Origin of the sequence: Burkholderia pyrrocinia, from assembly GCF_003330765.1 — a bacterium.
Taxonomy (GTDB): domain Bacteria; phylum Pseudomonadota; class Gammaproteobacteria; order Burkholderiales; family Burkholderiaceae; genus Burkholderia; species Burkholderia pyrrocinia_B.
In genome coordinates this window covers 57,672-112,922 of the sequence record NZ_CP024903.1, presented here as the reverse complement: position 1 = coordinate 112,922, position 55,251 = coordinate 57,672, and the positions used below count along the sequence as shown (strand labels likewise).

55 protein-coding genes and 1 pseudogene (2 of these 56 running past the window's edge) are annotated in these 55,251 nt (G+C 67.7%); 29 read left to right on the top strand and 27 right to left on the bottom strand.

All coding sequences use genetic code 11. From position 1 onward, the window contains the following. Positions 1-1,141: the 5' portion of a 3-oxoadipyl-CoA thiolase gene (gene pcaF / locus CUJ89_RS18105; protein ID WP_114178790.1), read on the bottom strand. 62 nt of this gene lie to the left of the window's left edge; only the first 1,141 of its 1,203 coding nucleotides appear in the window; it begins with the start codon at positions 1,139-1,141; its stop codon lies beyond the left edge, outside the window. A gap of 227 nt (positions 1,142-1,368) precedes the next feature. On the opposite strand from pcaF, the gene CUJ89_RS18100 reads away from it, so the two are divergent. Next, complete coding sequence (locus CUJ89_RS18100) at positions 1,369-2,157, top strand: IclR family transcriptional regulator (protein ID WP_201752364.1); 789 nt, start codon at positions 1,369-1,371, stop codon at positions 2,155-2,157. Between the two features lie 174 nt (positions 2,158-2,331). Here the strand turns inward: CUJ89_RS18100 and CUJ89_RS18095 are convergent, their stop codons facing one another. Then, positions 2,332-3,846, bottom strand: coding sequence for a M81 family metallopeptidase (locus tag CUJ89_RS18095; RefSeq protein ID WP_114178786.1), 1,515 nt, complete (start codon positions 3,844-3,846; stop codon positions 2,332-2,334). A 104-nt stretch (positions 3,847-3,950) separates the two neighbouring features. Continuing rightward, complete coding sequence (locus CUJ89_RS18090; RefSeq protein WP_114178784.1) at positions 3,951-5,270, bottom strand: MFS transporter; 1,320 nt, start codon at positions 5,268-5,270, stop codon at positions 3,951-3,953. A gap of 140 nt (positions 5,271-5,410) precedes the next feature. Between CUJ89_RS18090 and CUJ89_RS18085 the strand changes: the two genes are divergently transcribed. Together CUJ89_RS18085 and CUJ89_RS18080 are read left to right on the top strand one after the other, a co-directional pair. Continuing rightward, a complete protein-coding gene (locus CUJ89_RS18085) occupies positions 5,411-6,397 on the top strand; it encodes a LysR family transcriptional regulator (RefSeq protein ID WP_114178782.1) in 987 nt (328 codons plus the stop codon). 274 nt (positions 6,398-6,671) lie between these two features. Continuing rightward, positions 6,672-6,845 (top strand): annotated as a pseudogene (locus CUJ89_RS18080) (LysR family transcriptional regulator); the annotation flags it as partial. A 36-nt stretch (positions 6,846-6,881) separates the two neighbouring features. On the opposite strand, the gene CUJ89_RS18075 reads toward CUJ89_RS18080, so the two are convergent. The 4 genes from CUJ89_RS18075 to CUJ89_RS18060 all read right to left on the bottom strand — a co-directional run bounded on the left by CUJ89_RS18075 (position 6,882) and on the right by CUJ89_RS18060 (position 11,299). Further along, a complete protein-coding gene (locus CUJ89_RS18075; RefSeq protein WP_114178780.1) occupies positions 6,882-8,213 on the bottom strand; it encodes an MFS transporter in 1,332 nt (443 codons plus the stop codon). A gap of 53 nt (positions 8,214-8,266) precedes the next feature. After that, a complete protein-coding gene (locus CUJ89_RS18070; protein ID WP_114178778.1) occupies positions 8,267-9,457 on the bottom strand; it encodes a M20 aminoacylase family protein in 1,191 nt (396 codons plus the stop codon). A gap of 199 nt (positions 9,458-9,656) precedes the next feature. Then, positions 9,657-10,532, bottom strand: coding sequence for an SDR family NAD(P)-dependent oxidoreductase (locus CUJ89_RS18065; protein WP_114178776.1), 876 nt, complete (start codon positions 10,530-10,532; stop codon positions 9,657-9,659). A gap of 188 nt (positions 10,533-10,720) precedes the next feature. After that, positions 10,721-11,299: a TetR/AcrR family transcriptional regulator gene (locus CUJ89_RS18060; RefSeq protein ID WP_114178774.1), complete on the bottom strand. Its 579-nt coding sequence runs from the start codon at positions 11,297-11,299 to the stop codon at positions 10,721-10,723. 202 nt (positions 11,300-11,501) lie between these two features. Here CUJ89_RS18060 and zwf point away from each other — a divergent pair, with 202 nt between their 5' ends. Then, entirely contained in the window at positions 11,502-12,977 is a 1,476-nt protein-coding gene (gene zwf / locus CUJ89_RS18055; RefSeq protein WP_114178772.1) for a glucose-6-phosphate dehydrogenase, read from the top strand. Between the two features lie 84 nt (positions 12,978-13,061). Here zwf and CUJ89_RS18050 read toward each other — a convergent pair whose 3' ends face one another. Beyond that, on the bottom strand, positions 13,062-14,003 hold the full coding sequence (locus CUJ89_RS18050; RefSeq protein WP_114178770.1) for a LysR family transcriptional regulator: 942 nt from the start codon (positions 14,001-14,003) through the stop codon (positions 13,062-13,064). A 222-nt stretch (positions 14,004-14,225) separates the two neighbouring features. On the opposite strand from CUJ89_RS18050, the gene dkgB reads away from it, so the two are divergent. Continuing rightward, positions 14,226-15,032 (top strand): 2,5-didehydrogluconate reductase DkgB, encoded by an 807-nt coding sequence (gene dkgB / locus CUJ89_RS18045; RefSeq protein WP_114178768.1) that lies wholly within the window; start codon positions 14,226-14,228, stop codon positions 15,030-15,032. 171 nt (positions 15,033-15,203) lie between these two features. Next, positions 15,204-15,722 carry a DUF3455 domain-containing protein gene (locus CUJ89_RS18040; RefSeq protein WP_114178767.1) on the top strand — a complete coding sequence of 173 codons (519 nt, stop codon included), beginning with the start codon at positions 15,204-15,206 and terminating at the stop codon, positions 15,720-15,722. A gap of 137 nt (positions 15,723-15,859) precedes the next feature. Here CUJ89_RS18040 and CUJ89_RS18035 read toward each other — a convergent pair whose 3' ends face one another. Continuing rightward, a complete protein-coding gene (locus CUJ89_RS18035) occupies positions 15,860-16,525 on the bottom strand; it encodes an O-methyltransferase (RefSeq protein WP_114178765.1) in 666 nt (221 codons plus the stop codon). A 48-nt stretch (positions 16,526-16,573) separates the two neighbouring features. On the opposite strand from CUJ89_RS18035, the gene CUJ89_RS18030 reads away from it, so the two are divergent. The 3 genes from CUJ89_RS18030 to CUJ89_RS18020 all read left to right on the top strand — a co-directional run bounded on the left by CUJ89_RS18030 (position 16,574) and on the right by CUJ89_RS18020 (position 19,967). After that, complete coding sequence (locus CUJ89_RS18030) at positions 16,574-17,251, top strand: TetR family transcriptional regulator (protein WP_114178763.1); 678 nt, start codon at positions 16,574-16,576, stop codon at positions 17,249-17,251. A 530-nt stretch (positions 17,252-17,781) separates the two neighbouring features. Then, positions 17,782-19,170, top strand: coding sequence for an NCS2 family permease (locus CUJ89_RS18025; protein WP_114178761.1), 1,389 nt, complete (start codon positions 17,782-17,784; stop codon positions 19,168-19,170). Between the two features lie 203 nt (positions 19,171-19,373). Beyond that, positions 19,374-19,967: a hypothetical protein gene (locus CUJ89_RS18020; RefSeq protein ID WP_114178759.1), complete on the top strand. Its 594-nt coding sequence runs from the start codon at positions 19,374-19,376 to the stop codon at positions 19,965-19,967. A gap of 9 nt (positions 19,968-19,976) precedes the next feature. On the opposite strand, the gene CUJ89_RS18015 is transcribed toward CUJ89_RS18020, so the two are convergent. After that, positions 19,977-20,378 carry a CopD family protein gene (locus CUJ89_RS18015; protein WP_114181431.1) on the bottom strand — a complete coding sequence of 134 codons (402 nt, stop codon included), beginning with the start codon at positions 20,376-20,378 and terminating at the stop codon, positions 19,977-19,979. Next, positions 20,375-20,683 (bottom strand): DUF3817 domain-containing protein, encoded by a 309-nt coding sequence (locus tag CUJ89_RS18010; protein ID WP_114178757.1) that lies wholly within the window; start codon positions 20,681-20,683, stop codon positions 20,375-20,377. The genes CUJ89_RS18015 and CUJ89_RS18010 overlap by 4 nt, the downstream gene beginning before the upstream one ends. 107 nt (positions 20,684-20,790) lie before the next feature. On the opposite strand from CUJ89_RS18010, the gene CUJ89_RS18005 reads away from it, so the two are divergent. The 4 genes from CUJ89_RS18005 (at position 20,791) to CUJ89_RS17990 (ending at position 25,077) form a co-directional block, all read left to right on the top strand. Continuing rightward, positions 20,791-21,738: a GlxA family transcriptional regulator gene (locus CUJ89_RS18005; RefSeq protein ID WP_114178755.1), complete on the top strand. Its 948-nt coding sequence runs from the start codon at positions 20,791-20,793 to the stop codon at positions 21,736-21,738. A gap of 61 nt (positions 21,739-21,799) precedes the next feature. Further along, entirely contained in the window at positions 21,800-22,720 is a 921-nt protein-coding gene (locus CUJ89_RS18000) for a LysR substrate-binding domain-containing protein (protein ID WP_201752363.1), read from the top strand. 228 nt (positions 22,721-22,948) lie between these two features. Continuing rightward, positions 22,949-23,731: an ABC transporter substrate-binding protein gene (locus tag CUJ89_RS17995; RefSeq protein ID WP_114178753.1), complete on the top strand. Its 783-nt coding sequence runs from the start codon at positions 22,949-22,951 to the stop codon at positions 23,729-23,731. 230 nt (positions 23,732-23,961) lie between these two features. After that, positions 23,962-25,077: a succinylglutamate desuccinylase/aspartoacylase family protein gene (locus CUJ89_RS17990; RefSeq protein WP_114178751.1), complete on the top strand. Its 1,116-nt coding sequence runs from the start codon at positions 23,962-23,964 to the stop codon at positions 25,075-25,077. 136 nt (positions 25,078-25,213) lie between these two features. Here CUJ89_RS17990 and CUJ89_RS17985 read toward each other — a convergent pair whose 3' ends face one another. Then, the gene (locus CUJ89_RS17985) at positions 25,214-26,020 is read right to left on the bottom strand and encodes a MetQ/NlpA family ABC transporter substrate-binding protein (RefSeq protein WP_114178749.1); all 807 of its coding nucleotides are present in this window, start codon (positions 26,018-26,020) and stop codon (positions 25,214-25,216) included. Between the two features lie 310 nt (positions 26,021-26,330). Between CUJ89_RS17985 and CUJ89_RS17980 the strand changes: the two genes are divergently transcribed. From CUJ89_RS17980 to CUJ89_RS17940, 9 genes are all read left to right on the top strand, one after another. Continuing rightward, positions 26,331-27,485 carry a porin gene (locus CUJ89_RS17980; protein WP_114178747.1) on the top strand — a complete coding sequence of 385 codons (1,155 nt, stop codon included), beginning with the start codon at positions 26,331-26,333 and terminating at the stop codon, positions 27,483-27,485. A gap of 207 nt (positions 27,486-27,692) precedes the next feature. Further along, positions 27,693-27,953 carry a DUF2866 domain-containing protein gene (locus CUJ89_RS17975; protein ID WP_011353838.1) on the top strand — a complete coding sequence of 87 codons (261 nt, stop codon included), beginning with the start codon at positions 27,693-27,695 and terminating at the stop codon, positions 27,951-27,953. Positions 27,954-28,077: 124 nt separating this feature from the next. After that, on the top strand, positions 28,078-28,461 hold the full coding sequence (locus tag CUJ89_RS17970) for a DUF6232 family protein (protein ID WP_114178745.1): 384 nt from the start codon (positions 28,078-28,080) through the stop codon (positions 28,459-28,461). A gap of 207 nt (positions 28,462-28,668) precedes the next feature. Continuing rightward, entirely contained in the window at positions 28,669-28,896 is a 228-nt protein-coding gene (locus CUJ89_RS17965; protein WP_114178743.1) for a hypothetical protein, read from the top strand. 239 nt (positions 28,897-29,135) lie between these two features. Next, a complete protein-coding gene (locus CUJ89_RS17960; protein WP_114178741.1) occupies positions 29,136-31,403 on the top strand; it encodes a TonB-dependent hemoglobin/transferrin/lactoferrin family receptor in 2,268 nt (755 codons plus the stop codon). A gap of 49 nt (positions 31,404-31,452) precedes the next feature. After that, positions 31,453-32,544 carry a hemin-degrading factor gene (locus CUJ89_RS17955; RefSeq protein ID WP_114178739.1) on the top strand — a complete coding sequence of 364 codons (1,092 nt, stop codon included), beginning with the start codon at positions 31,453-31,455 and terminating at the stop codon, positions 32,542-32,544. A gap of 32 nt (positions 32,545-32,576) precedes the next feature. Then, on the top strand, positions 32,577-33,458 hold the full coding sequence (locus tag CUJ89_RS17950) for a heme/hemin ABC transporter substrate-binding protein (protein ID WP_114181429.1): 882 nt from the start codon (positions 32,577-32,579) through the stop codon (positions 33,456-33,458). A gap of 15 nt (positions 33,459-33,473) precedes the next feature. Continuing rightward, positions 33,474-34,562 (top strand): FecCD family ABC transporter permease, encoded by a 1,089-nt coding sequence (locus tag CUJ89_RS17945; protein ID WP_114178737.1) that lies wholly within the window; start codon positions 33,474-33,476, stop codon positions 34,560-34,562. A gap of 18 nt (positions 34,563-34,580) precedes the next feature. Beyond that, positions 34,581-35,426 (top strand): heme ABC transporter ATP-binding protein, encoded by an 846-nt coding sequence (locus tag CUJ89_RS17940; RefSeq protein ID WP_114178735.1) that lies wholly within the window; start codon positions 34,581-34,583, stop codon positions 35,424-35,426. A gap of 83 nt (positions 35,427-35,509) precedes the next feature. On the opposite strand, the gene CUJ89_RS17935 is transcribed toward CUJ89_RS17940, so the two are convergent. Then, positions 35,510-36,121, bottom strand: a complete 612-nt coding sequence (locus CUJ89_RS17935) for a trimeric intracellular cation channel family protein (RefSeq protein WP_114178733.1) — start codon at positions 36,119-36,121, stop codon at positions 35,510-35,512. An 8-nt stretch (positions 36,122-36,129) separates the two neighbouring features. Next, a complete protein-coding gene (locus tag CUJ89_RS17930) occupies positions 36,130-38,256 on the bottom strand; it encodes a penicillin-binding protein 1A (protein WP_114181428.1) in 2,127 nt (708 codons plus the stop codon). Between the two features lie 236 nt (positions 38,257-38,492). Between CUJ89_RS17930 and CUJ89_RS17925 the strand changes: the two genes are divergently transcribed. Then, on the top strand, positions 38,493-39,287 hold the full coding sequence (locus CUJ89_RS17925; RefSeq protein WP_114181427.1) for an aminoglycoside phosphotransferase family protein: 795 nt from the start codon (positions 38,493-38,495) through the stop codon (positions 39,285-39,287). A gap of 75 nt (positions 39,288-39,362) precedes the next feature. Here the strand turns inward: CUJ89_RS17925 and CUJ89_RS17920 are convergent, their stop codons facing one another. From CUJ89_RS17920 to CUJ89_RS17900, 5 genes are all read right to left on the bottom strand, one after another. After that, positions 39,363-40,199 carry a bifunctional allantoicase/(S)-ureidoglycine aminohydrolase gene (locus tag CUJ89_RS17920; protein WP_114178731.1) on the bottom strand — a complete coding sequence of 279 codons (837 nt, stop codon included), beginning with the start codon at positions 40,197-40,199 and terminating at the stop codon, positions 39,363-39,365. 856 nt (positions 40,200-41,055) lie between these two features. Then, on the bottom strand, positions 41,056-41,493 hold the full coding sequence (locus CUJ89_RS17910) for a hypothetical protein (protein WP_114178727.1): 438 nt from the start codon (positions 41,491-41,493) through the stop codon (positions 41,056-41,058). 379 nt (positions 41,494-41,872) lie between these two features. Further along, on the bottom strand, positions 41,873-42,532 hold the full coding sequence (locus tag CUJ89_RS17905; protein ID WP_114178725.1) for a methyltransferase family protein: 660 nt from the start codon (positions 42,530-42,532) through the stop codon (positions 41,873-41,875). Positions 42,533-42,678: 146 nt separating this feature from the next. Continuing rightward, positions 42,679-42,843, bottom strand: coding sequence for a hypothetical protein (locus CUJ89_RS38295; RefSeq protein ID WP_201752362.1), 165 nt, complete (start codon positions 42,841-42,843; stop codon positions 42,679-42,681). Positions 42,844-43,085: 242 nt separating this feature from the next. Further along, complete coding sequence (locus tag CUJ89_RS17900) at positions 43,086-43,505, bottom strand: HIT family protein (protein WP_114178723.1); 420 nt, start codon at positions 43,503-43,505, stop codon at positions 43,086-43,088. A 285-nt stretch (positions 43,506-43,790) separates the two neighbouring features. On the opposite strand from CUJ89_RS17900, the gene CUJ89_RS17895 reads away from it, so the two are divergent. Together CUJ89_RS17895 and CUJ89_RS17890 are read left to right on the top strand one after the other, a co-directional pair. Beyond that, a complete protein-coding gene (locus CUJ89_RS17895; protein WP_236655026.1) occupies positions 43,791-44,984 on the top strand; it encodes a hypothetical protein in 1,194 nt (397 codons plus the stop codon). Between the two features lie 192 nt (positions 44,985-45,176). Continuing rightward, positions 45,177-46,589 (top strand): serine hydrolase domain-containing protein, encoded by a 1,413-nt coding sequence (locus CUJ89_RS17890; RefSeq protein WP_114178722.1) that lies wholly within the window; start codon positions 45,177-45,179, stop codon positions 46,587-46,589. Positions 46,590-46,664: 75 nt separating this feature from the next. On the opposite strand, the gene CUJ89_RS17885 is transcribed toward CUJ89_RS17890, so the two are convergent. From CUJ89_RS17885 to CUJ89_RS17870, 4 genes are all read right to left on the bottom strand, one after another. Beyond that, positions 46,665-47,288, bottom strand: a complete 624-nt coding sequence (locus CUJ89_RS17885) for a glutathione S-transferase family protein (protein ID WP_114178721.1) — start codon at positions 47,286-47,288, stop codon at positions 46,665-46,667. 236 nt (positions 47,289-47,524) lie between these two features. Beyond that, entirely contained in the window at positions 47,525-47,995 is a 471-nt protein-coding gene (locus CUJ89_RS17880) for a DUF2269 family protein (RefSeq protein ID WP_114178720.1), read from the bottom strand. Next, a complete protein-coding gene (locus CUJ89_RS17875; protein WP_114181425.1) occupies positions 47,992-49,311 on the bottom strand; it encodes an SDR family oxidoreductase in 1,320 nt (439 codons plus the stop codon). The genes CUJ89_RS17880 and CUJ89_RS17875 overlap by 4 nt, the downstream gene beginning before the upstream one ends. 88 nt (positions 49,312-49,399) lie before the next feature. Further along, on the bottom strand, positions 49,400-49,933 hold the full coding sequence (locus CUJ89_RS17870; protein ID WP_006480371.1) for a GbsR/MarR family transcriptional regulator: 534 nt from the start codon (positions 49,931-49,933) through the stop codon (positions 49,400-49,402). A gap of 160 nt (positions 49,934-50,093) precedes the next feature. Between CUJ89_RS17870 and fabV the strand changes: the two genes are divergently transcribed. Continuing rightward, positions 50,094-51,299, top strand: coding sequence for an enoyl-ACP reductase FabV (gene fabV, locus CUJ89_RS17865; RefSeq protein WP_114178719.1), 1,206 nt, complete (start codon positions 50,094-50,096; stop codon positions 51,297-51,299). A gap of 58 nt (positions 51,300-51,357) precedes the next feature. Here fabV and CUJ89_RS17860 read toward each other — a convergent pair whose 3' ends face one another. Next, on the bottom strand, positions 51,358-52,062 hold the full coding sequence (locus tag CUJ89_RS17860; protein ID WP_114178718.1) for an SDR family oxidoreductase: 705 nt from the start codon (positions 52,060-52,062) through the stop codon (positions 51,358-51,360). A 295-nt stretch (positions 52,063-52,357) separates the two neighbouring features. Here CUJ89_RS17860 and CUJ89_RS17855 point away from each other — a divergent pair, with 295 nt between their 5' ends. Beyond that, positions 52,358-52,942 (top strand): TetR/AcrR family transcriptional regulator, encoded by a 585-nt coding sequence (locus CUJ89_RS17855; RefSeq protein ID WP_114178717.1) that lies wholly within the window; start codon positions 52,358-52,360, stop codon positions 52,940-52,942. 33 nt (positions 52,943-52,975) lie between these two features. On the opposite strand, the gene CUJ89_RS17850 is transcribed toward CUJ89_RS17855, so the two are convergent. The 3 genes from CUJ89_RS17850 to CUJ89_RS17840 all read right to left on the bottom strand — a co-directional run bounded on the left by CUJ89_RS17850 (position 52,976) and on the right by CUJ89_RS17840 (position 54,454). After that, positions 52,976-53,554, bottom strand: a complete 579-nt coding sequence (locus tag CUJ89_RS17850) for a hypothetical protein (protein ID WP_114178716.1) — start codon at positions 53,552-53,554, stop codon at positions 52,976-52,978. Between the two features lie 182 nt (positions 53,555-53,736). After that, complete coding sequence (locus CUJ89_RS17845; RefSeq protein ID WP_201752361.1) at positions 53,737-53,889, bottom strand: hypothetical protein; 153 nt, start codon at positions 53,887-53,889, stop codon at positions 53,737-53,739. Positions 53,890-53,923: 34 nt separating this feature from the next. Continuing rightward, the gene (locus CUJ89_RS17840) at positions 53,924-54,454 is read right to left on the bottom strand and encodes a GNAT family N-acetyltransferase (protein ID WP_114178715.1); all 531 of its coding nucleotides are present in this window, start codon (positions 54,452-54,454) and stop codon (positions 53,924-53,926) included. Positions 54,455-54,646: 192 nt separating this feature from the next. Between CUJ89_RS17840 and CUJ89_RS17835 the strand changes: the two genes are divergently transcribed. Beyond that, positions 54,647-55,012, top strand: a complete 366-nt coding sequence (locus CUJ89_RS17835) for an ArsR/SmtB family transcription factor (RefSeq protein ID WP_114178714.1) — start codon at positions 54,647-54,649, stop codon at positions 55,010-55,012. Next, positions 54,984-55,251: the 5' portion of an SRPBCC family protein gene (locus CUJ89_RS17830; RefSeq protein WP_114178713.1), read on the top strand. Its footprint extends 218 nt past the window's final position; 268 of the gene's 486 nt are visible here — the first part of the coding sequence; the start codon lies at positions 54,984-54,986; the stop codon falls past the right edge of the window. The genes CUJ89_RS17835 and CUJ89_RS17830 overlap by 29 nt, the downstream gene beginning before the upstream one ends.

The following is a 55,251-nucleotide window of genomic DNA, read 5'->3' as shown; positions in this document are numbered from 1 at the left end:
CAAAGCGGCCGTTCGTGCGATGCAGCTGGTACATCGCGGTTGTCACGAGGCGCGCACCCGATGCGCCGAGCGGATGGCCCAGTGCGATCGCGCCGCCGTTCGGGTTCACGCGCGGATCGTCATCGGCGACGCCGAGCATGCGCAGCACCGCGAGGCCCTGCGACGCGAACGCCTCGTTCAGCTCGATCACGTCGAACTGGTCGATCGTCATCCCGAGCCGCGCGAGCAGCTTCTGCGTGGCCGGCGCGGGGCCGATGCCCATCACGCGCGGCGCGACGCCGGCCGTCGCGATGCCCAGCACGCGCGCGCGCGGCGTCAGGCCGAAGCGCTTCGCGGTTGCCTCGTTCGCGAGCAGCAGCGCGGCTGCACCGTCGTTGACGCCCGATGCGTTGCCGGCCGTCACCGAGCCGTCCGGGCGCACGACTCCCTTCAGCTTCGCGAGCGCTTCGAGCGACGTCTCGCGCGGATGTTCGTCGCGCGACACGACCACCGGATCGCCCTTCTTCTGCGGAATCGTGACCGCGACGATTTCCTCGGCGAGCGTACCGTCCTGCTGCGCACGCGCGGCTTTCTGCTGGCTGCGCAACGCGAACAGGTCCTGGTCGGCGCGGCTGATGTTGTAGTCGACCGCGACATTCTCGGCCGTCTCCGGCATCGAATCGACGCCGTGCAGCTGCTTCATCAGCGGATTGACGAAGCGCCAGCCGATCGTCGTATCGAAGATGTCGGCCTGGCGCGCGAACGCGCTCGCGGCCTTGCCCATCACGAACGGCGCACGCGTCATGCTCTCGACGCCGCCCGCGACCATCAGCGCGGCCTCCCCCGACTTGATCGCGCGCGCGGCCACGCCGACCGCGTCCATCCCGGAACCGCACAGCCGGTTGATCGTCGAACCCGGCACGCCCTGCGGCAGGCCCGCGAGCAGCGCCGACATGCGCGCGACGTTGCGGTTGTCCTCGCCGGCCTGGTTCGCGCAGCCGTAGATCACGTCGTCGATCACCGTCCAGTCGACTTCACGGTTGCGCTCGACGAGCGCCTTGAGCGGCACCGCGCCCAGGTCGTCGGCGCGCACGCCGGACAGCGCACCGCCGTAACGCCCGATCGGGGTACGGATCGCATCACACAGAAAAGCTTCGGTCATCAGTGTCTCCGGTCTCATGCAAAGCTGGGAAATGAACAGGGCGCGCCCCTTGCATTACCCGCCGGGATGCGCTTAAATGTTCTATATACGAACATAAGATCGTGTATCGAACGTTCAACGCATCATAGGGAGTGCAGGGACGACCTGTCAAGCGCCCGGTCCGCCGTGCGGTTGGCGTGTCAGGGCCCATGCGCTATCTTCTCGGCTGCACGACAATCCGACCGTTCATGACAACCGAAGACACTCAAACTAAACCTGGCGACTCCTATGTGCAGTCGTTCGCACGCGGCCTCGCGGTGATCCGTGCATTCGACGCGGCGCGCCCGGAGCAGACGCTCACCGAGGTCGCGTCGGCCACCGGCCTCACGCGCGCGGGCGCGCGCCGGATCCTGCTCACGCTGCAGACGCTCGGCTACGTCGAGGCCGACGGCCGGCTGTTCAGGCTCACGCCGAAGATCCTCGAGCTCGGCTTCGCATACCTGACGTCGATGCCGTTCTGGAATCTCGCCGATCCGGTGATGGAGCAACTGTCCGCGCAGATCCACGAAAGCTGCTCGGCCGCGGTGCTCGACCGCACCGAGATCGTCTACGTGCTGCGCGTGCCGACCCGCAAGATCATGACGATCAACCTGTCGATCGGCAGCCGGCTGCCCGCGTACTGCACGTCGATGGGCCGCGTGCTGCTGTCCGCGCTCGACGACGCGGCGCTCGACGAAACGCTCGCGCAGAGCGGCATCCGGGCGCATACGCCGCGCACGATCACCGACCTCGGCGAGCTGAAGGCGGCGATCGCGCAGGCGCGCCAGCAGGGCTGGGCCGTGGTCGACCAGGAACTCGAAGTGGGGCTGATGTCGCTGTCCGCGCCGATCCGCAACCGGCGCGGGCAGATCATCGCGGCAATGAACATCAGCGGCAACGCGCAGCGGCATACCGCGAAGCAGATGGTGAAGGAGTTTCTCGGGCCGCTGCAGCAGGCCGCGCAGACGGTGTCGGAGTTGGTTGCGCGGCGCGGGTAAGCAACGACCCGCGCGCAGGTGCGCCCGCGCCTCGCGGCGTGGAACGAGGTGTAGGCGATCCCGCGGCGCCATGCGGCCGGCGCCGCGATGGCGTTGACCAGGACGGCGGCCGGCTCGCGGGCGTATCGGGGAATCGCGTGGCGGCACGTCGGCGACGTGCCGCTCTTCAACGCTTCAACAGTCGCCGGGGAATGCCTTTCCCATCGGCTTCATCCGGATTCCCGGGGCCAGCCGAGTCCAGGGCAAATCGGCCGGATCCGCCGTCATCGGGCCAGGCGCCTTGGCGACGAGCACCGCGTGGGCGATGCCCTGGAAATCAGCGCGGAAGTGCACCGAGCTTTTGTTGACGAGGATCCTCATCGCTTCCGGCTCGACGCCGCCCACGCGATAGAGATTGCGGTCGAGCATCTGCGCCTTGCCGCTGCTCACCACGATCAGCACGCCATCGAGTCGCAGGCAGGCCACCGGGCCGATATCGGCGAGCATGCCGTTCATCATCGGGCCGTCATATCGGCATACGCCATCGGACAGCTTCACGACCTCGAAACGCGCATGGTGCGGCTCGTCGCCGGGAACGCCGGCGACGCCGCCGAGCGCCAGTTCGATGAACGCGCCGACGCCGGCGCGATGGGCCGCAGCCGCAGCCGCCGGATCCCAGATCAAGCCGATCGCCGCATCTTTTGCGCCATTGCGCAACAGCGCCCGCAGCATGCCCGTCGTGTTCGAGTCGCCGCCCGCGCCGGGGTTGTCCTGGGTATCGGCGATGACGACCGGCTTGCCGGCCCCCTCGGAAAGCCGCATTGCCTCGCGCACGGCGGCGTCGGGCGACAGGAACGGCACCTGCCACGCGGCCTCGTCGGCCAGCATCTTGTCGTAGAGCGCCTGCACGGCTGCCTCGACCGCGGCGGCGTCATCGCCGTAGCCCCAGATGACCGGGCCGCATTCGGGGAAATCGGCCGCCGGAAAACCAGGCGCGAACGACAGCGAGGCCACGGCCCCGGTCTCCTGCGCCGCGAGCTGTGCGTACATGCCGCGCGAGGGTTCGAGCAGCGTGCACATGCCATTGATCGGGATCAGGAACGGCAGCCGGCGCGCGGCGCGATGCAGCGGGCGGCCGCCCGCCGCCTGCGGGTCGAGCAGGCGCTGGAGCAGCACGGCTGCGCGTTCCCCGGTCTCGGCCATGTCGATATGCGGATAGGTGCGGTAGGCGACCAGCGCGTCGGCCTCGCGCAGCATCCGTTCGGTGACGTTGGCATGCAGGTCGAGCGACGCGACCACGGGCACGGCCGGGCCGACCGCCGCGCGCACGCGCTCCAGCAACGTGCCTTCGCCGTCGTCGGTATGCTCGGCGACCATCGCGCCGTGCAGGTCGAGGTACACCGCGTCGAAGCCGCCCCTGCGAACTGCCTCGACGATTTCGCCGGCAATGCGCTCGAACGCATCCTCGGTAACGTGGGCCGACGGACTCGCGCCCGCCCAGATGATCGGCAGCAAGGTCCAGCCACGCCTTTCGGCGGCGGCGATGAACCCGCCCGCAGGAATATTGACGTCGCGTAGCGCGAGCACGTCATCGCCCCGCACCATGGCCGGGAAACCCTCGCCACGCTCGAAGTTGGCGTAAGCGGCTTTCGATGGTGCAAACGTATTGGTTTCATGCTGAAAGCCGGCGATCAAAATGCGTGTGTCCAAAAACCTGTCTCCGGAAATAGGCGGTCAATGCACCGGCGGTACTACCGTCAGCGCCGGCAGTACAACGCCGCGATGGGTGTCGAGATGCTTGCGGGCCCGCGATATCAGGCTGTCGCCAACGCGTCGCGGGGCGCGGGAAGCCGGTTCGCCACGAGTACCGCGGCGCCCGCGACCAGCAGCGCGACCATGACCAGCAGTCCGGCTGCCATGCTGCCGGTCGCCGAGCGGATCGCCCCGATGATGGTCGGACTCAGAAAGCCGCCGATCAGGCCGATCGTATTGATCAGGGCGATGCCGCCTGCAGCGGCGTCGCCCTTCAGGTATTGCGACGGAATTGCCCAGAACACCGTGTAGGCGGCCCAGATCATCGCCGTGGCGATCGTCATGCTGATCAGTGAGACGACGAGATTGCCGTTTGCGGCCGTCGCCGCAGCCAGCGCAATCGCGCCGATCAGGGCGGGCACCGCGCTGTGGAGACGGCGCTCGCCGCGGCGGTCCGAACTGCGACCGATGACGACCATCGCGATCGCGGCGCAAACGTACGGGATCATCGAGTAAAGCCCGATCTGCATGGTGTCCGTCACACCATCGGCCTTGAGGATCGACGGCAGCCAGAAACTCACGGCGTAGATGCCGCAGATAATCGTGAAGTACGCAAACGCCAGCAGGTACACGCGCGGGTCGCGCGCCACTTGCGCAAATGAGTGATGACCCGCGCCGGGCGTGTGCAGGTCGGCGGCGAGCATCCGCTTCTCGTCGTCGGTCAGCCATTTCGCGTCGGCCGGCCGGTCGGACAGCACCTTGAGTGCGAGCACGCCGAACAGCACGCACGGCAAGCCTTCGACGACGAACATCCACTGCCAGCCGGCCAGGCCGTGGGCGCCGGACAGCCCGGTCATCAGCCACGCCGACAGCGGCGACCCGAAGATGCCGCCGATCGGGCCGGCGAGCATGACGACCGCCATCACGCTGGCCATGCGACGCTGGCCGTACCAGTAGGTCAGGTAGAAGATCATGCCGGGTGCGAAGCCGGCCTCGAACACGCCGAGCAGGAAACGCATCGCGTAGAACGTGGTCTCGTCATGGACGAACATCATGCCCGCCGAGGTCAGGCCCCATAGCACCATGATCCGACTGATGGTCTTGCGTGCACCAATCCTCGGCAGCAGCAGGTTGCTCGGAATCTCGAACAGCACGTAGCCGAGAAAGAAAATGCCCGCGCCGAGCCCGTACACCGCATCGGAGAAACCCAGGTCACTCTGCATGGAGAGCTTCGCGAACCCGATATTCACGCGATCGAGATAGGCGAACGTATAGCAGAGCAGCAGGAAAGGCAGCAGGCGCCAGTTCAGTTTGCGGTACAGGGCCTGACGGGCCGGGCTGTCGGGCGCGACCGGGTCTTGGGGGGATGGAATGGCGGACATGCGCTCTCCTTTAGGGCGTATTGCTTCAAATCCCGCGTCGATGTTCAAATCGTCGAGGAGACGAAAAAACGGAGCAAGAGCAACTTAAGCGAGTTATCGTTGCTCACTTGGCAACACTCACATGCAGACGGACAGACACCATGCGCGAACTGAACCAGCGCCGCTTGCGTTATTTCCATGAAGTACTGACGCATGGCTCCATCCGCGGCGCGGCCGACAGCATCAACACGTCGCCGTCCGTCATCACGCGGCAGATCCGGCTGCTCGAGGAAGAAATTGGCGCCCCGCTGTTCGAGCGCCAGCCACGCGGCGTACAGCCGACCGAGGCTGCGGCGCACCTGCTCGAATACTGGCGCGGCTGCCGCTCCCAGCAGGAATTGTTCGAAGACCGCTTGCAGGCGCTGCACGGGCTGCAACACGGCCAGATTCGCATCGCCACCAGCGAAGGCTATGTCGACTGCCTGATGGACGAGGTGCTCGCCGATTTCTGCGCACGCTATCCGAAGCTCGACGTCACCGTGGATATCCTGCCAGTCAACAACGTGCTCCTGGAAGTGGCCGAGAGCCGCGCGCATATCGGCCTGGCTTACAACCCGCCGGTGCATCCGGATATCGAGTACGTCGCCACCTCGTCGCAGCCGGTGGTGGCGCTTGTCCATGCCGGGCATCCGCTCGCCGTGCGGGGCCGATCAGTCGAGGTACACGAACTCACCGGGTATCCGCTCGCGCTGATGCCGCCCGCGTTCGGCCTCGGACAAGCCGTGCAGATGCTCGCCTACGCGGAGAACATCCAGATCCACCCGACGCTTACCACCAACTCGCTCGCCGTGCTGCGCCACTTCGTCAAGCGCAACAACGGTGTCACGCTGCTCGCCGCATTCGCTGCGTATCATGAACTGGAGACAGGTGAACTCGTCGCACTGCCCATCGCGCATCCGTTGTTCGAGGCTGCCAACGCGCGGCTGCTGGTCAAGGCGGGACGCACACTCGGGGTAGCAGCCGATACGTTGTTGCGCGGCATCCTTCGGGATATGAAGATGTTCTCGAATGCGGGCGGGCGCAAGGGCAAGACAACGGCGCGCGGCAGGACCGGCAAGCGCGCCGCCGGGAAACACGACGGGCCATGACAGCCTCCGCTGACGAGGCAACTTTGCATCGGTGGCCGTGGCTTGTCGGCTGGCCCGGCCCGGCAATCCGCAATGAACCCAAAAAAAGCGGGCAGCGACCGCTGCCCGCAAGCTCTGACTCACTTGCAACTCCCTTCTCACGGAGCTCGAAGCAATGCTCCGAGCAGCACAATTTATTTGCGCGGCGAAATCCGATCAATCTGACGAAAACGAAATTTCGCGCCGATTTCGTACGGGTCAGGCTCGTCGCGCACGCACCGCCCATCCAGCCGTCGCCGTCACGCGACACGGGCCGTTCGCCGGCGCGCTCGCGAAAGTGCCCGTGCGCGAGCAGACCGACTCGCAGGACGTATGCCTGCTGCTGCGCGCGGCCGTGCCGCTGACGCCGGCTGCGCAGGAGCTGGCGACAATGCTCGCGTCGTACCTGAGGATGGTGCGCGGGCGGTAATCGCCGATTGCCGCTTGCCGCCCGCTGCGCCGCGCGTCAGTCCAGCGATTCCCGCGCCGTCTCGCGCAGCATCGCGACCGCGATCAGCGACAGCACCACGCACGTGGCCACGTAGCCAGCCGGCGCGAGCTTGCTGCCGGTCGTCTTCACGAGCCAGGTCGCGATGAGTTGCGCCGTGCCGCCGAAGATCGTCACCGCAAGCGCATAGGCAATCGAGATGCCCGTCGCGCGCATGTGGCGCGGCAGCGACTCGCACATCAGCGCCATTTCCGACGCCGAGCCGAGCGAATAGAACAGCAACATCAGCGCGGTCAGCGGCAGGATCACCGACAGCGTCGGATGATGGTTCATCAGCCAGAACGCCGGGAACAGCAGCGCGACCAGCACGCCGCGGCCGACAAAGATCGGCAGGCGCCGGCTGCCGAGCTTGTCCGACAGCCAGCCGAACAGCGGGCACGTGACCAGCATCACGCAGCCCGACGCAACCCCGACGAACATCGACAGCTTCATCGGCAGGCCAAGCGAGTGGATCGCGTAGGTCGGCATGTAGAAGGTCAGGATGTAGGTCGACACCGTGCCGCCCATCACCGTGAGCATCAACAGCAGCACCGTGCGCGTGTGCTTCGAGAACAGCTCGTGCAGCACGCCGCGTTCGATCGCGTGATGGCTGTCGCCGGGCGCATCGTCCGCGAGCCGGCGGCGCAAATACATGCCAACCGGCGCGATCAGCACGCCGACGAGGAACGGTAACCGCCAGCCCCAGCTTTCCAGCGCATCCTTCGTCATCGTGTTCGACAGCAGCGCCGCAAAACCCGAGCCCATCAGAGCGGCGCCGCCCTGCGTCGCGAGCTGCCAGCTCGCGCGGAACGCGCGGCGCGACTTGTCGCCCTGCTCGAGCAGCGTCGACGTCGCCGCGCCGAATTCGCCGCCCTGCGAGAAGCCCTGCATCAGCCGCGCGAACACGACGAGCAGCGGCGCGGCCACGCCGGCCTGCGCATACGTCGGCGCGATCGCGATCAGGCCCGTGCCGAGCGCCATCAGCATGATCGTCAGGTTCAGCGCGGCCTTGCGCCCCTTGCGATCCGCGTAGACGCCGAGCACGACGCTGCCGAGCGGCCGCGTGAAGAAGCCGGCGGCGAACGTCGCGACCGACAGCAGCAGCGACGTGGTCGGGTCGCTCGACGGGAAGAACAGCTTGCCGATCAGCACCGCGAAGAAGCCGTATACGGTGAAATCGAAGAATTCCAGCCAGTTGCCGATCACGGCCGCCGCGATCGCGCCGCGTCGCGTGACCGCGGGCGCGCCGGGCGCGCTGGTTTCGGCGGCCCCCGTCGAGGCGGGGTGCAGCGCGAGATGGTCTTTCTGCATCGTTTTAGTCTCCTCTCAATACGGCCGGAAGCGCCGGCCGCCCGCCACCGCGATCACTGCCCCAGGTAACGCTCCACGAGACGCGTCCAGAACGCCGCGCCGATCGGCAGGTTGCGGTCGTTGAAGTCGTATTTCGGGTTGTGCACCATGCAGCCGTCCTCACCGTCGCCGTTGCCGAGCCGCACGAACGAGCCCGGCCGCTGCTGCAGCATGAACGCGAAATCCTCGCTGCCCATCAGTTGGTCGGTCTGCTCGACCACGTGTGTATCGCCCACGAGCTCGCGCGCGACCTGCGCGGCAAAATCCGTTTCGGCATCCGTATTGACGACGACCGGGTAGCCTTCGATGTACTCGACGTGCGCACTCGCGCCGTAGCTCGCGGCCTGCGTTTCGGCCAGCTCGACGATCCGGCGCTTGAGCAGCGCGCGCACATCGGGGCTGAACGAGCGCACGCTGAGGTCGAGGCGCGCACCGTTCGGAATCACGTTGTTCGCGGTGCCCGCGTGCATCGAGCCGACCGTGACGACCGCCGGCTGCGCGGGGTCGACGTTGCGCGCGACGATCGTCTGCAACGCCATCACGATGCTCGCCGCGACGACGACGGGGTCGACCGTCAGGTGCGGCCGTGCCGCGTGGCCGCCGACGCCTTCGATCGTGATGATCGCCTTGTCGCCGGCCGACATGAACGGGCCGCGCCGCGTGAGGAATACGCCGGGCGCCGCGCCCGGATGGTTGTGCATGCCGAACACGGCGTCGCACGGGAAGCGTTCGAACAGGCCGTCGTCGATCATCTTCTTCGCGCCGCTGTCGACGCCGTGCTCTTCCGCCGGCTGGAAATACAGGTGCACGGTGCCGGAGAAGTTGCGCGTCTTCGCGAGATGCTGCGCGGCGCCGAGCAGCATCGTCGTGTGGCCGTCGTGGCCGCACGCATGCATCTTGCCGTGCGTGCCGCTCGCATACGGCAGGCCCGTCGCCTCGACGATCGGCAGCGCATCCATGTCGGCGCGAATGCCGATGCTGCGAGTGCCGTCGCCCGCGCGCAGCGTGCCGACGACACCCGTCTTGCCGACCCCGCGCGTCACCTGCCAGCCCCATTGCTCGAGCTTGTCCGCGACGAGCGCGGCCGTGTCGTGTTCCTCGTACGCGAGTTCGGGATGGTGATGGATGTGGTGACGGATCTCGCGCAGCCCGCCGGCGGCGGGCATCAGATCCTCGATTTCGGTGAATCGGGTATCGCTGGTCATCAAGGGGCTCCTGCTGTTTGTCTGCACACGCAGGGGCGCGTGCGGGAAAGCGAGCCACTATATCGAGCCGATATCGGTTCAATAAGATGCGGAATTTTTCACCGCGATAAGATTTTTTAATCAGGGTTAGTACGGGGCGGCCGAACGCGGTCCGTCGCCGCCGCGTATATGGCCGGCGGCGACGAACGACCGCGTTCGTTCACTCGATTCCCTTCAACGCTTCCAGCCCGTCCGGCAGCTTCGCATCCGGAAACTGCGTGGACAGCGTCGCGTCCCGCCACCGCGCGGCCTCTTCCGCGCGCTGTGTCTCCGCCTGCTCGCAGACGAACAGCGCATCGCCGCCGAGCAGCAAGCGCATCGGCACGTCGTCGCGCCGCGACAGCTCGACGATCAACTTCGCGATCCGTGCGGGATCGCCGACCTCGTGGCCACCGTACGCGCCGAACAGGTCGAGAATCTTCCCGACCGACGGCTGATAGTCGGGCAGCATGCCGTCGCTGCCGCGCTTCGCCTGCGCGGCCCATTCGGTGCGCATCCCGCCCGGTTCGAGCGTGCAGACGCGCACGCCGAACGGCGCGACCTCCTTCGACAGCACATCGCTGAACCCGCCGACCGCCCACTTCGCTGCCTGATACGCGGACAGGCCGGGCGTCGACGTGCGCCCGCCCACCGACGACACCTGGAAGATGTGCCCCGCGCGCTGCGCACGCATCGTCGGCAGCACCGCGCGCGTCAGGTTGATCACGCCGAACAGGTTCGTTTCGATCTGGTCGCGGAAATCATCGGCGTCCATCTGTTCGAACGGCGCCGTATGGCCGTAACCCGCGTTGTTCACCAGCACGTCGATGCGGCCGAACGCTTCGCGCGCCGCCGCGACGGCCTGTGCGGCCGCCGCTTCGTCGGTGACGTCGAGCGCGACCGGCAGCAGCCGGTCGCCATAACGCGCCGCGAGATCGGCCAGCCGCGCGGGATCGCGCGCGCCGGCCACCAGCCGGTCGCCCGCCGCCAGCACGGCTTCCGAAATCGCTCGCCCCAGGCCGCGTGCGGCCCCTGTTACCAGCCAGACTTTCGACATTTTCCTGCTCCTTGAAAAGATGAAACCACCAAAATGAATGATTACTCACTCATTAATATTAACGATGCATCGATGATTCGCGCGATGCTTCGCCCTGCCTGAAACCGTCCTGCCTTCCGTCGGGCGGCACGCGCACCACCTATGCCGTCACGACGGCCAACCCTTCCGTCACATCGTTCGCGTCACGCTCACACCGCGTGCAGCACCGCCCATAACGCGCGAAACCCGGCTTCCCGGTACGCATCGGCCCGCGCCGGATCGCGCGCGATCGACTCCATCGCCGTTTCCGCGATCGACGTAAACAGCGCCGCGCAGAACGCATGGGCTTCGTCGAGTTTCAGCCCGCCCGACGCGGCGACCTGCGGCCGCAGCAGCGCGCTGATCCCGCCGAAGCCTTCGGCGCCGGCTGCGCGATGCGCGTCGTCGATGCGCCCGCTCACGCCGAGTTGCTGCAGCGCACGCCGCCCGTCCGGATTCTCGACACCCCACGACACATAGCCGTTCCACGCATGCCGCACGGCCTGCTCGACCGGCGCGCCCTCCGGAAACCCGGCCATCATCGCTTCGCGCATCCCGGCCTTCAGGCTCAGGTATAGCGCGTTCAGCAATGCATCCTTGGTCTCGAAATAGGTGAACACCGTGCCTTCCGCCACGCCGGCGAGCCGCGCGATGCGCGCGGTCGTCGCGGTCGCGCCGTCCTCGGCGAGCGCACGGGCCGCGGCGGCGAGGATGGCTTCGTGCTTGTCGGGACTGCGCGGTCGGGCCACGTTCGATTCCTTTAATGAGTGAGTGCTCAATCATAGTCGTGCCGGCCCAGGCAATGCAAGCCCTGTTACATCCTGGGGGAACGCATACGCAATCCATCAAAACCGTGCACTATTATCGTTTTGCCGTACCGGCGCCGGCGATCCGGCGCCCGATGCCTTCGACGTTCGTTTCACGTTCCCCGTTTCAAACCGCGAACCACTCATGACGAATCAGCCTACCCACACCGCGGCCGACCGGCCCGTCGACATGATCATCTTCGGCGGCGGCGGCGACCTGGCCGCCCGCAAGCTGTTGCCCGCGCTGTACATGGCGCACCTGCACTGCAACCTTCCGCCCGAGACGCGCATCATCGCCGTCGGCCGCCGCGACTGGGGCATCGACGGCTATCGCAAGTTCATGGACGAGCAGTCGCGCCCGTTCATCGACGAAAAGGCGTTCAACGCCGACGCGTGGAGCCGTTTCCTCGACCTGTTCAAGTACGTGCTGATCGACGTGAACGCGCCGGAAGACTACGCACGGCTCGCCGAAGCGGCGCGCGGCGACGCGATCCATGTGTTCTACCTGTCGACGTCGCCGGAGCTGTTCACCACCATCTGCGACAACCTGTCGGCCGCGCACCTCGTCGATGCGCGCTCGCGCGTCGTGCTGGAAAAACCGCTCGGCCACGATCTCGCGTCCGCGAAGGCGATCAACGATGCGGTCGGCAAGCACTTCGAGGAATCGCAGATCTATCGGATCGACCACTATCTCGGCAAGGAAACCGTGCAGAACCTGATGGTGCTGCGCTTCGGCAACCCGATCTTCGGGCCGCTGTGGCAGGCGCCGAGCATCCGCAGCGTGCAGATCACGGTGGCGGAGACGGTCGGCGTCGGCAGCCGCGCGGGCTTCTACGACCATACCGGCGCGCTGCGCGACATGGTGCAGAACCACCTGCTGCAGCTGCTGTGCATCGTCGCGATGGAGCCACCCGTGTCGCTCGACCCGGACGCGGTGCGCGACGAGAAGCTGAAGGTGCTGCGCTCGCTGCGGCCGATGGCGCTGTCGGACGTCGCGCGCGATACGGTGCGCGGCCAGTACACGGCCGGCGCGGTCGACGGCCAGCCGGTCAAGGGCTATCTCGAGGAAGACAACGTGCCGGCGGACAGCCGTGCGGAAACCTTCGTCGCGCTGCGCGCGCACATCAACAACTGGCGCTGGGCGAACGTGCCGTTCTTCCTGCGCACGGGCAAGCGGCTGCAGCGCCGCCAGTCGGAAATCGTGATCGAGTTCGCGGACATGCCGTTCTCGATCATCCCGACCGGCCCGCGCCACTACAGCAACCGCCTCGTGATCCAGCTCCAGCCGGAAGAGTCGATCCAGCTGCAGATGCTCGCGAAGGAACCGGGCAGCGGGATGAACATGGTGCCCGTGAGCCTGAACCTCGACCTGCAGCAGGCGATTCCGGAGCGGCGCGCGGAAGCGTACGAACGGCTGCTGATCGACGTGATCCGCGGCCGTCTCACGCATTTCATGCGCCGCGACGAGCTCGAAGCCGCCTGGTCGTGGGTCGAGCCGATCCTCGACGGCTGGAAGCAGCTCGGCGACCGGCCGCGCCTGTACACGGCCGGCACGTTCGGGCCCGCGGCCTCGTCGGCGCTGCTCGCGCGCGACGGCATGTCCTGGCCCGAAGAGGCGTAACCGCAGCACGACGGCGTGCCGCCGCGCGGCACGCCGGGCCACACGGGGCGCGCCGGCCCCGCTTTCGCTACAGGCCTGCCGCCGCTACAGCGGCTCCATCCACGCGGCCTTGCGCCGCGCCGGCGCCTCGTTGCCGCTGCCGCCGCCCAGCACCTCGATCAGGTAGTCGACAAACGACGCGATCCGCGACGAAATCGCGGTGTTCCGGTAGTACACGGCATGGATCGGCTGCTGCACGTCCAGCGTCTGGCGAGCGAACAGCTGCGTGAGCCGCCCGCTTTCGCGATCCTGCGCGGTCATGAAATCCGACAGGCACGCGATGCCCGCCCCTTCCAGCGCGAGTTGCCTGACGGTCTCGCCATTCGACGACCAGATGTCCGGCTCGATGCGGTACGGCTCGCTATCCGCGCCGAGCACCGGCCATACGTTCAGCGATTCGGGTTGCGTGAAGCCGATCAGCGTGTGCTTGCCGAGATCGTCGACCTTGCGCGGCTGGCCGTGCGCGTCGAGATACGCCGGACTCGCCAGAATGCGCAGCCGGCTGGTCCCGATCTTCCGGCTGTGCAACGTCGAATCCTTCAGGCGGCCGATCCGGATCGCAACGTCGGTGCGCCGCTCCAGCAAGTCGATGATCCCTTCGTTGCTGTTCAGTTCCAGCTCGACCTTCGGGAAGCGCTCACGATAGCCGCGCACGAGCGGCACGATCACGTGCAGCATGAACGGCGTCGCGGCATCGACGCGCAGCCGCCCCGACGGCATCTCGCGCCGCGCGAGCATCTGCTCCTCGGCGTTCTCGACCGATTCGATGATCGCGCGCGCGTCTTGCAGGAACGCGCGCCCCTCCTCGGTCAGTTCGAGCCGGCGCGTGGTCCGGCGCAGCAGCGTGGTCTTCAGCTTCTCCTCGAGCCGCGCGAGCGTGCGGCTCGCCGCCGACACGGTGAGGTCGAGCTGCTGCGCGGCAGCGGTAATCGAACCGGTGTCGACCACGGCGGCAAAGGCCTGGAGTTCGTCGAGCGTGACTTTCATTGTTGACCCTGAATCAAGACATTCCGGGTTATAGGACAGTTTTCGCGCAAGAGCAACGCCTCGGTGCGACGCCCCGTTCGTTTCATCGAAATGTCGTCCGATGCATCGATTCTTGATTTTAATTCAATTATTTTTGTCTCGTGATGGCGTTTATCGCATCCGCTCCGACGGCCACAATCGGTCTCACGATCACGCCGATCCCTTCATTCCCAGGAGCACACGATGAGCAAGATTCCTGCATTCGGCCTCGGCACCTTCCGCCTGCAAGGCCAGGTTGTCATCGACTCGGTCCGCAACGGCCTCGAAGCCGGCTACCGCGCGATCGACACCGCGCAAATCTACGGCAACGAAGCCGAAGTCGGCGAAGCGATCGCAGCATCGGGCGTGCGTCGTGACGACCTGTTCCTGACCACCAAGATCTGGGCCGACAACTACGCGCCGGAAAAGCTCGTGCCGAGCCTCGAAGAGAGCCTGCGCAAGCTGCGCACCGACCATGTCGACCTGACGCTGATCCACTGGCCGGCCCCGGGCAACGGCGTGTCGATCGACGCGTTCATGACCGCGCTCGCCGACGCGAAGGCGAAGGGCCTGACGCGCCAGATCGGCATCTCGAACTTCAGCATCGAACTGACGAAGGAAGCGATCGCGGCCGTCGGCAAGGATGCGATCGCAACGAACCAGATCGAACTGAGCCCGTACCTGCAGAACCGCAAGCTGGTCGAGTTCCTGAACGGCGCAGGCATCCACGTGACGTCGTACATGACGCTCGCGTACGGCAAGGTGCTCGGCGATCCGGTGATCGGCGCGATCGCGCAACGTCACGACGCGACGCCCGCGCAGGTCGCACTCGCGTGGGCGCTGCGGCTTGGCTACTCGGTGATTCCGTCGTCGACGAAGCGCGAGAACCTCGCGAGCAACCTGCTCGCACAGACGCTGCGCCTGACCGACGCAGACATGGCGCAGATCGCCGCGCTCGAACGCAACGGCCGCGAAGTCGACCCGGCCGGCCTCGCGCCGCAGTGGGACTAAGCGCACCGCCCCCTCGATCGACCCGTTCGCGGCCAGCCGGCCGTGCCCTCGACAATCGCGGCAACTATTGCCGCGATTGTCATTTCCGAATTGCAGCCTGCGCAATCGGCGTCTAGCGTTTACAGGATCGACTCCGCACGACCGTCACCTGACCTGAAAGGACGCCCCGCCATGCCAAGCCGCTCCCTGAAACGCGACATGCTGCTGGCCATCGCGGCCGGCCTTTCATTCGCGACCTGTGCCGCGCCGGCGTACGCCGACGAGGCAGCCGGCCTCGCGCCATCCGGGCCGGCGACGCCCGTGCTGTCGACCACCGCGACCGGCGTGCAGATCTACACGTGCGAATACGACAATGAACATCGGCTCGCGTGGGCCTTCCAGCGCCCGGAGGCGATGCTGTTCGACGCCGGCGGCACGCTCGTCGTCCGGCACGGCGCGGGGCCGTCGTGGGAAGCGCTCGACGGCAGCCGCATTACCGGCAAGAAACTCGCGGAAGCGCCGAGCACGCACCCGGGCAGCATTGCGCAACTGCTGCTCGCGGCGACGCCGGCCGCAACGGGCACGCTGGCCGGCGTGCGCTTCGTGCAGCGGCTCGACACGTCGGGCGGCATGCCACCGGCCGCGACGTGCGCGACCGAGCATGCGATCGGCCGCTTCCCGTACTTTGCGCGATATGTATTCCTGAAGTGACGCGCGGTGACGTGTGCGGCGCCCGAAGCGCCGCGCTCCACCCGGCACTTGTCATCAAGCTTCGATTGATCAGTTATCCTTTTTTTTAGGCACGGATACGTGAAATCATCCGCACCATCGTTCCGGTTACGACGCGCTCAGCCGATCCGCATCGACAGCTCGACATCGCCGCCGAACGGCACCGACAGGTAGCCGTTTTCCGGCGCGCGCACGTAAGCGAGGTAGTCGGGGCTGTATTCCGCGTTGTCGGCAACGACGAACGCGCCCGGCCGCAGCCGCGGTTCGACTCGCGCGAGTATCTCGGGATACAGCGCCTTCGCGCCGTCGAGCAGCAGCAGATCGACTGTTTCCGGAAGATCGGCGGCCAGCGTGCGCAGCGCATCGCCCTCGCGAATCTCCACGAGATCGGCGAGCCCGGCCGCGGCCAGGTTCGCCCGCGCGCGCACGACCTTCGACGGCTCGAACTCGCTCGTGATCAACCGGCCGCCGCCGTTATCGCGCAGCGCGGCCGCGAGATGCAGCGTCGAAATGCCGAACGACGTGCCGAATTCGACGATCGCCCGCGCGCCGCCGCTGCGCGCGAGCATGTACAGCAGCGTGCCCGTCTCGCGCGACACGGCAAGTGGATAGTCCTTCAGGCGTGCATAGAAATCGGCGTAGTCGGTCTTGCTGCGCATCAGCCGCGCATGCTCGTCGTGCGACAGGTCGGCGAAATCCGGGCTCGTCGCGGGCGACGATGCGTCGGCTTCGTCGAACAGGCGCGCCAGCAGCGAAGCCAGCGGGTCGAGAATCAGGGTGCTCATGCGAATCTCCGGTATCGGGTTGAGTGCGTCGTTGCACCCGATTAGAATATGACGAACTATTCAGGTTTTACTATTCGCATTGGCAAACCGCTCATGACCGACCGCCGAAACGCCCGGATCGCCACGCGCAAACAGTCTCGGCAGGCCCGCTCGACCCGTCTCGTCGAGGACGTGCTGCAGGCCGCTGTTCAGGTTTTGGCAAGCGTTGGCGCGCAGCGCTTCACGATGGCGCGGGTTGCCGAGCGGGCCGGCGTGAGTGTCGGCTCGCTTTACCAGTACTTCCCGAACAAGGCGGCTGTGCTGTTCCGGCTCCAGCACGACGAATGGCGGCAGACGGCCGAGATGCTGCGCGGAATGCTGGAGGACGCGCAAAAAACGCCGCCCGAACGGCTGCGCACGGCTGTCCACGCGTTCATCCGTTCGGAATGCGACGAGGCGCGGATGCGCATCGCGCTCGACGACGCCGCGCCGCTCTATCGCGACGCGCCCGAGGCGCAGGAAGCGAAGGCGGCGGGCAACCGCATCTTCCACACGTTCATGCGGGAGGCGCTGCCCGATACGCCGGACGCCACGCGCGCACTCGCGTGCGACCTGATCACGACGACGCTCGCCACGGCAGGCAAGGCGTTTTCGGAAAGCGAGCGCACGCCCGGAGAAATCGACGCGTACTCGGCGGCCATGGCCGACATGTTCTGCGCGTATCTCGAGCGTCTCGCGCACGATTGAAGCCGGGACGAGCACGCGAACGGCACACGCGCAACGCGCCGTACCGTCCGAATGCAGGTTGCGCGCGGCGGCGAATCACCGCATGCACAGCCGCTTCCACCAGCCTCAACAGCCGCAATGAAAGAAATTCGTAATATTCGATGCATCACCCGCTTCCGCCCTGCCTGCCGACCCCGCATTCAAATAGTCGCCTTAACGAATTCGAACTAGGCGTATACACGCGTTTCGTCGCGACGGAGTCCCGTTTCACGCCGATATAAGCGCTGCGACATGCGCTGCATGCTCTTCCCCCAATGGGACGTGATGAGCGGTTCGCCTAACCTTCGCTACGGCAAAGCACACGTGACGGGGTCGACAACACAACGCGTCGTACGACGCGACACACTCGCGATCGTTTCGATTCGCGCAGGACGACACGGATCACGCGTCATTCGTCCCCACGACGTTGCCGATAATCCCAACTAGATTCGAGACACCCTGACGACGGTTCGCTACGGGCCGTTTCAGCATGCTGATAAAGGAGCAAGCTCATGAGTGATACCCCGGTGCAGCCGACGGTCGGCGTCGGCGCGGAAGAAACGGACTTTGGCACCAAGGGAGTCATCGACCGGTACTTCGACATTTCGTCGCGCGGCAGTACGCAGCGTCGCGAGATCGTCGCCGGTGTTACGACCTTCCTCGCGATGGTCTATTCGGTGTTCGTCGTGCCCGGCATGTTCGGCAAGGCGGGCTTCGACACCAGCGCGGTATTCGTCGCGGTCTGCCTCACCACCGCGTTCGGTTCGTTGTTGATGGGCCTGTGGGCGAAGCTGCCGATCGCGATCGGCTGCGCAATCTCGCTGACCGCGTTCACCGCGTTCGGCCTCGTGCTCGGCAAGGGGCTGCATCCGACCGTCGCGCTCGGCGCCGTGTTCCTGATGGGCCTCGTGTTCACGGGCATCTCGGTCACCGGCGTGCGCTCGTGGATCCTGCGCAACCTGCCCGCGGGCGTCGCGCACGGCACGGGTATCGGCATCGGCCTGTTCCTGCTGCTGATCGCATCGAACGACGTCGGCCTCGTGATCAAGAACCCGGGCGCCGGCCTGCCGGTCTCGCTCGGCCAGATCACCGCGTTCCCGGTCATCATGTCGGTCGTCGGCCTCGCCGCGATCTTCGGTCTCGAAAAGCGTCGCGTGCCGGGCGGCATCCTGCTCGTCGTGGTCGCAATCTCGCTGTTCGGCCTCGTGTTCGATCCGGCCGTGAAGTACCACGGCATCTTCGCGCTGCCGTCGCTGAGCGCACCGGGCCATGCGTCGCTGATCGGCGCGATGGACATCAAGGGCGCGCTGTCGATGGCCGTGCTGCCGAGCGTGCTGGCGCTGGTGATGACCGCCGTGTTCGACGCGACCGGCACGATCCGCGCGGTCGCCGGGCAGGCCGGCCAGCTCGACGAGAACGGCCGCATCATCAACGGCGGCCGCGCGCTGACCGCCGATTCGCTCAGCTCGATCTTCTCCGGTTTCCTCGGCGGCGCGCCGGCGGCGGCCTACATCGAGTCGAGCGTCGGCGTGGCCGCCGGCGCGAAGACGGGCCTCGCGGCAGCCGTGGTCGGCCTGCTGTTCCTCGTCGTGATGTTCTTCTCGCCGCTCGCGGGCCTCGTGCCGTCGTACGCCACGGCGCCCGCGCTGATGTACGTCGGCCTGCTGATGCTCGGCAGCGTGAGCAAGCTGCACATGGACGACATGGTCGACGCGATGTCGGGCCTCGTGTGCGCCGTGTTCATCGTGCTGACCGCGAACATCGTGACGGGCATCATGCTCGGCTTCTCGACGCTCGTGATCGGCCGCCTTGCCAGCGGCGAATTCCGCAAGCTCAATGTCGGCACCGTGCTCATCGCAGCCGTACTCGTCACCTTCTATCTCGGCGGCTGGGCGATCTGACCGCGGGTCATGCGCGACGTCGCCTGCAGAAGGGCGGCGCGCATCGGGACGACAACGTCTCCTCCACCATCATCGTTGATGGTCTCCAAGCCTGGGAACGCAAGTTTCCAGGCTTTTTTTGCGGGTGCGGCGCGCATCGCGGAAGCGGCGCGACGTGAATCCGCACCCGGTGCTACGATCGCGGTTTACCTTCAGGAGCCGCCATGAACGCGCTCGGCATCGTCTCCGAATCGAGCACCCGGACCTCGGCGCGCAAGCCGCCGTTCATTCCGTCGTTCGGCTTCCACGAAGTGCATGAATCGCAGCCGATCGGCGCGCCGCCCGCGCGCATCATCGACGCCGTCGCATCGCTCGACATGCGCGCCGATCCGGTCGTCGACGCACTGCTCATGGTGCGCGAATTCCCGGCGGCGGTCGTCGGCGCGCTCCGCAACGGGTCGGCCCGAAGCGAACGCGCGCGCTTCGGCTTCGACACGTTCACGCTGCTCCATCGCGACGACACGTCGCTGTCGCTCGGCCTCGTCGGACGCTTCTGGCGCCCGACGCCCGACGTGCGCGCCATCGCCGACGCAACGGCCTTCGTGCGGCACGACGACCCGCGCGACGCGAAGCTGGTGCTCCGGTTCGAGGTCGTGGGGCGGGCATCGGGTACGCATATCCTGCGCACCGAAACCTTCATCCACTGCCCGACCGCACGGACGCGGTGGCTGTTCACGCCGTATTGGCTCGCGATCCGGCTGGGGAGCGGCTGGATCCGGCGCCGCACGCTGGCGGCGGTCGAAATGGCACTGGCGTAGGTCGACGCATCAAAACGGCTTGATCACGACCAGCGCGACGACGATCCCCGTCGCGACCACGACAGCGCCCGTTGCGTGCCCGAGCCATGGCGCCGGCACGACGACGAGATCGTCGCGCTCCATGCGCCGCAGCGTGCCGGCCAGGATCCCGTGCAGCGCCGACAGCGCGACGACGACCACGAGCTTCACCGACAGCCACGCCGCGCCGAACCAGTGTCCGCTCAGCGCGATCGCGATTCCCGTGATCCAGACGAGCGCGAGCGCCGGCGCCGTCACCGCGCGATCCCAGCGCCGCACCGCGCGATGCACGGCGAGGTTGGCGATACGGACGCCGACGGACAGCATCAGCAACCCGCCGACGAACGTGACGACGGCGACGACATGCACGGCCTTGAGCACCAGGTAGATCATCGCGCATGCCTCCTGCGCGCGATCCATCCGGCGCTCGCCAGCCCCGCAAACGGCACGACGGCCGACAGCACGAGCCGCACGACTTCGCCCTTGCTCCACAGCCCGCTCGACGCGGTGCCGACGACCGCCCACACGTACATCGCGAAAGCGATGCCGTGAATCGGGCCCATGATCGATACCGCGACGGGATAACCGGCCAGATGCTTGAGCGGCACGGCGACGCACACCAGCACGACGAGCGTGGTCGCCTCCAGCAACGACAGGTATTGCAGGTTCCGCAACGCATTGCGATCGTCTTGCTTCATCGACAGGTCTCCAGATTGGTCAGCGGCGATTGTCGCGTGTGGTGCCGCTCTGATCCATTGGCTAAAATGCCAGCTTTAAACGGATTCTGGCCAAGACCTCGAACACCATGCATACGGTCGCCGTTCTCGCTTTGCCCGATGTCGTCCCGTTCGATCTGGGTGTCGCATGCGACACGTTCGCGCGCGTGCGTTCGCCCGACGTCGCGCACGCGTACCGCGTGCGCGTGTGCAGCGAGCATCCGCGCGTCGCCGGCGACCTGTTCGAACTGCGGCCCCCGTTTCGTCTCGACGCGCTGGCCGACGCCGATACGATCGTCGTCCCCGGTACGTCCGTGCCGCTCGCACCCACGTCGCGCCGCGTAATCGCGGCACTGCGCGACGCGGCCGCACGCGGTTGCCGGATCGCGTCGATCTGCAGCGGCGCGTTCGTACTCGCGGAAGCCGGGCTGCTCGACGGCCTGCGCGCGACGACGCACTGGCTCGCGGCCGGCGAACTCGCGCGCCGCTACCCGAACGTCGCGGTCGACCCGAACGTGCTGTTCGTCGACAACGGGCAGATCCTGACGTCGGCCGGCGCGGCGGCCGGCCTCGATCTTTGCCTGCACATGATCCAGGCCGACTACGGTGCGGCGGTCGCCGTCGACGCCGCACGCTGCGCGGTGGCGCCGCGCGTCCGGGAAGGCGGGCAGGCGCAGTTCATCGCGCCGGAACGGCCGACCGGCACCGACGGGCTGCAAAGCCTGATGGACTGGCTGCAGGCAAACCTGCACAAGCCGCTCACGCTCGACGCGATGGCCCGCAAGGCGTCGACGAGCGTGCGCACGCTGACGCGGCGCTTCCAGGAGCAGACGGGCACGTCGCCGCGGCAATGGCTGCAGACCGCGCGCGTCAGGCATGCGCAGCAGTTGCTGGAAGTCACGGCGCTGTCGATCGAGCATGTCGCGACGGAGGCCGGGTTCGGTTCGGTCACCGCGTTTCGCGAGCGGTTCGCGCGTATCGTCGGCACGTCGCCGCAGCGGTATCGTCAGGCGTTCCGCGCGCGGTCCGGCGCGTGACGTTCGCAGCCTCGCCGCCCCACCTCGCCCGCCACCCTTTCGCGCCAACCGGACCCGATCGATGACCCGCATCCGCAACCCCCTGAACATGGCGCAACTCCAGGCGTTCGTCTCCGCCGCGCATCTCAAGAGCCTGCGCGCCGCCGCCCGCGAACTCGGCGTCACGCAGCCCGCGATCACGCACACGATCCGCGAACTCGAAACGGCGCTCAACGCGGAGCTGCTCGCGCGCAGCGTGCGCGGCGTCGAGCTGACCGCCTGCGGCCATGCGCTGCTGCCGCGCGCCGAGCAGTTGCTCGGCGACATCCGCCGCACGGTCGAGGCCGTCGAGCAGGTGAAAGGCGAGATGTCGGGGCGCGTCGCGGTCGGCACGATGCCGTCGATCGCGCTGACGGCGCTGCCGCACGCGGTGACGGCCTTCCGCCGGTCGATGCCGAACGTGAGCCTGCATCTCGTGGAAGTGACGGTGCCCGACGCGCTCGCGCAGTTGCGCAACGGCACGCTCGACATCGCTGCGATGCACCATGTGCCCGCGCTCGACCGCGATCTCACGCAATCGCCGCTGTTGTCGACCGAGTTCACCATCGTGATGCGCGAAGGCCACCCGCTCGCGCATGCGCGCCGATTAGAGGAACTGCTCGACGCCGAGTGGATCGTCACCGTCGGCGCCGAGCAGTTTCCGCACAGCGTGATGGTCGGGATGTTCGAGGCGCGCGGGCTGCCGCTGCCGAAGCGGTTGCTGAGATCGCCGATGTCGTTCGCGGTGACGCTCGGGCTCGTCGCGGGCTCGGACGTGATCGGCTGCTTCACGCGCCCGCTCGCCGCGATGGTCGCGCCGCTCGGCATCCGCACGGCCGAGCTCGACGAAAGCATGCCGCGCTTCGACCTGTCGATCATCGCGCGGCGCGACCTGCTGCCCACGCCCGCCGTATCGCAATTCGTCACGTGCCTGCAGCGCGCGGTCAACGAAACGCTCGGCTGAATCGTTCCTGTGTCTGAAACGGTCGTGCGCCCCCGGCGCACCGCCGCCCGGCCCGGTATCGGGGCTTGTCCTAGGCGCCCTGCCGGTATTTTGTCTTGATAATCTTGCGCACGTCGCGCGCCCGCATCGGGCGGGCGAAACGGACAGTCCGACGCGAAGCCGCGCCGGGCCGAAGGCTTACGGCGCGGCACAACCGCGCACCCATCGAACAAAACGAGGAGTCACCGAGTGAAAAAGATTCTTGCGGCTGTGACCGTTGCCCTGCTCGCCGTATCAGCCGGCAGCGCCTACGCGAAGGACTGGTCGACCGTGCGGTTCGGCGTCGACGCAAGCTACCCGCCTTTCGAATCGAAAGGCGCTGACGGCAAGGTGGTCGGCTTCGACGTCGACCTCGGCAACGAAATCTGCCGCCGCATGAACGCGAAGTGCGTGTGGATTGAAAACGACTTCGACGGGATGATCCCCGCGCTGAAGGCCCGCAAGTTCGACGGCGTGCTGTCGTCGATGTCGATGACCCCGGCACGTGAGGAACAGATCGCGTTCTCCGCGAAGCTGTTCAACACGCCGACGCGCCTCGTCACGAAGAAGGGCACCGGCCTGATGCCGACCGCCGAATCGCTGAAGGGCAAGTCGGTCGGCGTCGAGCAGGGCACGATCCAGGAAACCTATGCGAAGACCTACTGGGCGTCGAAGGGCGTAAACGTCGTGCCTTACCAGAACCAGGACCAGGTCTACGCCGACCTGATCTCCGGCCGTCTCGACGGCGCGCTGCAGGACGCGGTGCAAGCCGAGATCGGCTTCCTGAAGACGCCGCGCGGCGCGAACTTCGATTTCGCCGGCAAGGATATCGACGATCCGAAGACGCTCGGCAACGGCGCCGGCATCGGCCTGCGCAAGGAAGACACCGACCTGAAGGCGAAGATCGACGGCGCGATCGCCGGCATGCGCAAGGACGGCACGTACGCGAAGATCGCGAAGAAGTACTTCGATTTCGACGTCTACGGCAAGTAATAACCCAGCCAGGCGCGCGATTCGCATCCGCGCAAACGGGCTCCGCAAGGAGCCCGTTTTTTTTGCGCGCGCGGCGGCGGCGGCAACATTATTTTTTCCGCGCCAACCCGATGATTCTCAACGGAAAACAGCATGCTCGGGTACCGGTTTGATGGCGGCGACGCAGGCAACGTACAATCAGTCTTCCACGCACACCGGATCCTTCGCGGCTGCGCCGCAATCCCCCCATCATGCAAACGCAGACCCATCCGCTGATTTCCCCCGCCGTCGGCACCGAACGCCAGATCACGAGCTTCCACTACGGCCCGCGCGGCGGCAAGAAGATCTACATCCAGTCGTCGCTGCACGCGGACGAACTGCCCGGCATGCTGGTCGCCACGCTGCTGCGCCGCAAGATCGCCGCGCTCGAGACGGCCGGCAAGCTGCGCGGCGAGATCGTCATCGTGCCCGTACCGAACCCGATCGGCCTGTCGCAACACCTGTTCGGCGATCACCTCGGCCGCTTCGAACTGGGCTCGATGCAGAACTTCAACCGCAATTTCTACGATCTCGCGGCGCTCGTGCTGCCGCGTGTCGAAAGCCGGCTCACGAACGACGCGCAGCGCAACCTCGCCGCCGTACGCGCCGCGATGCGCGAAGCGCTCGACGAGCAGAAGCCGCGCACCGAGCTCGACTCGCAGCGCCTCGCGCTGCAGAAGCTGTCGTTCGACGCCGATATCGTGCTCGACCTGCACTGCGACAGCGATGCGGTGATGCACCTCTACACGAATCCCGATCTGTGGCCTGACGTCGAGCCGCTGTCGCGCTATCTCGACGCGCAGGCGTCGCTGCTCGCGCTGAATTCGGTCGGCAACCCGTTCGACGAGATCCACAGCTTCTGCTGGTCGGATCTGCGCAACCGTTTCGGCGACCGCTTCCCGATCCCGAACGGCGCGATTTCCGTCACGGTGGAACTGCGCAGCGAACGCGACGTGTCCTACGAATTGGCCGAAAAAGACGCTCAGGCGATCGTCGAATACCTGACCGAGCGCGGCGTCGTCGACGGCACGCCGGCGCCGCTGCCGCCGCTCGCGCATCCGGCCACGCCGCTCGCGGGCACCGATCCGCTCGTCGCGCCCGTGTCGGGCGTGATCGTGTTCCGCACGCCGGTCGGCGCGTGGATCGAGGCCGGCCAGGAAGTGGCCGACATCGTCGACCCGCTGACCGATCGCGTCGTTACGCTGAAGAGCAGCGTGTCGGGCGTGCTGTACGCGCGCCAGATCGTGCGCTTCGCGACGGCCGGCATGGAAGTCGCGCGGATTGCCGGCGCGACCGCGATCCGCACGGGTTCGCTGCTGTCGGCCTGAGCGATCGGCCCGCGCGCCGGGTGACGGCGCGCATCGATGCGCACCAACTCGCACCAACGAAATCGCCCGCTTGCGCGGGCGATTTGCTTTCCGGCCTGCCCGGCGATTCGCGCCGGGCGGCAGCACGCGTGAACGTTCAGAACGCCGGCACGATCGCGCCGCCGAACTTCTGGTCGATGAACTTGCGCACGTCGTCCGATTCATAGGCCGCGACGAGCTTCTTCACCCACGGCTTGTCCTTGTCCTGCGCGCGCACCGCAATCAGGTTCGCGTACGGCCCGCGCAGATCCTCGATCGCGATCGCGTCCTTCGCCGGCGTGAGCCCCGCCTTCACCGCGTAGTCGGTGTTGATCGACGCAGCATCGAGATCGGGCAGCGCGCGCGGCAACTGTGCGGAGTCGAGTTCGACGATCCTGATCTTCTTCGGATTCTCGGCGACGTCGAGCGGCGTCGCGTTCACACCGTTCGCGCCGGCGCCGGGCTTCAGCTTGATCACCCCGTATTTCTGCAGCAGCAGCAGCGCGCGGTTGCCGTTCGACGGATCGTTCTGGATTCCGACCTTCGCGCCCGCCGGCAAGTCCTTCAGCGACTTGATCTTTTTCGAATAGAAGCCCATCGGCGCCGTGTAGGTCAGCCCGACGTTGACGATCTTGTAACCGCGCTGCTTGATCTGGCTGTCGAGGAACGGCTGGTGCTGGAAGCCGTTCGCGTCGAGATCGCCGGAATCGAGCGCCGCGTTCGGCTGCACGTAGTCGTTGAATTCGATGACCTTGATCGCGAGGCCTTCGCGCGCGGCCACCTTCGTCACTTCGGTCCAGATTTGCGCGTCGGGGCCGCTCATCGTGCCGATCTTCAGCGTTTGCGGGTCGGCGTGCGCGCCGGGCGCCGCGAATGCCAGCGCCGCGGCGAGTGCGCCGAGGCCGGTCAGGATCGAACGTCGCATGTGGTGTCCTCTTGTCCCGTGTGGTTTGTTGGAGCACGGATCGTGGCACGGGGCCCGAACAGCACCAACCAAGCTTATTTCATGTGCATATTCCGGGGCCGGGTCAAATGACAGCCGGAATCGGTATAACTCCGGACTATGCAACCGGGCAGAATTCAGTGTCGCATCGGCACCACACATTCTTCATATGACAGTCGCTGTCATATTCATTACGTGGCCCGCCGATAAAGTTGCCGCCGGTCCGTGAAAGCGCCCATAGAGTGCGCCGGAACCGCAACTGGACACGCCATTTATTCGCTCGGAGAATCCTTTGAACAAGAAACTGTTGACCATCGCCATCCTCGCAGCAACGGCTGGCGCGGCGCACGCGCAAAGCAGCGTGACCCTGTACGGCGTCATCGACGCCGGTATCAGCTACGTGAACCACAGCAAGAACGCGACGGGCGGCAGCAGCAAGCTGTTCAAGTACGACGACGGCGTTGCCCAGGGCAGCCGTTGGGGCCTGCGCGGCACCGAAGACCTCGGTGGCGGCCTGAAGGCGATCTTCGTGCTCGAAAACGGCTTCAACAGCGGCAACGGCACGATCGGCCAGGGCGGCGCGATCTTCGGCCGTCAGGCCTACGTCGGCCTGAGCCAGTCGCAATACGGCACGGTCACGTTCGGCCGTCAGTACTCGTTCTCGACCGATATCCTCGGCTCGAACTACTCGACGGGCGGCAACACGGTCGCGGGCAACTACGCGTACCACGTGAACGACATCGACCAGCTCACGTCGAGCCGCATCAACAACTCGGTGAAGTTCCAGAGCGCGAACTACTCGGGCTTCACGTTCGGCGCGTTGTACGGCTTCTCGAACTCGACCGACTTCGCCGGCGCAACGGGCACGGGCACCACGAACACGGGCGGCTCGTCGCGCGCATACAGCTTCGGCCTGAACTACGCGAACGGCCCGTTCTCGCTCGGCGCTGCTTACACGGACATCCGCTTCCCGAGCCAGTCGACGCCGGCGTTCTCGACGTCGATCGCGAACATCGCGCTGACCAACGTCCGCGACCTGCGCACGTACGGCGTCGGTGGCCGCTACGTCTTCGGCCCGGCAACGGCATGGCTGCTCTGGACGCGCACGCAGTTCACCCCGATCGCGAGCGGCGCGTCGGGCACGTTCTACAACGCGTATGAAGCAGGCGTGAAGTACGCAATCACGCCGGCCCTGTCGGCAGCAGCCGGCTACACGTACACGAACGCCACGCAAAGCGGCAGCTCGGCGCACTGGAACCAGGGCAACCTGGGCCTCGACTACGCACTCAGCAAGCGTACGGACGTGTATGGCCTGGTCGTCTACCAGAAGGCATCGGGCAACAACGTGCAGGCGCAGATCGGTTCGAGCACGAGCTACTTCAACACGTCGGGCAACGGTTCGTCGAACCAGCTGGCCGCTCGCGTCGGTATCCGTCACAAGTTCTAAAGCATCCGCTTAACTCGCGGATCACGACGGCAAGAAGCGCCCCGCTCCACGCGGGGCGCTTTTTTATGTGCTTTTAAGTTTCGCTTAATTCTGGGCTGAGAGGATGCTCTCACCCCCCCTGTTGGCCGCCTGAGCATCGGCGGCTTTTTTTTTGAAACGCCGACGGCGCCGCCATCGATTGCCCACAAGACAGGATCGGAGGCCATGATGATCGAAGATACCGTTTTCAGCCATCTGCACGCGATTCTGACGTGCCAACACTCGATGCCGGTCCAGAGCTGCCGCGTATCGGTCGAAATGCAGCGCCCGTGGGGCCGCCCGTATCGTCTCGTCGAATGGACGATGCATCTCGACGCGCCCGCGCGGCGCCAGATCGTGCCGGCCGAATCGACCGACGAAGAGATCGCCGAAGTCGTCGCTTCGCACGTGCCGGGGCGGCTTTACGGCGACGGCCGGCTGCAGTTCTGAACGCCCGTTTTTCCCGCCCGCTTCCCGCCTTTCGGCCGCCCCGCACGCGTCGTGCGGCAGTCGGTCTCGTTTGACGCGGCAACGAAACCTGCTACGCTGCGCGTTTTCGTCCACGCAACACACGATGGAAAACGCATTCAACGAACGCGGCGTCATGATCACGCGCAACGGCCTGTCGGCCGCCGGGCAGGTATTCGCACTGCGTGACATCCGCCAAGTCGACGTCGTCAAGATTCCGAAGAACCGCCTCGTTCCGTCGCTGATCTCGCTGATCGGCGCGGCCGCCGCCGTCGCAGGCGGCATCGGCGCATCGAGCGCCGCGCTCGTCGTCGGCGTGATGCTCGCCGTCGTCGGCTATCTCGCGTGGATCACGCAGGATGTCACGTATCGCCTGATGGTCGAGATGCCCGACGGCAAGCGCGAAGCGCTGTCGAGCGTCGACGCCGAGTTCGTCGAGCGCGTCGCGCAGGTCGTGCGCGATGCGCAAGCCGCGACGGTTGCCGGCTGATTCCGTTCGCCCGCCTGCACGCTTCGGTTCGTGGTGTCCGGATGCACGCGGCGAATTTCGGCTCCCGCGGCACGCCGCGACACACGACCGACGCATCGCCATCGCATCACCTTCCCGCCGCCTCATCGCAAGTGCCCCTCCGCTGCGTACGCCGACCGCCTAGTATGGAAAGAGCGGCCCGCCGCCGCATCGTCCGAGGAGGCACGCATGAACGTCCAATCGCTGTCCGGCATGCTTCGCGCGCAGGAACTGCTGCTCGTGTCGATGATCCGCGCGCTTCCCCTTGACGAACGCCGTGCGCTCGTCGACCTCTACACCGAACAGATCGCCTTCGCCGAACAGGCAGGCTTCGACGTCCACAGCGATCGCGCGACGCACGATGCGTTCATCGCGCATGCGCGCAGCCTGCTGATCCGCATCGAAGCGCTGGCCTGACGCGCCGGCGCGTTTCTCCCGAATTTCCCGGTGCGGCTCTCTCGAGCCGCGCAGGTAAGCGCTCACCCACGCGCGCCGCTTTCCTTCCTTGTATTGATAATAATTCTCATTTACACTGGTAAAGTTATCAGTTTCCTTTCAATTCGCCGTTCGCCGCATTCCGCGCGCGGGCGGGCCAGCCAGGTGAACGCGTCACCCAGCCAGCCTTCGGGCTTGTCATCGTCAATGGGGGACCACCTGTGCATTGCTATACGCTGGCGCGGCGGCCGATCTGTGCCGCGCTGTTCGGCGCGTTCGGCCTGTCCGCCGCCCCGGCTCACGCCGATTCGTCGCCGCAAGGCGCCACTCCGCCTCCTGCCGTCCTGCTCGCCGCGTCCACGCGCGGCGATGCGGCGCTGCTCGACCCCGTCACCGTCACGGCCACCCGCACCGCCACCGCTGCGAGCCGCACGGCTGCGTCCGTGTCGGTGATCACCGACGAGGATCTCGACGAACAGCAGGCCACCAACATCAAGGACGCACTGCGCTACGAGCCGGGCATCACGGTGCGCCGCACCGCGTACCGGCCCGGCAGCGCCGCACTCGGCGGCGGCCGCGACGGCGATTCGAGCATCAACATCCGCGGCCTCGAAGGCAATCGCGTGCTGCTGATGGAAGACGGCATCCGCCTGCCGAACGCGTTTTCGTTCGGTCCGCTCGAAGCGGGCCGCGGCGACTACGCCGATCTCGACACGCTCAAGCGGATCGAGATCCTGCGCGGGCCGGCCTCGGCGCTCTACGGCAGCGACGGCCTGACCGGCGCGGTGAACTTCATCACGAAGGATCCGCGCGACCTGCTGTCGATCTACAACAAGCCCACCTACTTCTCGTTCCGGCCGAGCTACGACTCGGCCGACCGCAGCGTCGGCGCGACCGTGTCGGCCGCGGGCGGCAACGATCGCGTGCAGGGGATGATCATCGCCGACGGCCGGCGTGGCCACGAGGTCGATACGCGCGGCAGCAACAACTCGGCGAGCACGCTGCGCACGACGTCGAACCCGCAGGATGTCTATTCCGAATCGCTGCTCGGCAAGCTCGTGCTGACGCCCACCGCGCGCGACACGATCAGGTTCACCGCGGAAACGGTGCAGCGACGCGTGAGCACGAATGTGCTCTCCGCGATCAATCCGCCGACCACGCTCGGCCTCACGACGAACGACCGGCTCGAGCGCAACCGCTTCAGCGTCGACTACGACTTCCGCGACGACGCGTTCCGCTGGTTCCAGACCGCGCACGTGCAGTTCTACTACCAGGACGCAAAGCAGGACCAGTACGCGTTCGAGACGCGCGGCAAGCTGCCTTCGCGTTCGCGCGACAACCAGTACAAGGAACGCACGTTCGGCGGCTCCGCGTTCGCCGAAAGCGGCTTCTCGACCGGGCCGCTCGCGCACAAGCTGCTCTATGGCGTCGACGGCAGCCTGTCGCGCGTGACGAACCTGCGCGACGGCACGGTGCCGGGTGTCGGCGAAGCGTTCCCGAACAAGGCGTTCCCCGACACCGACTACACGCTGTTCGGCGCGTTCGTGCAGGACCAGATCGGCTATGGCCGCCTGCTCGTCACGCCCGGCCTGCGCTTCGATACGTACCGGCTGACGCCGACCGGAAACGATCCGCTGTTCACCGGCAAGGCCGTGTCGACGAGCGCGAACGAACTGTCGCCGCGCGTCGCCGTGCTCTACGAGATCACGCCCGCGGTCATTCCGTACGTGCAGTACGCGCACGGCTTCCGCGCGCCGACGCCCGACCAGGTGAACAGCAGCTTCTCGAACCCGGTGTACGGCTACACGTCGATCGGCAACCCGAACCTGAAGCCCGAGACGAGCGACACGTTCGAAGCGGGCCTGCGCGGCAAGGCCGGCACGGGCTACGGCGTCGTGCGCTACAGCGCCGCTGCGTTCACCGGCCGCTACCGCAACTTCATCTCGCGCACGACGATCGCCGGCAGCGGCCGGCCCGCCGACCCGTTCGTGTTCCAGTACGTGAACTTCGCTGACGCGCGCATCCACGGCCTCGAGGGCCGCGCCGAATGGGCGATGCCGAACGGCATCACGCTGAAGACGGCGATGGCGTTCACGAAGGGCTCGACGCAAAACGACGGCGCGGCGAGCCAGCCGCTCAACACGGTCAATCCGTTCTCGGCTGTGTTCGGCGTGCGCTACGAGCCAAGCGAGCGCTGGTTCGTGCAGACCGACCTGCTGTTCCAGGCCGCGAAACGCGACAAGGATATCGACAAGTCCGACTGTTCGAACCAGGCGTGCTTCACGCCGCCGTCGTCGTTCGTCGTCGACCTGCGCGGCGGCTACCGCTTCAGCAAGCACGTGAGCGCGACGATCGGCATCCGCAACCTGTTCGACCGCAAGTACTGGAACTGGTCGGACGTGCGCGGCATCGCGGCCGATTCGCAAGTGCTCGATGCGTATACGTCGCCCGGACGCACGGTCGCCGTCAGCATGAAAGTGGATTTCTGATGCGCGCCGCCCGCGCTACCACCCCAACTGTTACTTGAAGGAGTCCGACATGATGCAATCCGCCCTTCCCGGTCAACCGGCCACGCCGGCCCGCGCGGCCGCCGCATTACGCGACGCGTTCGTCAAGCTCAAGACCGAGCGCCAGCTGCGCAACCGCGACGTCGCGCAGGCGCTCGGCATCAGCGAAGGCGAGGCGCTCGCCGCGTTCGTCGGCGAGCACGTCGTGCGGCTCGACGCGCGCTTTCCGGCGATGTTCGAGGAAATGCCGCGCCTCGGCCGCGTGATGGCGCTCACGCGCAACGACACGGCCGTCCACGAGAAGGACGGCGAATATGCGCAGATGAGCCATGACGGCCCCGTCGGCCTCGCACTCGGCGACATCGACCTGCGCATCTTCTACCGTCACTGGGTGTCGGCGTTCGCGGTGCACGACGAAACCGCGCACGGCCCGCTGAAGAGCCTGCAGTTCTTCGACGCGCAGGGTCATGCAATCCACAAGGTCTACCTGCGCGCGCACAGCGATCACGCCGCGTACGACGCGTTCGTCGCGCGCTGGCGCGCGCCGTCGCAGGCGCCGGGCCTCGACGTCGCGCCCGCCACGCCGAAGACGCCCGAGCGCGCCGACACCGAGATCGACGTCGCGGGCTTCCGCGCCGCGTGGGACGCGATGACCGATACGCACCAGTTCTTCGGCATCACGCAGCGCTTCGGCGTGAGCCGCATGCAGGCGCTGCGCCTCGCCGATCCGCAATACGCGTATCCGGTCGAAACCGCGCATGCGCTGCGCCATGTGCTCGAACGGGCTGCGCAGAGCGGCCAGCCGATCATGGTGTTCGTCGGCAACGCGGGGATGATCCAGATCCACACGGGCCCCGTCGCGAACGTGCGCGAGGTCGGCGCATGGATCAACGTGCTCGACCCGGGCTTCAACCTGCATGTGCGCGAGGACCTGATCGCCGCCGCATGGGTCGTGAAGAAGCCGACGAGCGACGGCCTCGTCACGTCGCTCGAACTGTTCGACCGGCAGGGCGACCATGTCGCGCTGCTGTTCGGCGAGCGCAAGCCCGGCAAGGTCGAACGCGACGACTGGCGCGCGCTCGTCGCGACGCTGCCGCCGGCGGCACGCGGGGACGCGCGGTGAGCGCGCGGTCGTTCGATCCGCGGCGTCGCGCGATGCTGGTGGGCGCGGTTACCGGCGCGCTCGCGGGCGCGCTGCCCGGCCGCGGGCACGCACAAGTTGCGCAGGCCGCACCGAAGCGCGTGGTCGTAATCGGCGGCGCGCTCGCGGAAACCGCGTTCGCGCTCGGCGGCGCCGAGACGCCCCGCTACCGGCTCGTCGGCGCCGACACGACCTGCACGTACCCCGACGCCGCGAAGCGCCTCCCGAAGGTCGGCTACCAGCGCGCGCTGGCGGCCGAAGGGCTGCTGTCGCTGCGCCCCGATCTCGTGCTCGCGTCGGCGGAAGCCGGCCCGCCGACCGCGATCGCGCAGGTGAAAAGCGCCGGCGTCGCGGTGACGACGTTCAACGAACGCCACGACGTCGAATCGGTGCGCGCGAAGATCACGGGCGTCGCGCAGGCGCTCGACGTGCGCGACGCGGGCGCCACGCTGCTGCAACGCTTCGATCGCGACTGGCAGGCCGCACGCGACGCAGTCGCCGCGCGCGCACCCGGCGGTGCGCAGCCGCCGCGCGTGCTGTTCGTGCTGAACCATACCGGCAACCAGGCGCTCGTCGCCGGCCAGCGCACGGCCGCCGACGCGATGATCCGCTACGCGGGCGCGCGCAACGCGATGCAGGGCTTCGATCACTACAAGCCGCTGACGACCGAGGCGCTCGCGGCCGCCGCGCCCGACGTCGTGCTGATCTCCGACGAAGGGCTCGCGGCCGTCGGCGGCCGCGCCGCGCTGCTCGCCACGCCCGGCTTCGGCGCGACGCCGGCCGGCCGCGCGCAGCGCGTCGTGTCGCTCGATGCGCTGTTCCTGCTCGGCTTCGGCCCGCGCCTGCCGCTCGCCGTCACGACCCTGCACCGACGCCTGTCGGATGCGCTCGCCTGATTCCGGACCGCCCCGATGCCCGCTCACGCTTCGCATTTTCCCGCGCCGTCGCCCGCCTCGCGCGCCGGCGCCGCGTGCGTCGGCACGTCGCGCCGCTTCGCGCCGTTCGCGCTGGCCGCGCTCGCGTTCCTCGTGTGCGCAATGTCCATCGTCGCGCTGTGCGTCGGCGCGTACCGCATTCCGCTTGCGGAAGCGTGGGCCGCGCTGACCGGTGATGCGGCCGCGCAGCAGGCGCGCGCGGTGCTGTTCGACATCCGCGCGCCGCGCGTCGCGCTCGCGCTGCTGGTCGGCGGCGGCTTCGGCGCAACCGGCGCGGCGATGCAGGCGCTGTTCCGCAATCCACTCGCCGATCCGGGGCTCGTCGGCGTGTCGAGCGGCGCCGCACTCGGCGCGACGACGATGATCGTGCTCGGCCCCGCGCTCTTTGCCGCACATGTAAGCGCGGCCGCGTTGCCCGTCGCCGCTTTCGCGGGCGCGCTCGCGGTCGCGGCGCTCGTCTGCCGGCTCGCCGCATCGCGCGGCCGGCTCGCGCTGCCGCTGCTGCTGCTCGCCGGCATCGCGATCAACGCGCTGGTCGGCGCGGCGATCGGGCTGCTCACGTTCGTCGCCGACGACGCGCAACTGCGCTCGCTGACCTTCTGGAGCCTCGGCAGCCTCGGCGGCGCGCAATGGTCCGCGCTGGCGGCCGTCGCGCCGTGCGTCGCGATCGGCTGCGCGCTGCTCGCGCGCGAACGCGACGCGCTGAACGCGCTGCAGCTCGGTGAAACCGAGGCGCTGCATCTCGGCGTGCCCGTGCAGCGGCTGAAGCGGCGCGTGCTCGTCGCGGTCGCGCTCGCGGTCGGCGCGCTCGTGTCGTGCGCGGGCATCATTGGTTTCATCGGGCTCGTCGCGCCACATTGCGTGCGCCTCGCGTGCGGCCCCGACCAGCGAATCGTGCTGCCCGGCGCCGCGCTGCTCGGCGCACTGCTGACGCTCGCCGCCGATCTCGCCGCGCGCACGGTCGCCGCCCCCGCCGAAATTCCGCTCGGCGTGCTGACCGCGCTGCTCGGCGCGCCGTTCTTTCTTGCGCTGCTGTTGAAAAGCCGCGGCGCGCTCGGTGGATAACCCTTCCTCACGACGACCATGCTGACCGCCCACCATCTCGACGTCGCGCGCCAACACAACGCCATCCTTCGCGACCTGTCGCTGTCGATCGAGCCCGGCCGCGTGACCGCGCTGCTCGGCCGCAACGGCGCGGGCAAGAGCACGCTGCTGAAGACTCTCGCCGGCGAACTGACCGGCAGCGTCGCGCCGACCGGCGTGCGCGTGACCGGCGTGCGCGTGACCGGCGACATCACGCTGAACGGCGAACCGCTCGCGCGCATCGACGCGCCGCGGCTCGCATGCCTGCGCGCGGTGCTGCCGCAGGCCGCGCAAGCGGCCTTCCCGTTCAGCGTCGACGAAATCGTGCTGCTCGGCCGCTATCCGCACGCGCGGCGCAGCGGTGCGCGGCACGTGATCGCGCATTGCGATCGCGACATCGCGTGGCGCGCGCTCGAACGCGCGGGCGCCGACGCGCTCGTCGGCCGCGACGTCACGACGCTGTCGGGCGGCGAACTCGCCCGCGTGCAGTTCGCGCGTGTGCTCGCGCAACTGTGGCCGGACGACGACGCGACGGCAAGCGGCCCGCGCTACCTGCTGCTCGACGAACCGACCGCCGCGCTCGATCTCGCGCATCAGCATCGCTTGCTCGATACCGTGCGCGCCGTCGCACGCGAATGGCGGCTCGGCGTGCTCGCGATCGTGCACGACCCGAACCTCGCCGCGCGGCACGCGGATACGATCGCGCTGCTCGCCGACGGCACGATCGTCGCGCACGGCGCACCGCGCGACGTGATGACGCCCGCTCATATCGCGCATTGCTACGGATTCGCGGTGAAGATGGTGGAAACCGGCGACGGTGCGCCGCCGGTCATGGTGCCTGCGTAGCGCGGGCGTGGCTCGCAAGATCGTTGTGTCGCTCGATGTCGCGAGCTGCCCTCGTTGGCGGCCTTCACGAATGCCCGCCGTACTCAATGCTCGACGTCCGTCGCGCCGAAGCTCCGCATCTTCCAGCCGAGCCGCACGGCGAGCATCCGCATCGAGAAGCCGGCCGCCAGCGCGACGAGCGTCGCGAATCCCGCGTCGATGCCGAGATGCTGCATCCCGACATACAGCGCACCCGTGACGAACGCGACGCTCGCATACAGTTCCTCGCGCAGGATCAGCGGCATCTCGTTGCAAAGTAAATCGCGCAGCATCCCGCCGCATACGCCCGTGATCGCGCCGGCCAGCACGACGATGATCGGCGCCGTGCCGGTCGACGCGCCGATGTCGCAGCCGATGATCGTGAACGCAGCAAGGCCGATCGCGTCGACCGTGACAAACAGCGCCTTCATCCGCGCAACATGCCGTGCGGCCCACGACGCGACGGTCGCCGCGACCAGCGTGATCACCAGGTACTCGGGATGCGCGATCCAGCCGAGCGGATAGTGGCCGAGCAGCACGTCGCGCACGGTGCCGCCGCCGAGCGCCGTCACCGCGCCGACGAGCGCGAGCCCGAAGCGGTCCATCCCGCGCCGCATGCCCATCAGCGCCCCCGACATCGCTTCCGCGACGATCGCAATCAGATAGAGCGTATGCATGGCGCGCGTCAGTCGTCGGTCCGGAACAGGTCGAGCACGCGTTCGCGCTCGGCCGCATCGACCGCGGCGGGCATCGGCGCGTCGGGCTTGCCGCTGTCGGCCGACGCATCCGTTGCATCCGTCGCTTGCGCGCCGCCACATGCGAAGCGACTGCGAATGTACGGCGGCACATCGGCCGTGCACGAACCGCGCGTGTATTCGGCATAGACGAAGTCGCCGTCGACGAGCGCGACGTCCTGCGGCGGCGTCGTATCGACCGGCGTGCGCCCGTCGACGGCCGTCTTCATGTAGTCGAGCCAGACCGGCAGCGCCAGCGTCGCGCCGGTCGCGCGCCCCATCGGGCGCGGCGTGTCGTAGCCGAGCCACGCGACCGCGACGATACCCGACGAGTAGCCGGCGAACCACACGTCCTTCGACCCGTTCGACGTGCCCGTCTTGCCGGCCGCGTCGTCGCGGCGCAGCGCGAGCACGCCGCGCGCGGTGCCGGCCCGCACGACGTCACGCAGCATGCTGTCCATCACGAACGCGTTACGCGCCGACACGACCCGCGCACCTTCCGGCGCCGTCGCCTCGTACATCGCGCCGCCGTGACGCTGCTTCACCGACAGGATCAGGCGCGGCTCCATCCGCGTCCCGCCATTGGCGAACACGCTGTACGCGCTCGCGAGTTCGAGCGGCGTCACGGCGCCCGCGCCGAGCGCGAGCGGCAACGAGGCCGGATTGCGCTGCGCGTCGAAGCCGAAATGCACCGCGTGCTGCTGCACGTAGCGCGCGTCGGCGGCCTGCATCAGGCTGACCGCGACCAGGTTCTTCGAGCGCACCAGCCCGCGCCGTACCGGGATGAAACCCTCGTAGCGGTTGCCGAAATTGCGCGGACGCCACGGCTGCGCGCCGGTTTCCGCATGCGTGAGCGTGCGCTGCGTATCGTCGACGAGCACGCCCGGGAAGTAGCCCTTCTCCAGCGCCGCCGAATAGACGAACGGCTTGAAGCTCGAGCCCGGCTGGCGGTACGCCTGCAGCGCATGGTCGAACACGTTGCGGCTGAAATCCGCGCCGCCGACCAGCGCGAGCATGTCGCCCGTCGCCGCGTCGAGCGACACGAGTGCGCCTTCGAGCCCGTTGCGCGCATCGCGCTTCGCGCGTGGCTGCCGATTCAGCGTGCGGTCGAGCGCGGCTTCGGCCGCGCGCTGGTCGCGCATCGAGATCGTCGTCGTCACGTCGAGGCCGAGCGTATAGGCGTCGTCGTGAAAACGCTCGACCATCATGCGGCGCGCGCGCTCGGCGACGTACGGCGCCGCGACGATCCCCGGCGGCGACGTGGTCGCCAGCGCGATCGGCGCATCGACGGCCGTGCGATACGTCGCGTCGTCGAGCTGGCCGAGCGCATGCATCCGGCCGAGCACATAGTTGCGTCGCGCGGTCGCGCGCGCTGGATTGACGACCGGGTTGAACGCGGACGGCGCCTTCGGCAGCCCCGCGAGCACGGCCGCCTCGCCCGCGCTCAGCGCGTCGAGCGGCTTGCCGAAATACACGTTCGCGGCCGCCGCGAAACCATATGCGCGCTCGCCCAGGTAGATCTCGTTCATGTACAGCTCGAGCAGCTTGTCCTTGCTGTATTCGCGTTCGAGCCTGGCCGCCATCAGGATCTCGGCGAGCTTGCGGCTCAACACCTTGTCGCGCGTCAGGTAGAAGTTGCGCGCGACCTGCATCGTGATCGTGCTGCCGCCCTGCCCCGGCTGCCCCGTCACGACGTTCGCGAACGTCGCGCGCGCAAGACCGCCGACATCGATCGCGCCGTGCTGGTAGAACTTCGCGTCCTCGGCCGCGAGCAGCGCCTGCCGCATCAGCGGCGGGATGCGTTCGAGCGGCACGAACTCGCGCCGCTCGACGCCGTATTCGGCCAGCAGTTCGCCGTCGCGCGAGAAGATCCGCAGCGGCAGCGCGGGACGATAGACGGCCAGGTGCTCGACGGACGGCAACTGCGTCCAGATGCGATGGAACGTCCATGCGCCGATGCCCGCACAGGCGAGCGTCAGGCCGAGCAGCGCGCCCGCGAGCGTGCGCCACACGCGTCGGTGCGGCGGTGCGGATGGCGGCGCGGGCGGCGGCGATGGGTTGGCGGTGTGGTCGGTCATGTCGGGCTCCTTCTTCAGTGCCGCGACGGCCGGCGCGAGCGGCGCCGATCGGTCACGAAAGGCGCGCATTGTCGAAGGGATGGCGCGAAACCGGAACCTTATTTAGCCAAAGTTTGGCAGGCTAAATTTTATTTAGGAAAGCGCGCCGGAGCCGTTCACGCGACACGTGCGGGCCGGTGGCGCGCCGTCGGGCATGCCGCGCGGCGCACGATCCGGTTCGCCTGTACCATCGCGTCATGTTCGATCGATACATCGACCTGTGGGGCCTCGTTCCCGACGGCGGCCCGATCCTGACCGCGAGCGGCGGCCTGCTGCCCGTCGTCTGGCACGCGCGGCCCGCGATGCTGAAGGTCGCCACGTGCGACGAAGAGCGTCTCGGCAATGCGCTGATGACCTGGTGGAACGGACAAGGCGCCGCGCAGGCGTGGCAGCACGACGGCGACGCGATCCTGCTCGAACGCGCGCAGCCGTCACCGTCGCTTGCCGGCTATTCGGCATCGGGTCGCGACGACGACGCGATGCGCATCGCGTGCGACGTCGTCGCCCGGCTGCACGCGCATCGTGCCCCCGAGCCGCCTTCGGTCGTACCGCTGCACGACTGGTTCTACGCGCTGCTGTCGAATGACGCGGAGAACGACGTGCTGCGCCGCTCGGCCACGGTCGCGCGCCAGCTGCTGGCCGCGCCGGCCGTCGACGAAGTCGTCCTGCACGGCGACATCCATCACGACAACATTCTCCATTTCGGCGCACGCGGCTGGCTCGCGATCGACCCGAAAGGGCTGCGCGGCGATCGCGCGTTCGACTACGCGAACCTGTTCTGCAATCCCGTGCACGACATCGCGGTCGATCCCGCGCGCTTCGAGCGGCGCGTCGCGCTCGTGGCCGACGCCGCGCAGCTCGACCGGTGCCGGCTGCTGCAGTGGATTCTGGCGTGGTCGGGCCTGTCCGCCGTGTGGTTGATGGAAGACGAACTGCCGCCCGATACGCGGCTGCAGGTCGCCACGCTGGCCGCAACCGCGCTCGGCCTGTAGCAAAACACGCCGCCCATGAAAAAACCCGCCGGCATGCACCGGCGGGCTTTCGCGTTCGACTGCTGGCGCCGCGCTTCAGCGCGCCGGGTTCAGCGTCAGGTTCATGTGACGGTTCACATCCTTGTACAGCAGGTAGCGGAAGCGGCCAGGGCCACCCGAATAGCATGCCTGCGGGCAGAACGCGCGCAGCCACATGAAATCGCCCGCTTCGACCTCGACCCAGTCCTGGTTCAGGCGATAGACGGCCTTGCCTTCGAGCACGTACAGGCCATGCTCCATCACGTGCGTTTCAGCGAACGGAATCACGCCGCCCGGCTGGAACGTCACGATGTTCACGTGCATGTCGTGGCGCATGTCGCTCATGTCGACGAAGCGCGTCGTCACCCACGCGCCGTCGGTGCCCGGCATCGGGATCGGCTCGACGTCCTGCTCGTTGGTCACGAATGCTTCGGGGAGCGGGATGCCGTCGACGACCTGGTAATGCTTGCGCACCCAGTGGAAGCGCACCGCGGCATCGCTGACGTTGTGCAGCGTCCAGTCCGCGCCCGGCGGGATGAACGCGTAGCCGCCCGGCTTCAGCACGTGCTTCGAGCCCTGCAGCGTCAGCTCGGCCTCGCCTTCGACGACGAACAGCACGGCTTCGGCATTCTTGTCCTGCTCGGGCTTGTCGCTGCCGCCGCCCGGGTTCACTTCGACGATGTACTGCGAGAAGGTTTCGGCAAAACCCGACAGCGGGCGAGCGATCACCCACAGGCGCGTGTTCGTCCAGAACGGCAGCCAGCTCGTGACGATGTCGCGCATCACCCCCTTCGGGATCACCGCGTACGCCTCGGTGAACATCGCGCGATCGGTCAGCAGATCGGTCTGCGGCGGGTGGCCGCCATGCGGCGCGTAATACGTTGTCTTAGACATAGTGCATCCAGGCAATGGGTTGGTCCGGCCCCTGGCGCAAACGGCATCGGGCGGCACGCACGCGTGTGGGGCACGCATGCGGCGGCGGGACATCGTTGCCGGGGTGGCTTGAAAGCGCATGCGCCTTCGTTCGGTCGGCCAGGCTTCGCGACGGGTCCGTCCGGTTCATCGGACGCGGCGGCCCATGCTTGTGGGTCCGGCGGCCGGGCCGCGGCGCGCGATCATGCGGCGAGGCGCGGCGGACGGCACGGTTCGACTCCGTACGCGGGCATCGTTGACGATAGCGAAGTCGATCTCGAGCGACCAATTAAATGTTGCGATGGCATCCATTCGATTTCCCACTACCTGCCGGCGCCCGCGATGTGCGGTGCAGAAGCGTTGCGCGGCGAGCAGCCTATCAGGGAAATCCTGACGGCCGCGGCAACGCGAACGTTCGCCGGGACGCATCCGATCGCAGCACTGCCGGTCGTACACGCGGGTCGCGATACATCAGGTTACGCAGATGGGAGACGGTCGATGTGTGCGCGGCGGCGGATCGCTGCGTCCCTGTCGTGAACCGTCGTCAGGCCGGAACGGGCCGACGCGTCGAAGGGAATCTGCGTAGTGGCGTTCGCCGATCCTGCCCGGGCGCGTTCAGACGCGACAGGCGGTGTGGTCGAGAAGGGGGGAAGTCAGGCGGGAGGACGATTGCCGGCCCGTCGATCGGGCGCATGGCAGCGGCTGAGGAAGCCGGAAAGGATCGCCGGTCTGGCCGGCGATGGCGGCCCGGCAGGCCGCCGGGCCGAATCTCGCGTCGGGTGCCGACGCCGTCGGCGCGCCGGTGCGCGGATCGCGCACCGTGCCGCGCCAGCGGCGATCAGTCCCAGTCGCGGTGGTGGCGATGCTTGCGGTGACGATAGCCGCGATCGCCGTGATCGCGCTCGTACGAGCTGCGCGACATGTTGCCGCCGAGCGCCGCGCCGGCGCCGCCGCCGACAGCCGCGCCCAGCAGGCCGCCCGTGCGGCCGCCCATCGCGTTGCCTGCCGCGGTACCTGCGCCGCCGCCGAGTGCGCCGCCGATGATCGCGCCGGTGCGCTCGCGACGGTTCGACGTCACAGCGCCACCGGCGCCGCCGCCGATCGCGCCGCCGATGACGGAGCCCGTGCTACCACCGACCGCACCGCCGACCGCTGCGCCGGCGACCCCGCCGAGCGCGCCGCCAAGTGCATTGTTCAAGTCACCTGCCAGTGCCGGCAGCGCAGTCGCGCCGGTCAGCACGGCGACGACGAGAGTGGGGGCAATTTTCTTCCACATTCCCGTATTCTTCCTTGTTCGAAATCTGGTTATCGAAGGTCCGCCCGGTACGACGATCTGAATCGATCGACGCCGGTTCAGGCATTGTGCCGAACCCCGGACCAATTCATTTCAACGAGCTTGCGGCGAAGAATAGCACCGGTCCCGCATCCTTGCTGTGGACATTCTGGTAACAAGTTGTTTGCGAATAACGGACGTCGAACGCCTGCCCCGGGATTCCCGGAAACCCGCGCCGGCATTGACTCTGGCTAGGGTCCGTCCCTGTGGGGCGGGAAGGCGGCCACGCGCGGCGTCGCACATTTGCGACACACGTGGCAACACATCGGGCACGCGTCGTGAGCGGGGCCCGAAACGACGGTCGGGCGCTATCTTGGAAGGGTCAGTACACGCCGGGCAGCAGCCGCCAGGTCCGCGCGCAATACGCGTCGTATTCCGCGCCGAATTGCGAACGCAGCAGCGCCTCCTCCGAGCGGATGCGCGCGACGAGCGGCACCATCATCAGCACGACCAGCAGCACGCCGACGCCCGAGCGGAACGCAAGCGCCCAGCCAACCGAATTGACGAGCAGGCCGAGATAGCTCGGATTGCGGATGCGGCGGTAGATGCCGTCGGTCACGAGCGTATGGCCCGGCTGGATCGCGACGAGCCCGCTGAAGCGCTTGCCGAGCACGAACACGGGCCAGATGCGCAGCGCACCGCCCGCGATGTACAGCACGACGCCGATCCATCGCACCGCATCGCCGCCGAAGGTCCAGAAATCGAGCCGGTCGGTCAGCGCGGGCAGATACGCGAGCAGGAACCCGCTCACCGCGAATGCCGCGAGCACCCAGCGGTTGTCGCGGTGCTCGCGCTCGCCGGCGCTCAGGTTGCCTTCGGTGAACATCGCGGCGACGGCCATCGCGAACGTCGCGACGACGACGACGGTCAGCGGCGGATGCGAGAAGAAGGCGGCGAACCCGCCGATGCCGAGCACGGCGAGCCCGAGATAGACGAGCGTGGATACGCCCGACAGGACTGCGACCTTGCGGGTGACTGCCATGACTGCCTCGCCGGGATGCGATTTCCTGTGAAGTATAGGAACCGCGCGCGCGATGCGCAGCGCGCCGTCGTCATGCGGCGCGCGAATCGTCCGGCGAATGGCGCCGGCCCGGGCCGGTGCGGGCAAGGCCCGCGCCCGGCGCCGGATCAGCGGATGCGGAAGTTGCCGCCGATTCCGACGCTGACGGGCGGCGCGTAATACGCCGGCGCATAACCATAGCCGTACGGCGCAGGCGCATAGCCGTACGGCGGCGCGACGTAGCAGCCGGACAGGCCGCCGATCAGGGCAAGCGTGATGAGAAGTCTGGTCATGGCTCGATTCCCGGCGCAAAAGACGAGTGGCACCTCGCGAAGGCCGCGCCGCCGCGACGTGCGGCGGCCGGCACGAAGAGGCGATCCGCCCTTCCTGTCGCTCGATGAAGTAATGCGCCGAGTCTAGCGCCGGGCTTGCCGGGCCGAGTTTCGCGGGCGGTTACACGTGTTACCTCGCGTGACCGCCGAAACAGGGGATGACGGCGCGGCGGCCGGCCGCCGCGCCGCGTGCGGTCGACGCGTTACACGAAGCGCGCGCGAATGCGCTGCGCGATCGCCTCGAGCGTCGCCGCGTCGGCGATGTCGCGCGCATGCATCCGCAGCTCGGCGCCTTCCCAGCGCGGAATCACGTGGAAGTGCACATGCGGAACCGTCTGGCCGGCCGCCGCGCCGTTGAACTGGCCAATGAACACGCCGTCCGGCTCGAGCGCCGCGCGCACCGCCGCCGCGACGCGCTGCGTCATGCGGATGCCGGCCGCGGCCGCATCGCCGGACAGCTCGAAGATCTGCGCGGCCGGCTCCTTCGGGATCACGAGCACGTGACCGTCGGCCTGCGGCATGAGATCCATGATCACGAGGGTCGCGTCGTCTTCCGCGACCTTCACGCACGGCAGTTCGCCGCGCAGGATTCTGGCGAACGGGTTGTTGTTGTCGTAGGACATGGCGTTTTCCGATAACGGTTGGAATGGGTGAACGTTCGATGCCGGACGATTATCGGCCGACGGCGACCGATATTTCAACCTGTCAGGCCGTGTCGCCATTGCAGCGAACAATGGATGCCGGCCCGCATGCAATGTGCGTAACCGGATGGAATAAGCAGCCGTCGCCATCCGTTTATTCCGAGCGTGGGTTCGCACGGCACGATCGCGAACCGGCGCCGGACACCCGTCGGCTGCGCTGGCCGGCAGCCGGGATGACTGCTCGCCATCATCAACCGGAGTCATGCCATGGACCCTCTCCCCTCCTGTCGTTCGCCCGCCCCGATCGTCTTCGCCAATCACCCGCCGGCATTCGTGCGCACCTCGCACGCGATTGCGCGCACGCTATGCCGAGCGGCTTGCGGCGCAGGGCTGGTCGTACTGTCGTCGACTTTCGCATGGGCCGGCAGCAGCGACATCATCCTGCCGCCTTCGTCGGTCACCGCATCGACCGTGCCCGCCAACGGCGATCTCAATCCGTACGGCATCGCGTTCGTGCCGTACGGCGTGCCAGCCTGGAGCCCGCTGAAACCGGGTGACGTCGTCGTGTCCAACTTCAACGCGGCATCGAACACGCAAGGCACCGGCACGACGATCGTGAAGCTGTCGCCCGGCAATACGCCGGCGACGTTCTTCCAAGGCAGCAATCTCGGCCTGACGACCGCGCTCGTGGTACTGCGCAGCGGCTTCGTGCTGGTCGGTAACGTCCCGGCGCCAGACGGCAAGACCGTGGTCGGGCCGGGTTCGCTGCTCGTCATCAATCCGGCGGGCAATCTCGTCACGCAACTGGTCAGCGCCGCGCTGCTCGACGGGCCGTGGGACATGACGGTGATCGATCGCGGCCAGCGCGTGACCGCGTTCGTGTCGAACGTGCTGAACGGCACGGTCGCACGGATCGAGCTGGCGATCGGCAACGACGGCGTCACGATGCTGCCGAGCTCGCGCATCATCGCGTCGGGCTACGTGAACCGGACCGATCCCAATGCACTCGTCGTCGGCCCGACCGGCCTCGCGTACGACCCGAACCGCGACGTCCTGTATGTCGCGTCGACGGGCGACAACGCGGTGTTCGCGATCCAGAACGCCGCGGCGACGAATCGCAACGGCGGTGTCGGACGGATGATCTACTTCGACAAGGTGCACCTGCACGGCCCGCTCGCGCTGGCGCTCGCGTCGAACGGTCATCTCGTGACCGCGAACGGCGATGCGGTCAACGCCGACCCGCAGCAGCCGAGCGAGATCGTCGAATTCACGGTCGACGGGCGCTTCGTCGCGCAAATGCAGGTCGATACCGTGCCGGGGGCGGCATTCGGTCTTGCATTCGGGCGAGGCAGCAAAGGCCAGCCGCAATTCGCGGCCGTCGACGACAACACGAATACCGCGACGGTCTGGACATTGCGTCCCGACAACAACAACAACAACAACAACAACAACATGCAATGACGCGCCACGGGAACGGGCCGCATGCGGCCCGTTCGAACATGGCGACCGACACATTCGATTCGCACACGCCGGGCAACATGCGTCCGATCGACGCCGCCCGGCATCGCTTGCACCCGCGATTGCCACCGCTCGCCCGAACCTGCGACACTGCCGGTTCACGGCCTGCCTGCAGACAACCGAGGACGCTCGCGCATGACGACACCCATCAAGCCGTTGATCCGACGGGGCGCCGCCCTCGTGCTGCTGGCCGCGGTCGGCTATGCCGGATACATGCTGTCGCGGCTCGCGCCGATCGCCACCGGCTATGCGGCGAAGGCGCTGTGTTCCGGCGTGTACGTGTCGGGCCGCCCGGCCGCGTCCGTGATCGACGTCGACATCATGGCCGGCGTGCATCCGCTGCTGAAACTGGTGCGCCCGTCGCTCGATCCCGACCATCATCGCGCCGTGGCGACCTTCGCCGGCTTCGCCGAGCGCGAGGCCGACTTCCGGCCCGGGCTCGGCTGCACGCTCGCGCTCGGGCCGTCGCCCGGCGCTTTGCCGGCCACACTACCGGCCGCGTTGCCGCTCCTCCCCGATCCGCCGCCCGCGCCGCCGGCACCGGCTACGCCGCCCGCCGGCGTCGATGCGCACAAGCTGCAGACCGCGCTCGACCGCGCGTTCGACGAACCCGATCCGGCGCGGCCGCGGCGCACGCGCGCGGTCGTCGTGATGTGGCGCGGCCAGGTGATCGCCGAACGCTATGCGCCCGGCTTCACGGCCGACACGCCGCTGCCCGGCTGGTCGATGACGAAGACCGTGACGGCCACGCTGGTCGGCATGCTCGTCGCGCAACACAAGCTGTCGCCCGATGCATCGGCGCTGCTGCCCGAATGGCGCGGCAGCGGCGACCCGCGTGCGGCCATCACGCTCGACGAGTTGCTGCGGATGACGAGCGGCCTGCAATTCAACGAGGACTACGACGACCCGCTGTCCGACGTCGCCGTGATGCTGTTCACGCAACCCGATACCGCGCGGTTCGCATCGGCGAAACCGCTCGCCGCGACACCGGGCACGCAGTGGTACTACTCGAGCGGCACGAGCGCGATCGTCGCGCGAGTGATGCGCGAAGCGATGGGCGGCAGCGAGGACGACTACCTCGCGTTTCCGCGCCGCGCACTGTTCGCGCCGCTCGGGATGCGCAGCGCGGTGTTCGAGCCCGATGCGGCCGGCACGCTCGGCAGCCCGTCGTACATGTATGCGAGCGCGCGCGACTGGGCGCGCTTCGGGCAGCTTCTGCTGCAGGACGGTGTGTGGAACGGGCAGCGGCGGCTGCCGGCGGGCTGGGTGCGCTACCTGACGCGCGCGACGCCGCAGTCGACGCGCCAGGAATTCGGCGCGCATCTGTGGGTCAAGGTGCCGGAGCCGTTCAACGATCGCGATCCGCACGCGAGTGCGATGCCGGCCGACGCGTTTCATGCGGTCGGCCATGAAGGCCAGTTCGTGAGCGTGGTGCCGAGCCGGCAACTGGTGGTCGTGCGGCTCGGGCTGTCGCGGCCGGAATCGGCGTGGAATCACGAGGCGTTTCTCGCGCGCGTGCTCGACGCCGTGCCGGCGCCCGGCGAGTGACGGCGGGCCCGTACATGCCGGCCGTGCTGCGGTGGCAGTCGCAACGCCGCCGCGCCGCGCGCTACCTGCGATGCGTCACGGATTCGCGCTGCCGGCGTAGGTCTTGAAGCCTTCGCGCGTCGCAAGACGTTCGATATAGCGCGACACCGCCGGGAAATCCGGATGCTCGAACGGCGTGCCGAACCAGCGGTTCACCGACAGGCCGATCGGAATATCGGCCAGCGTGAAGTGGTCGCCGGCCACGAACGCGCCGGTCGATTCGAGCTGCGCATTCAGCACGCGCATGTGCTTCGTCCAGCCCGCGATCGACTGCGCGATTCCGTCCGGATCTTGATGATCGGGCGATTTCCGCACGAGGCCGAGGAACGCGCCGACCCACGAGCGGTTCAGGTCCGCGCCCTGCCAGTCGATCCATTGATCGACCCGTGCGCGCGCCTGCGGCTCGGCCGGATAGAGCGCGTCGCCGCCGTAGCGGTTCGCGAGGTAGCGGATGATCGTGTTCGATTCCCAGAGCACGAAATCGTCGTCCTTGATGACGGGCACAAGAGCATTCGGATTCAGCGCGAGATAGGTCGGATCATTGGTGGTGCGGAAGCCCGCGCCCCAGTCTTCCTGTTCGAACGGCAACTTCAGCTCGGTGCACAGCCAGAGCACCTTGCGGACGTTGATGGACGGGATCTTGCCGAGGATGTGCAGCATGCAGGCTCCTTGTGAGGTCGGATGCGGAGCGTGCGGGACGCACGAAACGTCCCGCGCGCGTTCACGTCGAATTTATACACGACCTCGATGGAAACGGCAGGCCGTGCGTGCGAAATCGGCATGCTGACGATTCGTCAGGTCGCGCAACGCGTGCTCGGCCGTCGGAAACCGGAACGTGAATCGATTGACTGCTTTCAGGTATGCCGCACCGCCGCTCCCGCGCAGCGGCGACACGCCTACATCGGCTTGAGCACCATCAGGAAGTAGACGGACAGCATCGCGAAGAACGCCGGATAGCCGAGCAGTTCCCAGCGCTTCGCATAGCGCCAGTACCGCTCCGGCAGTGCGGCGTCGCCGCCCGCGTGAGCGAGCTTCGCGATCGCGGCGAGTTCGACCTGCAGCCACACGACCGGCAGCCAGCACGCGCCGGCGATCGCGTACAGCACGATCGATGCCATGAGCCACGGCGTATGCCACGGCCAGCCGGCCGTGTGCGCGAGCCACAGCCCGGACGCCGGCTGGAAGATCACGGCCGGCGTCGTGAACCACCAGTCCGCGCGCACCACGAGTCGCGACACGGCCGCGATCGCGGGCACCGACCGCGTGCGGTTCGCGAAGAACAGGTAGAACGCGGTGCCGAACCCCGTGCCGACCAGCAGCACCGAGGACAGGATATGCAGCGCCTTGACGACGAGATAGGTATTCATGCTTGTTCTTCTTCTGCAAACAGGATCAACAGGATGGCGAGAATCGGCACGTTCTTGAGCACGGGGCCGAACGGTTCGGCCAGCAGGCCGGGCATCGTGACCGCGATGACAGCCGAATACGCGACGATCAGCGCGGCTTGCGCGGCCCACAGGCGGCGGGACGGCGCGACGACGGTCGCGATGCCGAACGCGAAGTCCAGCGCGCTTGCCGCGTAGAGCGCGATCAGCGCAGGCAGCCCCGTCAGGTGCGCATGCGCGAGCAGCGCGAGGCTCGCGCCCAGCGGATGAATGAACGCGCTTGCGATGGCCGTCCAGATCCAGACGATCGCGAGCGCGCCCAGCAGCAACGGGCGCCGCCACATCGCGAGCGCGTCGCGACGCAGCGCAGCGGCCTCCGCGCCGATGAAACCGCCGATACCGCGCGGCGGCCGGCCGAGCACGGCCGTGGCGGCCGCCGGATCGCCGGTGTTCCCGCCGCGCAGCATCGTCCACGTGTCACGCGTGAACATCGCGCCCGGCAGCATGCCGAGCAGCGCGGCCGCCGCGCCGGCCAGCGGGCCCGGCAGCGTCACGCAGGCGGCCGGCGGAAATCCCAGAGCGGCGCGGTAGCAGGCCAGCATCTCGCGGTATTCGACTTCGTCGTTGCCGACCACGTCGATCACCGGGCTGCCGGCCGCGGGCGAATCGACGCACTGCGCGACGAGCCGCGCGACGAGTTCGGCGAGATCGTCGACGTGCACGGGGCGCAGCCGTTGATGGCCGCCCGCCGGCAGTGCCTGCACGGGCAGGCTCGCGAGCATCCGGAACAACCGCGCCGACGTGCCGGCCGCGCCGTAGACGAGCGCGGGGCGCACGATCCGGAAATCGATCGGCAGCGTCTGCAGGAAGCGGTCAGCCGCGTCCTTGCTCGCGAAGTACCGCGTATCGCCGCGCTCGGCGCCGAGCGCCGAAATCTGGATCACGCGCCGCACGCGCGTACGGCAGCACGCTGTGAAAAGCGCGCACGGCGCGGCGCGATGCACGGTGTCGAGCGTCGCGCCGCGTTGATCGCCGAGGATGCCGACCGCATTGATCACCACGTCGACGCCCTCCAGCCGCGCAAGCCACGATTCAGGATCGATGTCCTTCGCGAAGTCAATCGCGACGTCGCACGGGCCGGCCGCATGACGCACGCCGCGCAGCACGCGATGGCCGCCGGCTTCGAGCTGCGCGCACAGTGCCCGGCCGATGAAGCCGTTCGCGCCGCAGACGAGGACGGTCATGCTGCACGCCCCGGTGCGGCCATGCTGGCGGGTCGACGGCAAGACTGCGTTCATTTTCATCCTCTATTTACAGTTATTTCTGTAACGACAGAAACAACGACCCCAAAAAATGCGGGCTGCCTGCCCGCACTTCCCATACCGCTTACTTCGACGGCTTGCGCCTGACCGTCTGGCTGATCTTCGCGCCGATGCCGAGCGCCTTCATCAGCGTATCGGGCTTGAGTCGCAGCATCTCGTCCGACCAGGTCGTGAGCGTCTCGACGAACTGCAGCGTGTCGCGGATGCGCTGTTCGGTCTCGCGGCTCTCGTTGGCGATCTCGGGATTCGTCAGGCAATCGCGCAACACCGTAAGCGTCGGCTCGATCTCGCGCTGCCGGCGCCCTTCGACGATCAGCTTGAACAGTTCCCAGATGTCGGTCGACGTCTCGAAATGATCGCGGCGGTCGCCCAGCACATGCACGACCTTCGCAAGCCGCCACGCCTGCAGTTCCTTCAGGCTCGTGCTGACGTTGGAGCGCGCGACGTTGAGCGTCTCGGCGATCTCGTCGGCCGCGACCGGCCGGCCAGCCAGGTAGAGCAGCGCGTGGATCTGCGAGACGGTTCGGTTGACGCCCCACCGCGAGCCCATTTCGCCCCAGTGGAGAATGAATCGTTCGGCAATCGGTGTGAGTTCCATGACGTGAAATTTAGTCATTTCAGTTATTTCTGTCAAGAGAGAAATAACCGGGCGATCCGGCAGCTTCCGGCCGCGCCCGCCCGCGATCGGCGGCTTCCTTTACAATGCGCGGGATTTTTCCGATTTCAGGCCGTTTCCGCCTTTCTGACAAGAGGTTTCCATGATCATCAAACCGCGCGTGCGTGGCTTCATCTGCGTGACGACTCATCCGGTCGGCTGCGAAGCCAACGTCAAGGAACAGATCGACTACGTGACTTCGCACGGCCCGATCGCCAATGGCCCGAAAAAGGTGCTCGTGATCGGCGCGTCGACCGGCTACGGCCTCGCCGCCCGGATCTCGGCCGCATTCGGCTCGGGCGCGGACACGCTCGGCGTGTTCTTCGAGCGCGCCGGCAGCGAATCGAAGCCCGGCACGGCCGGCTGGTACAACAGCGCCGCGTTCGAGAAATTCGCGGCGGAAAAGGGGCTCTATGCGCGCAGCATCAACGGCGACGCATTCTCCGACAAGGTCAAGCAGGTCACGATCGACACCATTAAGCAGGATCTCGGCAAGGTCGATCTCGTCGTCTACAGCCTCGCGGCACCGCGCCGCACGCATCCGAAGACGGGCGAAACCATCAGCTCGACGCTCAAGCCGATCGGCAAGGCGGTCACGTTCCGCGGCCTCGACACCGACAAGGAAGTGATCCGCGACGTCGCGCTCGAACCGGCGACGCAGGAAGAGATCGACGGCACCGTCGCCGTGATGGGCGGCGAGGACTGGCAGATGTGGCTCGACGCGCTGCATGAAGCCGGCGTGCTGGCCGACGGCGCGAAGACGACCGCGTTCACGTATCTCGGCGAGCAGATCACGCACGACATCTACTGGAACGGCTCGATCGGCGAAGCGAAGAAGGATCTCGACAAGAAGGTGCTGTCGATCCGCGAAACGCTGGCCACGCACGGCGGCGATGCGCGCGTGTCGGTGCTGAAGGCCGTCGTCACGCAGGCCAGCTCGGCGATCCCGATGATGCCGCTCTACCTGTCGCTGCTGTTCAAGGTGATGAAGGAAACCGGCACGCACGAAGGCTGCATCGAGCAGGTGTACGGGCTCCTCAAGGACAGCCTGTACGGCGCGACGCCGCACGTCGACGAAGCAGGCCGCCTGCGCGCGGACTACAAGGAACTCGATCCGCAGGTGCAGGCGAAGGTCGTCGCGCTGTGGGATCAGGTCACGAACGACAACCTGTACGAGCTGACCGACTTCGCCGGCTACAAGACCGAGTTCCTGCGGCTGTTCGGCTTCGAGATCGCCGGCGTCGACTACGAAGCGGACGTGAACCCGGACGTGAAGATCCCGGGCATCATCGACACCACGACGGCCTGACGGCACGGCCCGCCGCCGCGCGCGCAGCGCGGGCGGCGGCTTCGCCTTGCCGGCGGCGTCAACGCGGCGCCGGCTCTTCCAGATAGACGCCCGCCGACAGCGTGGCCTTCACCTGCCGCGTGAACTCGTCGGTCGACACTTCCTCCGCTCCCGCTTCGATTGCTTCGTAGGCCTGACGCACGACGTCGGCCGGCGTTGCCTTGGGCACGTCGAGGCCGCGCGTCAGGTCGGTATCGATGAAACCCGCATGCAGCCCGACGACCTGCGTGCGCTGCTCGCGCAGCGAATGGCGCAGCCCGTTGGTCAGCGCCCACGCGGCCGATTTGGACACGCCGTAGCCCGACAGGATCGGCCGGTTCACCCAGCTCGCGACCGACAGCACGTTCAGGATCGCGCCGCCGCCATGACCGGCGAGGGTCCCCGCAAACGCCCGCGACATCGCCAGCATCCCGAACACATTGGTTTCGAAGTGATCGCGCAACGCGTCGGGCGCGCCATCGTCCGTCAGGCTGCCGAACCGCGCGATGCCGGCGTTGTTGATCAGCAGCGTGACGTCGCGCGCCGTGTCGGCAGCCGCGGCGACGGCCGCCGGATCGGTCACGTCGAGCTTCACGGGCACGACACCCGGCAGCGTCACGGTGGCCGGATCGCGCGCCGCCGCATAGACCTTCCGCGCCCCTCTTGCGAGCGCCTGCTTCGCAAACTCGAGCCCGAGCCCGCGGTTCGCGCCCGTCACGAAAACAACAGCACCTTCGATCTTCATGATCCGTCCCTTTGCATGATGAATCGCATGCGCGCCGGCTCGCCGCGCGCGTGAGATCCGGTGGAAAACCAGGCTGCCATGGCATACCGAACCGTTGCGGCACCCAGGACCGCGACCGACTTCCATCTGTATTCCAGCCGCGGCTTCGCACTGCCCGCCAAGTCGGCTACACTCGATATCAATGTCGATCACCATTGTCTTTGCGGTGCATTGTGTTCGCGCCGCCCGAGCATGTCAATTGTGATCACCATTGTGTTTTTCAATCGACGCGATCAGCAGAATCAGGGAGGGATCGATGGGCGTGTCAAGACAGCAGGCTGCAGAGAACCGGAGCGCGATCGTCGTGGCCGCCGAACGGCTGTTCCGGGTGCGCGGCGTCGACGCCGTGGGGCTGACGGAGCTGATGAAGGAAGCCGGCTTCACGCAGGGCGGCTTCTACAACCACTTCAAGTCGAAAGATGCGCTGGTCGCCGAGGTGATGGAAAAGGCGATGCAGGACCGCGCGGATTCGCCGAACGCCGGCAGTCTCGCCACGCAGGTGGCGTCCTATCTGTCGGCCGCGCATCGCGACAACGTCGAGGCCGGGTGCCCGCTGTCCGGCTTCGCGGGCGACGCGCCGCGGCTGACCGATGCGGCACGCGCGTGCTACGCGCACGGCCTCGCCGCCTATCTCGACCGGCTGGAACGGATGGTGGCAACGGAAGGCGCGACGCCGGCGCAAACGCGGCGCGACGCAATCGCAGTCTTCAGCCAGATGGTCGGGGCGCTCGTGCTGTCGCGCGCGATCGCCGGCGCCGATCCCATGTTGGCCGACGAGATCCTCGAGGCGGGACGGCACACGCTCACCGGCGAACGCACCGATCCGGTCGCGCCGGCGTAACGGCGCGCGCGGCGACGCGCCGCCCCTCCCGCGCTATTCGACCGCCCGCGCGGCATCCCACAACGGCTGCCCGCCCAGCGCCGCATGCCACGCGTCAAAACGCATGCGCCACGCTTCGAACGGCTCCGTCAGCGGATGGCGCGGATCTTCGCTGAGCGAATACGCCATCCCTTCGATCAGCCATCGCGGCTTGGTCACGACGGCCAGGTTGCCGAGCACCTCGGCCTGACGATGATGGATCAGCTCGTGCGCGAGAAAGTAGGTCTGCCAGCCGCGCGGCGCCACGACCACGCCGAAATTGCCGAGCGTCAGCGCCGCACGTGCGCCGAGGCCGAATGCGTCGGCGCACGCGCGCGTCGAACAGAACACGACGCGCGGCGCATCCCGGAACGCACCAACGGCCGCCGCCGCGCGCGCATAGCCGTCGCGATAGAGTTGCTGCGCGTCGCCGAGCTTCGCTATATCGTCCGTGCAGATATCGGCGCTCGGGCAGGACACGCCGGGTATCAGCGCGGGCGCGACGACACGCAGCGGCTTGACGAGCGCATACGCGGCAATCGGCAGCGCGACGAGCAGGCCCGTGAGGGCGAAAGCGACGTGGGAGCGTTTCATCGAGGCGGCGGTTCCGTGGCGTTCCGTTGGAGTCTTCCCGCGTGAATATATCGGACCGGCGAGGATGCCGGCCCTGCTTTTCTTTCCGCCCGACTGCCGGCCGCCGGGCGGCGCTCGGCGCGACCGGAGAAACGTCCCCGCGCTCGCCGTCACGATCGGCCATCCCGAACGGGCGACGCGCGTCACGCGGCGCGCCCGGTGCGTGCGGCGCCGGCGCCTGCGTGCGGCACCTGCGTGCGGCGTCGCCAGGCGGCCGCGAGCAGCGCAGGCGCGAACAACGCGACGACACCGGCCGCGAGCGTGGTGAACACGAGAGCCGGGGCGACGGGATGCATGGCGGATGCCGATGAGCGACGCGGACACGCGCCGCTACGCGAGCTGCTTGTGGAAGAACGTCGTTGCGCACAGCGCGCCGTCGGGCATCAGCGCATAGTTCGGCACGACCCCGACACTCTGCCAGCCGGCCCGCTCGTACAGCCGCTCGGCGTCGCCGCCCGTCACGGTGTCGAGCACGAGAACGGTCTTGCCGGCGTCGCGCGCGGCCGCGTCGGCCGCCGCCATCAGGTGCGCGGCCACGCCCTGCCGACGCGCGTGCCGCGACACGAGCATCTTCGCGATATCCGCGCGATGCGGCTGGTTCTCGGGCTGCCCGGTCACGACCTGCACGGTGCCGACGATCCGGCCGGCCGCGTCCTCGGCGACGAGCAGGATGCGCTCGCCGTTCCCCACGCCATCGGCCACGCGCGACCAGAACGCGACGGCAGTCGGCCGCCCGATCGGCAACATGAAGCTGACGGACGCGCCGCCCTCGACGCAGTCGATCAGCACGTCGGCCAGCGCGTCGACACAGGCTCTCGCATCGCTCGCGCCGACGCGGCGGACGGTAACAGGTTCGGTCATGCCAACTCCGGTAGTCAGTCGGGCCGCGCACGTCGGTTCGGCATGCGCCCGGATCGGAAAGAACGCCGGCGGATCGTCGCGGCTCGCGCAACGGCGGCAGGCGGCCGGCAACGCGACGCCCGGTCGGCACGCGTTACCGCCCCATCATCCTACGCGACGAAAATTCCCGCTGCATCGCCTATACTTAGCCGCATGGCTAACTTTCAACCCGGCATCAGCGACGTATTCCACGCCCTCGCCGATCCGACGCGCTGCGCGATCGTCAGCGCGCTCGGCCAGGGCGAGCGGACCGTCTCCGCGCTGGCCGCGCCGTTCGACATGGCGCTGCCGTCGTTCATGAAGCATGTCGCCGTGCTCGAGCGCAGCGGCCTCGTCCAGACCCGGAAAACCGGCCGCTCGCGCACGTGCGCGCTGGTCGGCAGCCGGCTGACCGAGGCCGAAGCATGGCTCGCCGCGCAGCGCGCGCTGTGGGAAGCGCGATCCGATCGTCTTGTCGAATTCGTCGAACGCCGTCACCAGGAGAAGCAAGATGTCAGCAAGCCGCGTCGAACCCGCTGAAGCCCACGATCTCGTCATCACGCGCACGCTGCGCGCACCGCGCCAGGCGCTGTGGCGTGCCTGGACCGACCCCGAATTGCTGAAGGAATGGTGGTGCCCCAAGCCATGGACCACCGAGGTGCGCGCGTTCGACCTGCGGCCGGGCGGCGCCTTCCACACGTATATGCGCGGCCCCGATGGCGGCACCAGCGACAATCCCGGCTGCTTCGTCGAAATCGTGCCCGAATCGCGCATTGCGT

Excerpts from the sequence above, each read along its gene's own strand:
- CUJ89_RS18065 (WP_114178776.1), bottom strand. The coding sequence starts at position 10,532 with ATGTCGAAAGTCTGGCTGGTAACAGGGGCCGCACGCGGCCTGGGGCGA.
- CUJ89_RS18010 (WP_114178757.1), bottom strand. The coding sequence starts at position 20,683 with ATGAAGCAAGACGATCGCAATGCGTTGCGGAACCTGCAATACCTGTCG.
- CUJ89_RS17955 (WP_114178739.1), top strand. The coding sequence starts at position 31,453 with ATGATGCAATCCGCCCTTCCCGGTCAACCGGCCACGCCGGCCCGCGCG.
- CUJ89_RS17835 (WP_114178714.1), top strand. The coding sequence starts at position 54,647 with ATGGCTAACTTTCAACCCGGCATCAGCGACGTATTCCACGCCCTCGCC.
- CUJ89_RS17985 (WP_114178749.1), bottom strand. The coding sequence starts at position 26,020 with ATGCGACGTTCGATCCTGACCGGCCTCGGCGCACTCGCCGCGGCGCTG.
- CUJ89_RS18030 (WP_114178763.1), top strand. The coding sequence starts at position 16,574 with ATGACGAACTATTCAGGTTTTACTATTCGCATTGGCAAACCGCTCATG.
- CUJ89_RS18035 (WP_114178765.1), bottom strand. The coding sequence starts at position 16,525 with ATGAGCACCCTGATTCTCGACCCGCTGGCTTCGCTGCTGGCGCGCCTG.
- CUJ89_RS18015 (WP_114181431.1), bottom strand. The coding sequence starts at position 20,378 with ATGATCTACCTGGTGCTCAAGGCCGTGCATGTCGTCGCCGTCGTCACG.
- CUJ89_RS17930 (WP_114181428.1), bottom strand. The coding sequence starts at position 38,256 with ATGACCGACCACACCGCCAACCCATCGCCGCCGCCCGCGCCGCCATCC.
- CUJ89_RS17885 (WP_114178721.1), bottom strand. The coding sequence starts at position 47,288 with ATGCTGCACATCCTCGGCAAGATCCCGTCCATCAACGTCCGCAAGGTG.
- CUJ89_RS17920 (WP_114178731.1), bottom strand. The coding sequence starts at position 40,199 with ATGTCTAAGACAACGTATTACGCGCCGCATGGCGGCCACCCGCCGCAG.
- fabV (WP_114178719.1), top strand. The coding sequence starts at position 50,094 with ATGATCATCAAACCGCGCGTGCGTGGCTTCATCTGCGTGACGACTCAT.
- CUJ89_RS17935 (WP_114178733.1), bottom strand. The coding sequence starts at position 36,121 with ATGCATACGCTCTATCTGATTGCGATCGTCGCGGAAGCGATGTCGGGG.
- CUJ89_RS17900 (WP_114178723.1), bottom strand. The coding sequence starts at position 43,505 with ATGTCCTACGACAACAACAACCCGTTCGCCAGAATCCTGCGCGGCGAA.
- zwf (WP_114178772.1), top strand. The coding sequence starts at position 11,502 with ATGACGAATCAGCCTACCCACACCGCGGCCGACCGGCCCGTCGACATG.
- CUJ89_RS17870 (WP_006480371.1), bottom strand. The coding sequence starts at position 49,933 with ATGGAACTCACACCGATTGCCGAACGATTCATTCTCCACTGGGGCGAA.
- CUJ89_RS17890 (WP_114178722.1), top strand. The coding sequence starts at position 45,177 with ATGACGACACCCATCAAGCCGTTGATCCGACGGGGCGCCGCCCTCGTG.
- CUJ89_RS17860 (WP_114178718.1), bottom strand. The coding sequence starts at position 52,062 with ATGAAGATCGAAGGTGCTGTTGTTTTCGTGACGGGCGCGAACCGCGGG.
- CUJ89_RS17925 (WP_114181427.1), top strand. The coding sequence starts at position 38,493 with ATGTTCGATCGATACATCGACCTGTGGGGCCTCGTTCCCGACGGCGGC.
- CUJ89_RS17970 (WP_114178745.1), top strand. The coding sequence starts at position 28,078 with ATGGAAAACGCATTCAACGAACGCGGCGTCATGATCACGCGCAACGGC.
- CUJ89_RS17940 (WP_114178735.1), top strand. The coding sequence starts at position 34,581 with ATGCTGACCGCCCACCATCTCGACGTCGCGCGCCAACACAACGCCATC.
- CUJ89_RS18075 (WP_114178780.1), bottom strand. The coding sequence starts at position 8,213 with ATGCAGAAAGACCATCTCGCGCTGCACCCCGCCTCGACGGGGGCCGCC.
- CUJ89_RS17965 (WP_114178743.1), top strand. The coding sequence starts at position 28,669 with ATGAACGTCCAATCGCTGTCCGGCATGCTTCGCGCGCAGGAACTGCTG.
- CUJ89_RS17990 (WP_114178751.1), top strand. The coding sequence starts at position 23,962 with ATGCAAACGCAGACCCATCCGCTGATTTCCCCCGCCGTCGGCACCGAA.
- CUJ89_RS17880 (WP_114178720.1), bottom strand. The coding sequence starts at position 47,995 with ATGAATACCTATCTCGTCGTCAAGGCGCTGCATATCCTGTCCTCGGTG.
- CUJ89_RS17910 (WP_114178727.1), bottom strand. The coding sequence starts at position 41,493 with ATGTGGAAGAAAATTGCCCCCACTCTCGTCGTCGCCGTGCTGACCGGC.
- CUJ89_RS18005 (WP_114178755.1), top strand. The coding sequence starts at position 20,791 with ATGCATACGGTCGCCGTTCTCGCTTTGCCCGATGTCGTCCCGTTCGAT.
- CUJ89_RS18090 (WP_114178784.1), bottom strand. The coding sequence starts at position 5,270 with ATGTCCGCCATTCCATCCCCCCAAGACCCGGTCGCGCCCGACAGCCCG.
- CUJ89_RS17845 (WP_201752361.1), bottom strand. The coding sequence starts at position 53,889 with ATGCATCCCGTCGCCCCGGCTCTCGTGTTCACCACGCTCGCGGCCGGT.
- CUJ89_RS18050 (WP_114178770.1), bottom strand. The coding sequence starts at position 14,003 with ATGAAAGTCACGCTCGACGAACTCCAGGCCTTTGCCGCCGTGGTCGAC.
- dkgB (WP_114178768.1), top strand. The coding sequence starts at position 14,226 with ATGAGCAAGATTCCTGCATTCGGCCTCGGCACCTTCCGCCTGCAAGGC.
- CUJ89_RS17855 (WP_114178717.1), top strand. The coding sequence starts at position 52,358 with ATGGGCGTGTCAAGACAGCAGGCTGCAGAGAACCGGAGCGCGATCGTC.
- CUJ89_RS18085 (WP_114178782.1), top strand. The coding sequence starts at position 5,411 with ATGCGCGAACTGAACCAGCGCCGCTTGCGTTATTTCCATGAAGTACTG.
- CUJ89_RS17975 (WP_011353838.1), top strand. The coding sequence starts at position 27,693 with ATGATCGAAGATACCGTTTTCAGCCATCTGCACGCGATTCTGACGTGC.
- CUJ89_RS18040 (WP_114178767.1), top strand. The coding sequence starts at position 15,204 with ATGCCAAGCCGCTCCCTGAAACGCGACATGCTGCTGGCCATCGCGGCC.
- CUJ89_RS17850 (WP_114178716.1), bottom strand. The coding sequence starts at position 53,554 with ATGAAACGCTCCCACGTCGCTTTCGCCCTCACGGGCCTGCTCGTCGCG.
- CUJ89_RS18025 (WP_114178761.1), top strand. The coding sequence starts at position 17,782 with ATGAGTGATACCCCGGTGCAGCCGACGGTCGGCGTCGGCGCGGAAGAA.
- CUJ89_RS18100 (WP_201752364.1), top strand. The coding sequence starts at position 1,369 with ATGACAACCGAAGACACTCAAACTAAACCTGGCGACTCCTATGTGCAG.
- CUJ89_RS17945 (WP_114178737.1), top strand. The coding sequence starts at position 33,474 with ATGCCCGCTCACGCTTCGCATTTTCCCGCGCCGTCGCCCGCCTCGCGC.
- CUJ89_RS38295 (WP_201752362.1), bottom strand. The coding sequence starts at position 42,843 with ATGACCAGACTTCTCATCACGCTTGCCCTGATCGGCGGCCTGTCCGGC.
- CUJ89_RS18020 (WP_114178759.1), top strand. The coding sequence starts at position 19,374 with ATGAACGCGCTCGGCATCGTCTCCGAATCGAGCACCCGGACCTCGGCG.
- CUJ89_RS17950 (WP_114181429.1), top strand. The coding sequence starts at position 32,577 with ATGCTGGTGGGCGCGGTTACCGGCGCGCTCGCGGGCGCGCTGCCCGGC.
- CUJ89_RS17840 (WP_114178715.1), bottom strand. The coding sequence starts at position 54,454 with ATGACCGAACCTGTTACCGTCCGCCGCGTCGGCGCGAGCGATGCGAGA.
- CUJ89_RS17895 (WP_236655026.1), top strand. The coding sequence starts at position 43,791 with ATGGACCCTCTCCCCTCCTGTCGTTCGCCCGCCCCGATCGTCTTCGCC.
- CUJ89_RS17905 (WP_114178725.1), bottom strand. The coding sequence starts at position 42,532 with ATGGCAGTCACCCGCAAGGTCGCAGTCCTGTCGGGCGTATCCACGCTC.
- CUJ89_RS17875 (WP_114181425.1), bottom strand. The coding sequence starts at position 49,311 with ATGAACGCAGTCTTGCCGTCGACCCGCCAGCATGGCCGCACCGGGGCG.
- CUJ89_RS18070 (WP_114178778.1), bottom strand. The coding sequence starts at position 9,457 with ATGACCAGCGATACCCGATTCACCGAAATCGAGGATCTGATGCCCGCC.
- CUJ89_RS18000 (WP_201752363.1), top strand. The coding sequence starts at position 21,800 with ATGACCCGCATCCGCAACCCCCTGAACATGGCGCAACTCCAGGCGTTC.